Genomic DNA, 56,399 nt, shown 5'->3' with positions numbered 1-56,399 from the left:
CGCAGCCAGTAGGCCAGTCCCAGCGCGGCCGCTCCCGCCAGCAGGCCAATGGCCGCGAAGATGAACGTGCCCCGAACGCCCAGCCGCAGGCTCAGGGTGCGGTCGCCGCGCCGGGCATCTTCCTCGTGCTGATAGACTTGCGTGAGCGGATAGGAACCGCACAAAAACAACGTGCTGACCAGGGCCAGCAGCAGGTTGGTTTTCTCAAAAAGCTGGGCCGCAGTAGCCCCTACGCCCAACTGCGTCATCAATAAGGTGAAAGCACCCTGAAAAATGACGACGACCAGCGTGCTCAGCAGTGGGTATTTTTTGAGGCGGATGCCTTCGTAGCTGTAGGCTTTTGAAATGAGCAGATACACGACCACCAGCCCGGCAAACACCCACGACAACAGCGCCGCACCCACCACCGCCAGCGCATCGAACAGCCACACCAGGTGCAGCAGTTCGGGCGTCACTTTGGGCGGGGCCTTCAGGCCGCCGATGCTGCCTTCGTCTTTGTCGTAATAAGAATTGTACCCGTTAGAGGCTGGGTAGGCCAACAGGTGCAGCACGATGAACACGCCCACTGCCCGCCACCCGCTCCAAGGTCCGCGCAACGCACTCAGCCCAAACCAGAACACCGGCATGAGGTAAATGGAAAACGGAATGCGCAGCAGCAGCAGCGCTTTTTTGTAGTCAGTGAGCAATTATCAGTGAGCCGTTAGCAAGTGGAGGCGTTGCGCAAAGGTGAGCAAAAGCGGCAAATAGAACAGTGGGCTGCTCACTGCTCATTGTTCACTGCCAACTGCTTTTCAATGGGCCAACCGATGAGATAGGTGACTTCGGGCCCCCACCAGTGGCGTTTTTTGCCCGCTTGCCAGGCAAAATGGCCCGTGGGGTCGGCGGCGTGGGCCAGGGCCAGCAACTCGGCGGGCGGGTACATGCGCAGGATGGACACGGTGCCGTCCCAGATAGTGCACAGCGGAATAATCGGAATCAAATAGGTGAACACCAGCCGGCTGAGCCGGAACGGCCGATACAGCGGCGTGAGCAGCAGCTGGGCCAGCGGGTTCAGCGTCCAGACCAACAGCAGCTCCGCCCAGTGCTTGCCCGCGCCCTCAAACACGCCGATGCCTGTGCCGGCCTGCACGGCGTCGCGCAGCAGGGCCGTGCAGGCATCGGGCGGGAAGTGGTGAAAAGCCGAAAAAATGGTGCGGAACCCGGCCAGGTGCGTTGGCACGGCCAGGGCATTCACCGAAGCGGGCTCGTAGCCGATGGCGCCGTGGGTGCGCCGGGCAATATCGGCCCAGGCGGTGGGCTGGGGGTAAAGGTCGGTGAGGGTGATGGTGGCATCGGGCTGGGCGTGGGTGCGCAGAGCGGCCAGCACGGTTTCGGTGCCGCCGCCCGCGCCCGCGCCCAATTCCAGTACGCGGGTTTGGCCGGTGCGGGCGAGGCCTTCGGCCAGCAGCGGCACGATGGGCCGGTAAATGCCCAGCGCCGAAATCATGAACCGCAAATAGTCCATCATCCCGGCCCGGATGACGGCCGGGAACCACGGCAAATCTTCAAACTCAAACAACCGAAGGCGGAGGCGCATGGCCCAAGGATACGCACAAACGGCATCGGCCGTCGATTTTTCCGGCAGAAGCCTGGCCGCTTAGTGCGCCAGCGTCTGCCGTATCGACCGGTTCCACCACATGTTGGCGAGGGCGGCGGCGGGTTTGAAGGCAACAGGCTTGGCCGCCGCCTGGGACCGATATAGCCAGGCCATCGCCAGCAGCGCCGCGCCCAGGTAGGGCCGCGAAAAGGAAAATAGGCTGTTGAGCGAACCGATGGGCAACCATTTCAGCAGCAAAAAATTGCCCAGGGCGAACACCAGCAGCCCCCCCGCAACGGCCACCACCCGGCACCGCCACCCGGTGCACACGCGCCGCGACAATATGAAGAAAGGAAAGGCCAGGGGAACGAAAGCCAGCGAAATCAGGGCCGCCATCAAGCCAATGATGAGGGGCACGGCGAAGTCCTCTGGGCTGTACGTACAGCACGGCTGCCGAAACAATCGCCGCTAGTAGACAGCCCCAGCCGCCTATCGCCATTATGCTTAATAGGTCAAATGTATTGGGCCCTAGTATTGTATAAGTAGTTGCATAAATGATGATTAGAAAAAAAAGGTTATGAATATTCCTGTCTGCATGAGGCGATACCAGTAGTCAGGGACGCGTAGCAGGTATGAGAAAGCGAAGTAAGCCATGGGAATGGCGAGCACCGATGCAGCGGCGGCAATAACGAGTATTATGGCCACGATGACGGCCGTGTCAGTGGACGACCGCGTGCTGTTGATGCCCTTCGAAGATTTTATCCATTGAAAAAGAAAATAATAGTGCAGTAGCAAATGTATCAACTCTTTTCTTCAACTTTGCATCACAAAGCACTTCGATACTTATGAAGCCCGCCGCATCTCCCGACCCGATTACCCAACTCACCGAAATCCGCGCCATCATGGAGCGCAGCTCGCGCTTTTTGTCGCTGTCGGGCCTGAGTGGGGTAGGGGCGGGCGTGGTGGCGCTGGCGGGCGTAGCGGTCGGCCATTTCTACCTGCAAAGCCACTACTCCGACGGCTACCTGCAACTCATGCAGGGCACGGCGCAGGAGCGGCGGGCGGCCCTGCCGTTTCTGCTGCTACTGGCGGGCGTGATGATTGGCCTGGCGCTGCTGGTGGCGTTTTATTTCACCCACCGCCGCACGCACAACGACGGTAAAAAATTATGGAGCGCCCCCGGCCGGCGGCTGGCCGTGGCGCTGGCGGTGCCGCTGGTAGCGGGCGGCCTGTTTTGCCTGCGCCTGTACCTGGGCGGCGATGCGGCCATGGTGGTGCCGGGCCTGTTGCTGTTCTACGGCCTGGCGCTGCTCAACGCCAGCAAGTACACCCTGGACGAAATCCGCTGGCTGGGCCTGACCCAGATTGGCCTGGGGCTGGTGGCCGTGCTGCATCCTGGCTGGGGCTTGCTTTACTTCGCGCTCGGCTTTGGCCTGGGCCACATCGGCTACGGGCTGCTGATGTACAACCGCTACGAGCGGCCGGGCGCGGCCGGCACGTCGGCCAAACCCGCAGTGTCCCCGTGAAGCACCTCATCCATACCCTCAACAAGGCCTTCGACCACCGCGTGCGGCTCGGGGTCATGGCCGTGCTGATGGCCAACGAATCGGTGAGCTTCAACGATTTAAAAGAAGTACTCGACCTGACCGATGGCAACCTCGCCAGCCATGTGGCCGCTCTGGAAAAAGCCGAATACGTACTGGTAAGCAAGCAATTTGTGGGCAAGAAGCCCAACACCACCTATACGGCCACCGCCGCCGGCAAGGTCGCGTTTCAGCAGCACCTCGCCACGTTGGAAAAGCTGCTGCGGCCCTGATTTTTTTGGAATAGAGCATTTGCTGCGTTCTTTTTTTGCCTTTATACTTTGTGTTTCAAAGTTCTTTAAAATGCACGTTAAACTCATTTTGCCGGCCCTTACCGAAGCCACCAGCCCGTACTGGCGGCCGATTAAGTATTCACTGTTCCCGCCGCTGGGGCTGGCCACGCTGGCGGCCTACCTGCCGGCTGACTGGGAGGCCGACCTGCAGGACGAGCACGTCGAAGCCCTGCGGCTGGACGACCAGCCCGACCTGGTCATCATTCAGGTCTACATCACCAACGCCTACCGCGCCTACGCCCTGGCCGACCACTACCGGGCCCGTGGCGCCTACGTGTGCCTGGGCGGCCTGCACGTCACGAGCCTGCCCGACGAGGCCGCGCCGCACGCCGACAGCATCTTTCTGGGGCCGGGCGAGGAGACGTTCCCTGGGTTTCTGGCCGACTGGCGGGCGGGCCGGGCGCGGCCGCGCTACGTGTCGGGGCCGGGGCGCACGCTGGCCGGCATTCCGCCCATCCGGCGCGAGCTGATTAAGCGCGAGCGCTACCTCGTGCCCAACTCCATTGTGGTGACGCGGGGCTGCCCGCACCACTGCGATTTCTGCTACAAAGATGCCTTTTTTCAGGGCGGCAAGTCTTTCTACACCCAAACCGTGGACGAGGCCCTGGCCGAAATCAATCGGCTACCGGGCCGCCACCTGTATTTTCTTGACGACCATTTGCTGGGCCACACCCGCTTTGCGGCCGAACTGTTTGCGGGCATGCGCGGCATGGGGCGGCTGTTTCAGGGCGCGGCCACCGTCGACAGCATCCTACGGGATAATGGCTTGCTGGAAAAAGCTGCCCAGGCGGGCCTGCGGAGCCTGTTTGTGGGGTTTGAAACGCTGAGCCCGGTCAACCTGAAAGCCAGCAACAAGCCCCAAAACCTGGGCCGTGACTACGCGGCTGCCATCCGCCGGCTCCACGACTTAGGCATTATGGTGAACGGCAGCTTCGTGTTCGGGCTCGACGACGACCGGCCCGACGTGTTTCGGCGCACCGTGGACTGGGCCGTGGGCCAAGGCATTACCACGGCCACGTTCCACATTGCCACGCCCTACCCCGGCACAGCCCTGTTCCAGCGCATGGAGGCCGAAAACCGCCTGCTGCACCGCCGCTGGAACGAGTACGACACCCGCACCGTGGTGTGCCGGCCCGGCCCGCACCTCACCGCCCGCCAGCTTAAGGATGGCTACGACCAGGCCTACCGCGATTTTTACTCCTGGGCCAACATCACCAAAGCCAGCCTGGTGCACGACACGTTGCGGCACCAACTCAAGCATTTCGCCTACGCCGGCGGGTGGAAAAAATTTGAGCCGCTCTGGAATTTCGTCATCAAATCGCGCCACCTCGACTCGATGCGCCCGCTGCTCGAAGCCATTCTGAGCAAGGTGCGGGGCACTTCGGCCCCGGCCAATTCACCTTCGGCACCGACCCGGGCCCCCGCCAGCGACGATAGTTTCCTGCCGTTACCCGTGCTCACGCGCTAACCAGCGTCACCGCTTCCCGGCCGCTCAAAAACCCATCAATCATCCAACATATTTTTCAATGAACCCCGTCATTCCCTTGTCCGACGATGCGGACGCCGCGCCGTTCTCAGCCACTAATGCTGCGGCGGTTACCCCGCTTTCCACGGCTCAAAAAATACTCCTGCCGTTGGGCATGGTGCTATTCGATTGGCTTTTCTGGCGTGAAAAAGGCGGCGTAAACATGCTGGTGTTCAGTATTTTTGTGGTAGTAGCGCAGCTGGTGGTGCTGCCGCGCCATGCGGCCGTGCGCCGCTCCGGCTATTTTTGGCTGATGGTGGCCGGTAGCCTGTTTGGCGGGGCAATGATGGCCGTGTATGGCTCCGGCGCAGCGGCGCTGGCCTGCGTGGGCTCGGTGCTGATGCTGCTGGGCTACGTGAACCAGCCTCACCTGAAGCTGGTGCTGTACGCGCTGCTGACGGCGGTGGGCAGCGTGATGCAGGCCGGCCTGCGGGCGGTGCGGAGCATTCGGCCGCCGCGCCACACCGGCGTGGGCGTGCGCCGGGGCTGGTTCTACGGGCGCCTGCTGCTGGTGCCGCTGGGCATTCTGGGGGCGTTCCACCTGCTGTTTGCGGTGGCCAACCCGCGCTACGATGCCCTGAGCGGCCGGGCGCTGGCGGTGCTGGGCGACTGGCTGGCGCGGCTGCTGCCGGACATTTCCTTCGCACACCTCCTGTTTTTCACGCTGGGTTTTCTGGTTACGGCCGGGGTGGTGGTGGCGGTGCCCGTGCATTATTTTGCCGACCACGAATCGCATTTTGGCGAGTTCATCCGGCGGCAGCGGGATGGAGTGGCCTCATTTGGCGTGCGCCGGCCCGATTTCCGCTGGAAAACCGTGCGAGCGCTCGATTTGCGCAAGGAGTTTATCGCCGCCGTGGCCGTGTTCGGGCTGGTGAATGGGCTGCTGCTGCTCGTGAATGCCATCGACATCAATTGGTTGTGGTTTGGCTTCGTGCCGGCGCTAGGGTTCGACCTGACCCAGTTTGTGCACGAAGGCACCTATGTGCTCATCTTCAGTATTTTGCTGGCGATGGGCATCGTGCTGTGGTTCTTCCGCCGCAACCTGAATTTTTACGCGCCCGGCCTGCCCGTGCTGCGCTGGGGCGCCACGGTGTGGGTGCTGCAAAACGCCGTGCTGGCCACCTCGGTGGGATTGCGCAACTACTATTACATCCTGCACTGCGGCCTGGCCTACAAACGCATAGGTGTGTATTTCTTCCTGCTGCTCACGTTTTTTGGCCTGGCCACGGTGCTGCTCAAAATATGGCAGCGGCGCTCGGCCTACAGCCTCATCCGCCTCAATTCGCTGGCTGTCTATGCCGTAATGCTCCTGCTGGCGGCTGGCAATTGGGAGGTCTGGATTGCGGAGTATAACCTTCAGCCGCGCTTCGCCAGCATCGACATCGGTTTCCTGCTCAACATGCCTGACCGGGTTCTGCCCACGCTGGTGGCCCGCCGCGCCGTGCTCAACCGCACCGCGCAGCTCACCGTGGAGGCCGAATACGGCGGCGGCCAGCGCATCGACGCTGCCGAGGCCCAGCATCGCCTCGACGTTGCCCTGGGGGCTTTCAAAGCCCGCAACGCAGCTTATACCGATTGGCAGGGCCGCACCTGGGCCGATTGGCAAACGCAGCAGGCACTGCGCTAGCCGCTGAAGCTTTCGTGCGCCTCAACGGGCCCGCATTAGCCCATCCCCTTATCAGTACCTCGAAAAACCATCCCATGACTTCCCTTCCTCCCTTTTTCCTCACATTTCTCGGCGTCCTGTTCTGCTTCGGCGACGTGGCCGCGCTGGGCTTTTTGCTCACCTGGCAGGAGCGGGCCGCCACGCCCTCCCTGCGGTGGCGCCGGCTGGTGCGCGGGGTGCTGCCGGCCACGGTGGTCTTGCTGGGCCTATTGCTGCTGGCCCTCACCCAACTCATGCTGCTATGGGCGCGGCAGTAATCGGCACCAATAGCGTGGCAAAGCTGAAACCAGTCCGGATTGGGGACCACCCGTGTTGTCCAACGCCCAATCGTTTTTGATAGAAAAAATAGGCTCTTGGGGAGAAATTGATTCTGCGCATTTGCAGGCTTTATTTATGCATTCATCATATTATCAATGCATAACATGCGAAAGCGGGGTGGGGGCGACGAATCGAAATAATGACTAATCCAAGTTTATTGGTTAGTTTGGCAGCCCGTTGGGCTTCCCAGAGTGAGAAAGGCCCGTGACGGTTCCACACTTGTTTTCTTTTTATGGCCCGAACGCTGCTCCTCATTGTGCTTGCCATCGCGCTGTTGCTGGAACTGGCGCTCACGGGTGGGGCCTTTTTCGCGCCGGCGCTCACCCTCACGCAGTTTGGCGTAAAATACGGGCCGGATACTACGTTCCTGGCTTACATTGTGGGGTGGCTGCTGCTGTTTGTGTCATTGGTGACGGCCGTGGCCGTGGGGCAGGTGTGGCAGCGCCGGCCCAGCTACGCTACCTGGTGCTACCTCTTGGGCCTGTGGTGGATAGGCATTGGCATCGGAATTTATTATGCCTTTGGCAAGCCCGACAATTTGTTGCTGGATTCCGTAAAAGGATTATTTATTGTGGTGCTTACCTGGCGTTGCCAGGCTACTCGCATGATGACGCGCCGGTACTAGCGGTTAATCAGTATATTGGCGGTACTTTGGCTCCTTAGTTCCCGTCCGCGCTATGCCCACTTCTCACCTTCACCCGCAGTCAGTTGTTCCAAAACTCTCGCGCCTGGGCCGTGGGCTGGCTGGGGCGCAGGTGCTCAAGGAAACGATGAGCATTGTCTTTTTGGGCTTGCCGCTGGTGAAAGAGGAGCCGTTGGTGCTGCTCTCGGCGCTGCCGGGCGTGATTCTTTATCTGCTGCACTGGCAACTGGTGCTGGGCCGGGCCGGGCGCATTTTTGCCGCCATGGTGTGGGCCTTCACCCTGGTTGATGAGCTGTGGGGCTTGTTTCTGTTCAAAGAGCTGGAATCGCCCACGCGGGGCCAAATCCGCATGCTGCACTGGAGCTATTTCCTGGGCCTGGGTATTATCCTGCTGGCCTTGGGCGAGTTGGGCTGGCGCTGGCAGCGCCATCGGGCCAAAGCGCGCCGCAATGTGCACCACCACGCCTTGCTCTCGGCCCGCTCGCGCCGCTAGCGGCGGGCGGCCATTCGGGCCGCAATTTTGCCGCCGGGCGGTTTCGCCTGACCTTTTGGGGCGGGGGGCTGGTATATTTGCCCCTCTTCGTGACGGAGCAGTACCTCCGTTTCCCACCCGCTGCCCTGCATGGCTGACCTCAAACCGCCACTTTCTGCCTCTTCTTCGGGCTCAAAACCAAAGGCAACACGCCGACGCTGGCCGTTGCGGCTGGCCAGCTGGGCCTGGGTCCTGTTTGGTCTCGTGGTTATTTTGTTTCTGGTGTACCCGTTTCTGGTGAGCACCAATTTCATGTTCCTCTTTGGCAAGTCGCCCAGCCTGTCGGACCTGGAGAACCCCAAAGTCGAGCAGGCCTCGGAGCTATACACTTCCGACGGGGTATTAATTGGTAAGTATTTCCGGGAAAACCGCTCGCCGGTGCCACTCAGCAAGATGTCGTCCTTGCTGATTAAAGCGCTGATTGCCACCGAAGACGTGCGCTACTACGAGCATTCGGGCATCGACCTGACGGCCGTGCTCGGCGGCTTCTATGCTTCGTTGCGCGGCGAGAAGCGCGGCGGCTCCACCATCAGCCAGCAGCTGGCCAAAAACCTCTACAAAATCCGGCGCCAGCAAAGCCGGGGCGGGCTGGGATACATCCCAGTGGTGAGCACCATTGTGGCCAAAACCAAGGAATGGCTGACCGCCGTGGAGCTGGAAAAACGCTACACGAAGGAGGAAATTCTGCGGATGTACCTCAATACCGTGGAGTACGGCTCCAGCGCATTTGGCATCAAAGTCGCGGCCAAAACCTTCTTCAATACCTCGCCCGACAGCCTCCGGCCCGAGCAGGCGGCCATGCTGGTGGGCGTGCTCAACAACCCCACGGCCTACAACCCGCGCTTCCACCCGGCCGCCGCCCTGCGCCGCCGCAACGTGGTGCTCGACCGCATGGCCCAGGCCAATGTGCTGCCCGCTGCCGAAATAAAGGCCCTCAAAGCCACGCCGATTGTGCTCGATTACCACGTTGAGCGGCACATCGACGGGCCGGATACCTACTTCCGCAGCGCCATCAGCCAGTTTGTGGACGCGTGGTGCGACAGCACGGGCCACGACATGTACCGCGATGGCCTGAAAATCTACCTTACCATCGATTCGCGCATGCAGGCCCACGCCGAGGAGGCCCTGCACGAGCGCATGAAAGCCTTGCAGCGTCAGTTCGACAGCTTCTGGAAGAACAAGGGCAAGGACCCGTGGGTGGACGACCACGGCGACGAGATTCCCGACTTCATCGAAACCCAGATGAAGCGCACCGAGAGCTACAAAACCCTCGCCAACCACTACCGAAACCAGCCCCAGCGCCTCGATTCGGCCCTGCACGCCAAACGGCCGATGAAGGTATTCACCTGGAAGCACGACGACAACGACACCACGCTCGTGATGTCGCCGCTCGATTCGCTGGCCTATTACAAGCACTTTCTGCAGTCGGGCATGATGTGCATGGACCCCTTCACCGGCCACATCAAGGCCTGGGTGGGCGGGCTTGACTACCGCTTTTTTCAGTACGACCACGTGAAGCAGGGCAAGCGCCAGGCCGGCTCCACGTTCAAGCCCTTCGTCTACCTCACGGCCCTCGACAACGGCTACTCGCCCTGCGACCGCATCCGCGACCAGCGCGTGACCATCAAATACGTCGAAAACGGCAAGCCCATGGAGTGGCAGCCCGACAACGTGACCCGCGAATACACCGGCATCAACATGACGCTGCGCCACGCCATGGCCCGCTCCGTGAACTCCGTGACGGCCCAATTGACGGAGAAAGTGGGCTGGGAAAACGTGGCCAAATACGCCCACAAAGTCGGCATCACCTCGCCACTTTTGCCCGTGCCCAGCATCGGCCTCGGCTCGGCCGGCGACGTGAGCGTGTACGAAATGGTGGACGCCTACAGCACGTTCATGAACACCGGCTTCCGCTCCGACCCGCGCCTCGTGACGCGCATTGAGGACCGCAACGGCAACGTCATCAAGCAATTCGACCCGGTGCAGCACCGCGCCATCCCGGCCGAAACTGCCTGGCTGATGACCTACATGCTGCGCGGCGGCATGGAAGAGCCGGGAGGAACTTCCCAGGCCCTGTGGGACTACGACCTCTGGCACAACGACAACCAAATCGGCGGCAAAACCGGCACCACCTCCAACTACTCCGACGGCTGGTACATGGGCATGACCAAGGACCTGATGACCGGCGTGTGGGTGGGCGGCGAGGACCGCAGCATCCACTTCACCGGCTCGCAGCAGGGCGAGGGCGGCCGCACGGCTCTGCCCATTTTCGGCAAGTTCATGGAGAAGATTTACAAGGATAAAGACCTGGGCTACACCCCCGGCCACTTTCCGGCCGCCTCAGTCAAAATCGTGAAGAAATATAACTGCGTCTCGCCCGAGGAGCCGCGCCGCCGCGCCGAAGCCGTGGACACCATCGCCGCCGATAACCTGCTGGAGCAAATGAACAGCGGGGGCGGCGTGCCGGATAGTGTGAAGGGCGGGCGCTAATGGATACCCAACTGCCTCCGGAAGTCATTGTGTAGCCCCCAGAGCTCTGCAATTGGCACCGCTTTCCGGCTGTCCTTATTCAGGTTTTTTCCTTCTGTGGTGAATGGAAAAGGGTAGCAGCCGATGCCTTGGGTACCATCGATTTTTGCTACTTCCTGCTGCCAGCCTTTCCACCGCATTCCGTCATAAAACTCATCCAGATTGCCGGAAAAGCAGAAAATCAGGAAATCGGAGTAGCCAAAATCAAGCGGTTCCCATTTCAGATTCTCGGGCGCGAGGTAGTAGATTTTGCCGATGGAAGCCTGCCCAAAGGCGCCGCCGTTAAGGGCAAAAAAGCCGCCGAGGACGTCATCTGCCACGAGGAGCAGCCCATCCTGCTTGCCTTTATTCCAGCCCATGAGGTCTCGGTTCAGGGCCGTCGAGCCGGAGCCCAAGATGCGGAGCCAGCCATCGGCTACGGTAATTCCGCCGGTTTCATAAACGACTGCTCCCATTGGCGACCGGGTCGTGACCTGCGCGGCGAGCAACGCACTATCGGCTCGCGCTGGGTTTTTGGGCAGCACTGTCACCTTATTTTTTGCCGCCTTAATCCAAGTCTGGACCAAGACCCAGCCGGGGTCTTGTTTGTTGATTAGCTCCGTTAGCGGACGCATTTTCATAGGTTGGGCACAAAGCAAGGGTGCTTTGAAGATGAGCAAAGCCAGAGTTCCGATTCCAATAAAGCGCATGGACCAAAGGTAGCTCACGTACCATCGGATGCCCAGCCGGAGCCATCGGATGACTTACGGGACCATCGGCTGGCTTGCCTAAGTAGTTTTACCCCGCCCCGTACAGGGCCTCCAGTGCCCCGCGCAGCTCCGGGTACTCATACGTGAAGCCCTGCGCCAGCACCTTACGGGCGCTCACGTTCTGCGAAGCCAGCACGATTTCGCTCATCTCGCCCATGGCCAGCTTCAGGCCGAAGGCCGGCACCTTGGGCAGAATCAACGGCCGGTGCAGCACCTCGGCCAGCACTTCGGTGAAGGCCTGGTTGGTGGCCGGGTAGGGGGCCACCGCGTTGTAGGTACCGTGCCAGGCCGGGTCTTCCAGCATGGCCATGAAGAGGCGGCACAGGTCGTCGAGGTGAATCCAGGACATGTACTGCTTGCCGCTGCCCAGCGCGGCGCCCGCGCCCAGCTTCACCGGCCGCGCAATCTGGGGCAGGGCCCCGCCCTCGGTGCTCAGCACAATGCCGATGCGGGGCACCACCGTGCGAATTCCCAGCGCGGCAATGGGCTCCGCCGCCAGCTCCCACTGGTGGGCCACATCGGCCAGGAAATCGTGCGTGGGCAGGCCGGGTGGCGTTTCTTCAGTGAGCAGCGTGTCGGCCGTATCGCCGTACACGCCAATGGCCGAGGCCGAAACAAACGCCTGCACATGATGGCCGGACTTGGCCAGTTCGCGACGCAGAAGCGCGAGGCCGCCCAGCCGGCTGGTCATAATGTCGCGCTTGCGCTCGTCGGTCCACTTGCCATCGCTCACGCTGGCCCCGGCCAAGTTCACGATGTAATCGGCATACGGCACGGCCGCTTCGTCAATCGTGCCCGCCTGCGGGTCCCAGCGGAAGCTGCGGAAGTGGCTGCTTTTGGTAGGCTCCCGGCTCAGCAAGGCCACTTCGTAGCCACTGTCAATCAGCAGTTCGGCCAGGCGGGTGCCAATGAGGCCGGTGCCGCCGGTGATGAGGACTTTGCGGGGAGAATTATCGGTCATGGGGGCGTTATCAGTTATTGGGTGGTCAGCTGGCCGGTTGGTTGATGCCGTTGTCGCCCGCCAACCGACAACGAATAAAACGAATAACTGGCAACTCCGGCATTATTTCCCAATCTGCCGCAGAAACTCCCGCCGCAGGGCCTCGTCCGTCGCAAAACGGCCGCCGTACTCGCTGGTCAGCGTCGAGCTGCTGGTATCGTTCACGCCCCGGCTCATCACGCACAGGTGGTCGGCTTCGATAAGCACGGCCACGTCGTCGGTACCCAGGCTCTGTTTCAGCTCTTCGGCAATCTGGCGGGTGAGGCGCTCCTGCACCTGGGGGCGGCGGGCGTAGTACTGCACCACGCGGTTGAGCTTGCTCAGGCCCACTACGTGGTCGGCGGGCAGGTAGGCCACGTGGGCTTTGCCAATAATGGGCACAAAATGGTGCTCGCAGCACGAAAACAGCGTGATGTCGCGCTCCACCAGCAGCTGGTGGTACCCGTAGCGGTTGTCGAACATGCGCACCTCCGGCCGGTTCTTCGGGTCGAGGCCCTTGAACCATTCCTGCACGTACATTTTGGCCACACGGCGGGGCGTGCCGGCCAGGCTGTCATCGGTCAGGTCAAGGCCCAACTCACGCATAATGGCCTCAAAATGGCCGCTGATGGCCGTAATTTTTTCTTCGTCAGCGTGTGCGAAGGCGTCGTCGCGAAGCGGCGTGCGCAGGCCCGTGGGCAGGTGGGCGTCGGTGGCCGGAACCAGTCCGGAAGGGTTATCCATGGTATTCGACAAAGTTACGGTCCGTCTCGTGGAGCGTGACCGAAAGGGCGAGGGTGGCGTCCAGGTGGGGGCGCAGCCGCTGCCAGATGATGACGGCAATATTTTCGGCCGTGGGGTTCAGCGACTGGAATTCTTCCGTGTCCAGGTTGAGATTGCGGTGGTCGTAGCGGTCCAGTATTTCGTGTTTGATGAGGTCGCTCAGGCGCTTCATGTCGTATACGTACCCGGTTTCGGGGTCTACGGTCCCGGTGAGGCGCACGGTTAAGTTATAGTTATGGCCGTGGTAGTTTGGGTTGTTGCACTTGCCAAACACGCGGTGGTTTTGGTCGGCGCTCCAGGTAGGATTATGAAGGCGGTGAGCGGCGTTGAAATGCTCGGTGCGGCAAATGGTAACTTGCATAGGCGCCTACAACCCGCGTCGGGCAGGCTTTGTTGCGCTCATCACTGAGCAACCACCAGCCTCAATAGTTTTGTAGAAACTAAAAAAGCAATAATATAATTAAAGCAACAAAAATGGCATAATTCTAAAAAAAGTAGTGCCCGAAAGAATTTGGATAGAATAAAGACCCTAAATTTGAAAAGCCAGACAACGGTACTCCCACCAAAAGTCTTTTGCCCGACCATTTTTAAAGCTCTCATAAGTTATTATTACCATGAAACGAAGCCTACTCATCTTAGTCCTGTTATGTTTGGCTACGCTGGGCGTTTATGCTCAGAAATCCCCTGTGGATGAGGCCGATAAGTCTATTAATAGCATCCCGCGTAAAGGGCAGCAGGTCAGCATGCAGCTCGACAATCGCCGGGTGGAAGCCGCGTGGCTCAAGCAGCTTGGCGACAAGTTTGGCAGCAAGCTGAAAAACAACAAAGGCGTCCTGACGCTCGACGGTGTGGTGATTGATGAAATTGCACCCAACCCCATCCGCGTTATCAGCAAGGTGGACGCTACGCCCACCGGCACCACCGTGTGGTGGAGCATCGACCTCGGCAATGCCTACCTCGGCAAAGACGCTACGCCCGTCCAATGGAAGTCGGCCGAGAAGTACCTGAAAGACTTCGCCCGCATGATGTACCGCGAAGACCTGGTGTCGCAAATCTCGGAAGCCGAGCGCGCCCTGGTCGCCTCGCAGAACAACCACATGGCGGTGATTGACAAAGCCAACACCATCAAGAAGGACATCGAAAAGAACAAGGCGCGCAAAATTGAAATCCAGCAAATGCTGGCTGCCAACGCCGCCGAGCTTCAGCAATTCAACAACCTCATCGACGCGAACCTGAAAGAGCAGGAAGCCGCCCGGGGCGACATCGTGAACATGCGTGTCGCGCTGGAGGCCGTAAAAGACCGCATGAACAAGATTGAGTAAGCTGCGCTGAAGTCCACTTCTGTTGCAATAAAAGGCCCCGCCCGTACCGGCGGGGCTTTTTGTTTGGGCCGGTTTGCCAACCCCACTAAGCTAAACTACGTTGGCAGGAATGGCGGTGCTAGTATCCGCCACTCATTGCCCAATAAAGCCCCACCCATGGAAAAGACAGAAGTTCAGAACCAAGTGCATTTGGACAGCGCCATTCACCTCCTCACCGGCGACCTGACGCAGGAAGCCGACCGCGCCGGCCTCGACAACCAGTTGCAACGGTGGATTGAGGACCTGAAAGCCGCCAATAACCCCGCGTTTCACCAAGTAGTAGTTGACTTGCAGTCGCTAAAAGCACACTTTGGCAGCGGTACGCTTGATGTTGACATCATTGCGCCGCTGCTGGCCCGCATGGGTACCAATACCTCCCAGGCTGCCAGCTTTGCCGAAGGCAACACCGCACCCCGCGTAGCCAAGCTAGGCGAAGTGCTGACGGCTGTGGCCCAGCAGCTGAAAGGCGGTGCCGCCACGCCCGATGGTACCGTGCCGCAGGACATGTCTTCGCACGACTAAGCAGCGCTGGGTCTGCGGTTCGTAGCCGCACCCAAACCTAAAAAAGCCGGCCCCACGCGTGGGGCCGGCTTTTTATATGAACACAACCTTGCGGTTGCAGCAGTGCTGCTTAAGCGGCGGTAGCCTTGGGAGCCTTGGCTACCACGTTCAGGCGACGCTCCTTGATACGGGAAGCTTTGCCCGACAGGCCGCGCAGGTAGAACAGACGGGCACGACGTACTTTACCGCGACGGATAACCTCGATTTTATCGATGTTAGGCGACAGCAGGGGGAAGATACGCTCGGTGCCGATTTGGTTAGAAATCTTGCGAACCGTGAAGGTTTCACCGTTCGAGCTGGGGTTGCGGCGCTGCAGCACCACGCCCTGGAACTGCTGGATGCGCTCCTTGTTGCCCTCGCGGATTTTCACGTGCACGTTAATCGTGTCGCCGGCGGCGAACTGGGGGAAGCTGGCGCGGCGCTCCTGCGATTCGGCCTGGATAAAGTCAAGTAGTACGCTCATGGCTGGGGAAATGCGAAAGACGGCGCCGCCGTCGGGATTGTATATTTTACGAAACGGAGCGCAAAGATAGCGCTTTTGGTTGAGGATAGCAAGTCATTTGTAGAACACGCGTTAGCTTGTTCACTGATTTGCTGTTGATTCGAAAGAAGAGCAAGCGAAAGCGTGTTCTAACCCAATAAATCGGGCCGGCGGACTTGCGTGCGGGCCAGTGCCTGGTCGTGCCGCCACTCTTCAATCTTGGGAGTATTGCCGGACAGCAGGATTTCCGGCACGGCCTGCCCGCGCCATTCCGCCGGGCGGGTGTACACGGGCGGGGCCAGCAAATCATCCTGGAAAGAATCGGACAGCGCCGATTCCTCGTTGCCGAGCACGCCGGGCAGCAGCCGCACCACGGCATCGACGAGGATGGCCGCGCCCAACTCGCCGCCGCTCAGCACGTAGTCGCCCACGCTGATTTCGTGGGTGATGTAGGTCTGGCGAATGCGCTCATCGATGCCCTTGTAGTGGCCGCAGAGCACGATGATGTTCTGGAACAGCGATAGCCGGTTGGCCAGCGGCTGGCGCAGGGTTTCGCCGTCGGGCGTGAGGTAGATAACGGCGTCGTAGGTCCGCTGCGCCTGCAACTCGTCCATCCAGGCCGCAATGGGCTCCACGCGCAGCACCATGCCGGCGCCGCCGCCAAACACGTAGTCGTCAATCTGGCCATGCTTGTTGATGGCATGCTGGCGCAGGTCGTGGACGTGGATTTCGGCCAGGCCTTTATCCTGCGCCCGCTTCACAATGGAATGAGCGAAAGGGCTGACCAGCAATTCGGGCAGGCAGGTGAGGATGTCTATGCGAAGCACGGATGTAGACGAATTGGACGGATTTCACGGATTATTGGCTGCGCTGATGGCCGGGGAAAGCGGCCGGCTTTAGGCTTCGTCTAATCCGTCAGCCTCGTCCTGCTGGCGGGTAGAGGGCTTGAGGTACACGTCGAGCAGGCCGTCGGGTAGGTTCACGTAAATCTCCTTCTTCTTGTGGTCGGCGTGGCTTACCAGCTCATCCACTACCGGAATCAGGACTTCCTGGCCTTGGTAGCGCATGGCCAGCATGTCCTGCTGGGGCAGCTCGTAGAAGTTTTCCACGGTGCCCAGCTCGCCCAGGTTTTCATCAACGACGGTGAAGCCGATGACGTCGTGAAAGTAGAATTGGTCGTCTTCCAGCTCGGGCAGCTGGGTTAGGGGCAGGTGCAGCTGCGAGCCGCGCAGGGGCTCGGCCTCCTCGATGCGGTCGATGCCGCGCAGCTTCAGCAGCACGCGGTTGGCGGCCTGGGGCTGCACTTTCTCTACCTCGTGGGCCACCAGCTTGGTCGGTGCTCCGGCAAGGGTGAGGTACACCGTTTTGAGCTTGGCGTAGGCCGTGGCGTCGTCCACGTCGAAGTGAGCCACGACGTGGCCGCGCAGGCCGTGGGTTTTGATGATGTAACCGAGCTGATAGGTTTCGTCGAGAGTCATGGCGGGGGAGGGGGAACGAAAAAGAGTTTGGGGGTTGCCAGCCGGTCCGGCTCACAACTCCCAAACTCTTTCGGTTTTCAGAAACCTAAAAATTACTCGGCAGCAGCTTCGGTAGCTTCGGCGGCCGGAGCCTCAGTGGCTTCTTCGGCGGCCGGAGCGGGCGTGTTGGCTGCCAGCAAAGCGGCTGCTTTCTGACGCTGGGATTCCGAACGAGCTTCTTTTACTTTGGTTTCGGCGGCGAAAGCAGCTTTGCGGGCCTCTTCCTTCGCATCAACCAAGCCAGTGCGCTTGCCTTCGATTTTGGCGTCTTTTTCGTCTTTCCAAGCGCTGAAACGCTCGTCGGCAACATCTTGCGTGATGGCACCTTTGTCAACACCCAACTGGAGGTGACGACGGTAGAGCACGCCGCGGTAGCTGAGCATGGCCCGAACGGTGTCGGTGGGCTGGGCACCGGTCATCATCCAGTAAAACGCCCGGTCGGCGTCGTATTTGATGGTGGCGGGGTTGGTGTTGGGGTTGTAGGTACCGAGTTTCTCGATGAAACGGCCATCGCGGGGAGCGCGGGCGTCAGCTACTACGATGTCGTAAGTCGCGGCCTTTTTGCGGCCACGGCGGGCGAGGCGGATTTTAACTGCCATAAACCGGTGGGGTTGTGCGACGGAGCTCGTCCGTCTGGTGAGGGTTTCCCGAAATTGGGAGTGCAAAGGTAGCGCTTGTTCAGAGAATTAGCTAACCCGGAAACGAAAAAAGCCCTGGCGATACTGCCAAGGCTGTTCGTTTTGAGACGAGGTATGCACTACGCCGCAACAGCTTCACGCTTGGGCTTCGCTAGCTTGGAAATCGCGTTCAGGTTCATGTTTTTGCGCTTCACTTTGATGATGCCGACCTTGTCCAAGCCCCAAATAGCCACGTAGGTTGGGTCGAATTCCCACCACTTCACGCCGAAATTTACCCGCATGGGCAGCTTGTGGTGGTTGTTCTGAAACAGCTCGCCGAAGGCCAGGAAATCCAGGGCCAGGGTGTTCTTGGACTTGTCGTGGTTGTCGAAGTTCTGGTAGCCGTATTTATGGCCGCCCCAGTTCACAATGGCCCCGTGGATGGGGCCCATCAGGAAGTGGATGGGCAATAGTAGGTACTGCCACCACGCCGTGGCGAAGTTAATGTAGAACAGCACGTAAGCCGTGCCCCAGCCCAGGCGGGAGTACACCGTGCCGCCGAATTTATCGAGCCATTTCCACTCCGGAATGTCGCCTTCAAAACGCTTGGCACCCTCGTGCACATCGTTCACCACGTCGTTGTAAATCACCTTGGTCTTCCACATCATGTCGAACGCGTTGTTCGAGAAATGCGGCGAGTGCGGGTCCAGCTCGGTGTCGGAATAGGCGTGGTGCATGCGGTGCAGCAGCGCGTAGGCCCGCGGCGAGAGGAAGCTGCTGCCCTGGCAGATGTAGGTGAACAGGAAGAAGAACTTCTCCCAGAACTTATTCATCGTAAACATTTTGTGCGCCGCGTAGCGGTGCAAATAAAATGTCTGGGTGAACAGCGATAAATAATAGTGGGCAACGAAAAAAATGAGAATAGCCATAGGAACGTGTAAACCAGCACTGCCCGCACAAGCAAAAAGCCACGGCTAAGGTTCAGGGGAGGTAACGCAAAATTACGCCCAGCCTGTGTGCAGGTAGGGATTTTGGTGCAGGAAGGCCAAAATCTTGCACACCCTGCGCCGGACTGCCGGGCTTACTTGTAGTACGCTCGGGCGGCGTCCCAGTGCGGGGCATCGGGCAGGGGCGCCACGAAGGTCATTTGCTCCCTCGTGACGGGGTGCTGCAGCTGCAGCTGGCGGGCATGCAGGGCAATGCTGACGTCGGGCAGGGGCGCGATGAAGCCATACTTGACATCGCCCACGATGGGCGTGCCGAGGCCGGTGGCCAGCTGGGCCCGAATCTGGTGCGGGCGGCCGGTCACGGGGTTTACCTGGAGCAGGTAGCGGTTGCCGGCCATGCCCAGCAATTCGTAGTGCAACTCGGAGCGCAGGCCCTGGCTGTGGGTTGTGGGGTAGGCTTTGGTGACGTTGCGGACGGTGTCCTTCACCAGCCAGTGCACCAGGGTGCCGTTTTCGGGCACGGGCGGGCGGCCGGTGAGGGCCCAGTAGGTTTTGGTCATCTGGCCGTCGCGGAACATTTCGTTGAGGCGGCTGAGGGCTTTGCTGGTTTTGGCCAGCACCACGATGCCGCTCACGGGCCGGTCGATGCGATGAGCCACGCCGATGAAGGCTTCGCCGGGCTTCTTGTACTTGAAGCGAAGGTACTCGGCGGCTTTCTTGGAGAGGGGCTCGTCGCCGGTGGCGTCGCCCTGCACGAGCAGGCCGGCGGGCTTGTTGATGACGAGGAGGTGGTTGTCTTCAAACAGAATTTCTCTGCCTTCGGACCAGATATTGGGTCGATTCACGCGGCGGGTGCGGGCGGGATATGGGTATCAGCAGGAGCGGGCCAGGGCCCCTCGGGGGCTTCCGCACGTCATCAGACCACACTCACCGGGCGCTCCGCTCTTGCTATTGTTGGGACGAAGATACGAAGCTGAACCGAAGCGGAACGCCCCGTATTCTTTCTAATATCCTTCTTCTTTGCTGGGGAATTCGCGGCTTTTCACGTCGGCCACGTAGTGCTGCACGGCTTCGGTCATGATGTCGTGCAGCTCGGCATAGCGGCGCAGGAAGCGGGGCTTGAACTCCTTGGTGATGCCCAGCAGGTCGTGCACCACCAGCACCTGGCCGTCCACATCGGGGCCGGCCCCGATGCCGATGACGGGAATGGTCAGCTCCTCGGCCACTTGCTTGGCGAGGGCGGCGGGGATTTTTTCGAGCACCAGACCAAAGCAGCCGATTTCCTGGAGCAGGCGGGCATCTTCGAGGAGCTTCTGGGCCTCGGCTTCTTCCTTGGCGCGCACGCTGTAGGTGCCGAATTTGTAGATGCTCTGGGGCGTGAGGCCGAGGTGGCCCATGACGGGAATGCCGGCCGTGAGAATGCGAATGATGCTGTCCTTCACCTCGGCGCCGCCTTCGAGCTTGACGCCGTGGCCGCCGCTTTCCTTCATGATGCGAATGGCCGAGCGCAGGGCCTCCGAGGAATTGCCCTGGTAAGAGCCGAAGGGCATGTCCACGACCACGAAGGCGCGCTTCACGGCGCGCACCACGCCCTGGGCATGGTAGATAATCTGGTCAAGGGTGATGGGCAGGGTGGTTTCGTGGCCGGCCATGACGTTGGAGGCCGAATCGCCGACGAGCAGCACGTCGATGCCGGCGCCGTCGAGAATCTGGGCCATGGAGTAGTCGTAGGCCGTGAGCATGGATATTTTTTCACCCCGCTCCTTCATGGCGAGCATTTGGTGGGTGGTGATGAGCTTGACTTCCTTGTGCTGGGACATGGGGCGAGGGCGGGCGGGTTTCGGAGTAATGGGCCGTCTGACGGGGCAAAGCTGGTAACAATTTCGTTACCCGACGCCGGGAGCTCACCAAAAAGCCCCTGGCCGAAGCGCAGGGGCTGAAAAGAGACGGCCGAAAAGCGGGGTGGGGCCGCCGCCTTACTGGTACTGGGCGAAGCGGTTGCGGTTCACCTTCAGGTCCTGCAGCAGGCTGCTTTTGGCCGAGATGGTGAAGTTATAGCCGCGGGTGAGGCCGAAGGGAATCCAGTTGCCCACAATCTGCCAGCAGTGCAGGTCGCGCACAAAGGCCAGGTTGGGGTACACCACGGTCTGGTGCGCGATGTCGTAGCTCAGGTTGCCGCTGAAGCGCAGGTTGGGCGTGAGCTTCACTGAGCCCGTAGCGCCGATGGAGTTCAGCGCCAGCAGCGGCACCGAGGGGTCGCCGGGTTTCAGGGGCACCGTGTTGGTGGTGTAGCCGGCCGAGTAGGTGAGGGCCAGCTCCCAGGGAATGTCGAAATCGATGTAATCGGCGTAGTAGTTGGGGCCTCCCACGGTGCCCAGGGTGGGGTCGTTGCTCGGGGCCACGGCCCGGGGGACCGTGCTTTTCTTTTTGCCCGACACCGGGTTGAAGGCGTAGTTGGCCTGGAAGCTGGCCGTGGACAGGCGCAGCAGCCGGCGCGGGTTGGCTTCGAACAGGTACTTGTTGATGATGTGGCCCTGGCTGTCGCGCTGGTAAGGCTCGAAATTGGCCGCGCTGTTGATGCTGAGCTTCTTGGCAATCTGGGTGCGGAACGAGACGCCCAGCGGCTGCAGGCGCAGCGAGTCGGCTGCGAAGTTGTAGCCCGTGGAAAAGTCGAGGCCGTCAATCAGGCTGACTTTGCGGAACGGGTTGAGGCCGGTGGTGTCGTTGGGGTCGCGCACCTTCATCTCAATCGAGTTTTGCAGGCTGAACGACAGCTGGCTCTGCCTGGTGCCGCCGGGCGTGCCGTACACGAAGCCGTTGTAGGTGCTGAAGGCGTAGGCATTGAGAACTTTAGGGTCGATAATCGTGCGGCCGAACTGGTCCTGTAAGCCACCCAAAACGTCCTGGCCCCTGGGGAATAGCGCCACATTCTGGGGGTATATATTACTGCGGCCAATCAGGTTCGGCGTGTAGTTGAAGTTCAGGCTGGGCGTGGCCTTGTGGCGGATTGCCTGGATTTTGTGGGTGCCCTTGCGCAGCAGGGTGCCATAAAAAGTCGTGTTCAGGCTCAGCGAGCCCGAGTAGGCGTTGATGCGGTTGAAGCCGTACACCGTGTCAATGCGCACGGCCTGGGCCACCGGGCTGAATTTGTAGTTGAGCTGCTGGGCGTACCAGACTTCGCTATACGACACCGAGGGCGTAAGCCGGAAATGCTGCGCCAGCGTGTAGGAGCCCAGCCCAATGCCGAACTGGTGCTGAATGCCGTTGCGCGAGTTTTTCAGCAGCTTGCCCACGTTGGCGAGGGCGAAGGGAATGCGGGTATTTTCAGTAGTGCCGCCCAGCAGCGCCAGGCCGTTGGTGAGGGAGCGGGCGGGCACTATGTTGCTCACTTGGTTGGTGGCCGTCAGGTTGTAGCTCAGGGTGAACTGCTCGTAGGTGCTGGCGCCCAGCTTGCCGCCCTGGCCCGGCTTGATGCCGAACCACTGGTAAGGGTATTGCCGGGCCAGGCCCACGGTGATGTCGGGCAGGGTGAAGGTCATGGTGCCGTCGGTGCCCTGGCTCTGGCTGATGCGGACGTCGTAGTTAATCGGCAGGTTGCGCAGTTGCTTGGAGTAGCTGATGCTGGAGTTGAACTGCGTGGACAGGTAGCGGCGGGCATCGAGGCTGTTGACCTTGTTGAAGCTGCTGGTGCCGGCGTTCACGCTGGCCGAGAAACGGCCGCCGCCGGGCTTGGGCACGGGCGTGTGGTTCCAGGTAATCCAGAACGAATTGGACGCGGGCGGCTTGATGTACACCTGGCTGGTGGTCAGGGCATCGGTGGCCAGAATGGGGTTCAGCGGCCGGTTCGAGAAGCGAAAGTTGAAATTGCCCTGGTACGTGTAGCGCTTCAGATAGGAGATATCGGCCGTGGCCCCGAAGCCGCCGAAGGTTTGGGCGTTGCCGGCGTAGATGTCGCCGGTGAGGCGCACGCCGATGTAGTCGTTCGGCGCGAAGTAGTAGCCGCCGTTGCTCAGGTAGTAGCCCCGGTCGGCGGCCTGCCCGAAGGTCGGAATCAGGATGCCGGAGCCCCGGTTCTTACTGGGCATGGGGAAGAAGCCGAACAGGAAGCCCAGCGGCGTGGGCACGTCGCCAATCACGAGGTTGAAGGGCCCGGTCACCACTTTTTCGCCCGGAATCACCTTCATTCGTTTGGCCTGAATGTAGAAGTGCGGGTGCGCCAGGTTGCAGGTGGTGTAGCGCCCCATCAGGCCGTTTATTTCGCCGTCGGGCATGCGCTTGATGACCTGCGCGCCCACGTAGGCATCGCCCTGCGCGGTCACGGCATCAGTCACCTTGGCCTTTTTGCTCTTGAAGTTGTAGGCAATGCTGCCGGCCTGGTAGGTCGTTCCCTTGTCTTTGAGAATGGGCTGGCCTGCCACCTTGTGCTTCAGGGTGTCGAGCTTGCCGTCGGCCTGCATGGTGTTGGTGCCGTAGTTCACCGTGATGAGGGCGGCTTTCAGGTCGGTTTCGCCATACACCACGCTGGCCTTGTTGTAGAGCCGGGCTATCTTCTTGGTCACGTCGAACTGAATCGAGTCCTTGGCCGAGTAGTTGATGGTCGTTGTAATCTGGCCCTTGGGTTTGGCCGCGAGTTTCAGCGAGTCGCCGGTGCGGCTGGTGCCGTTCAGCAGCCGGGAAGTATCGGCGGGGGCAAGGCGGGGCGGCCGGCCGGTGGGATTGGGGGAGAGCGTGTCGGGCACGGCCTTGTGTGAGGTGCCGGGGATGAGCGGCTGGCCGCTGTTGCGCACGCCGGGCGGGGGCGGCCCCACGGGGTCGCGCGGGTCGGGCGAGATGTAGCGCACCGGCGGGGTGGGGGCGCTGCCGGGGCGCTGGCCGGGCTTGGCCAGCGGCACGGGCCTGGGCGCGGCCGTGGTGACGGTATCCGGGCGGGTGGGCAGGGCAATGGCGGCCTTGGCGCGGGCCTTGCGGGCGCGGATTTTGGTGGCCCGCGTGGTTTTGGCTTTGGGGGTGGCCGGGGGCACGGTTTGGCCCCAGGCGGTGCCCGCAAAGCCTGTCAGCAGCAAAAGGAGCCCGAGCAGGGCCGGGCGCGGCCACGCGCCGCCCGCCTGGCGGCGCGGCCAAAGCCCGGAACCGGCGTCAGAATAAAGGCCAAACCAAACAGGCAAAGTATAGTAGCGGTTAAATTCGTTTACTTTTGGGGTGTCTACAAAGGTAGCAGGTCGCTACCGCCTCTTCAACGAACAACGTGCGGATTATTGTCATCCTGGCCAGTGCCGCCTTGCTTTTGCTGGGTGCCGGAATCGGGCAGTGGAAAGCGGAGGCCCAGACGACGGCCGATTCGACTCGCTTCGCGCCCGATTCGGCCCTCCCGGCTCCACCTGCTTTCGACCCCAATGCGCCTTATCGCTACCACTTGCGCACCGTGGTGCTCGACGCCGGCCACGGCGGCAAAGACCGGGGCTGCACCGGCGCCTCGGCCCGCGAGGCCGACGTGGCGCTGGGCTTGATTCTGGCCCTGGGCAGGCAGATTAAAGAAAATATGCCCGATGTGAAGGTGATTTACACCCGCAAAACTGATGTGTTTGTGGAGCTGGGCGAACGCGCGGCCATTGCCAACCGCAACCACGCCGACCTGTTCATCTCCATCCACTGCAACGCCGGCCCCAGCCAAAGCCACGGCACCGAAGTCTGGACCATGGGCCTGCACAAAACCACCGCCAACCTGGGCGTGGCCCAGCGCGAAAATGCGGTTATCTTGCAGGAAAAGGACTACAAAAGCCGCTACGACGGCTTCGACCCCAACTCGCCCCAAAGCCACATCCTGTTTTCGCTCTTCCAATCGGCCTACATCACCAACAGTCTGCGCTTTGCCCAGCGCGTGGACCGGCAGCTGCGCACCAGCGTGAGCCGCCCCAGCCGCGGCGTGAAACAAGCCGGTTTTATCGTGCTCTGGAAATCAACCATGCCCTCGGTGCTCATCGAATCCGGCTTCCTCACCAACCCCACCGAGGAGCGCTACCTCAACGACAAAGCCAATCAATCGTATATGGCGGCGGGCATCTACCGCGCCTTCCGCGAATACAAGCGCGAGCTGGAGGGCGGCTGACGGCTAAATGAGCAACCCCAGGCGCGGGAGCCGGTGCAATCTGCCACCCCCCTTCTGCCGTACTGTTCTCTGATTCCCTCCCTATTCATTTCACTTACTCATCCGCTTCTCGTGTCTAAAGAAATAAAAGTGGCCCTGCTGACCATCGTAGCCATCGCCGCCCTGGTTATGGGCTACAAATTCCTGCGTGGCAGCAACGTCCTCTCCTCCGACAATACCTACTTTGCCACCTATCCCCGCGTCGATGGGCTGAACGTGGGGGCCCTGGTGGTGCTCAACGGCATCAAAGTGGGCCAGGTAAAAAGCATGGAGCTGCAGCCCGACAAGGGCAACAGCGTGCGCGTGGCCCTGGAGTTGGGCAAAGACGTGGTGGTGGGCGACTCCACCACGGCCAGCCTGGGCGGCTCGCTGCTCGGCTCCAAGGGCATCACCCTGACCTTGGGCCGCAACACGAAAAACTTCAGCGGCGGCGAAGAAATCCGGACCGTGACGCCCACCAGCATCACCGACGCGTTTCAGGCCAAGGCCCTGCCCGTGCTCGATACCGTGGGGGCCACGCTGGCTCACATCAACGGCTTTCTGAACAAGGACGCCCAGACCAATATCCAGGGCACGCTGCTTGGGGCCCGCGCCAGCACCGAGGCCCTGCAAAAGCTCATCGTGGCCAACCAGGCCAACATCGCGCTCATTACCCGCAACCTGGCCCAGATGAGCACCGCCCTGAACCGCACCACCGGCAAACTGGACCACATTGCCGTGAACTTCGGCCAACTGTCCGACTCGCTCAAATCAGCACCTGTGGGCCCCGCCCTGCGCCGCCTCAACGCCACCCTGGCCGACGCCCAGACCACGGTGAAGAGCCTCAACACGGCCCTGAGCGACCAGAAAGGCTCGATGGGCCGGCTGCTGCACGATTCCACGCTCTACAACAACCTCGCCGCCACCACGGCCAGTTCCAACGACCTGTTGGTCGACTTCAAAGCCAATCCCAAGCGCTACGTGCACTTCTCGGTGTTCGGCGGCGGCAAGGACAAGAGCAAGGTAGAAACCACCAAAAAGCCCGACGGCAGCACCACCACCGAAGTAAAAAGGGTGGAGTCGACGTCAGTCATAAAGTAGGAACGCGCCCCGGCGCGCTCAATCGTTGGACGATGCATGGAGCAGAACGCGCCGTGGTGCTTTCCTACCCGTACCTTTGAAATCCGCTTTCGGGCGGATTTTTTTGTGCCCGTTCCCACCCAATCCCACCCGCTTTCTTTATGAATGTCGAGTTCAACCGCAACGAAGACCAACTCAAGCAGCTTAGCTTCAACCTCCGCCGGAAATTCCAGAAAGTAGCCCTCGGCGGGGGCGAAAAGCGCATTGCCGCCCACAAAGCCAAGGGCAAGCTCACCGCCCGCGAGCGGATTGAATTCCTGCTCGATAAGGGTGCGGCCCAGGTCGAAATCGGCGCTTTCGCGGGTGAGGGCATGTACCAGGAAGAAGGTGGCTGCCCCGGCGGCGGCGTGGTCGTCGTCATCGGCTACGTGGCCGGCCGCCAGTGCGTAGTGGTGGCCAACGACGCCACGGTGAAGGCCGGCGCGTGGTTCCCCATCACGGCCAAAAAGAACCTGCGCGCCCAGGAAATCAGCATCGAAAATAAGCTGCCCATCATCTACCTCGTGGACTCAGCGGGCGTGTACCTGCCCATGCAGGACGAGATTTTTCCCGATAAGGAGCATTTCGGCCGCATCTTCCGCAACAACGCGGTGATGAGCAGCATGGGCATCGTCCAGATTTCGGCCATTATGGGGCCGTGTGTGGCCGGTGGGGCCTATTTGCCCATCATGAGCGACGAGGCCATGATTGTGAACGGCACCGGCTCGGTGTTTCTGGCCGGCTCCTATCTGGTGAAATCCGCCATTGGCGAAACCATCGACAACGAGGCGCTGGGCGGCGCCAGCATGCACTCCGAAATCTCGGGCGTGACGGACTACAAGTTCGATTCTGACGAGGAGTGCCTCACCCACATCCGCAACATCTTCGACAAGATGGGCGGCCACGCCACGGCCGGTTTCAGCCGCGCCACGCCGGCCAAACCCGCCCAGGATGAGCAGGAAATCTACGGCCTGCTGCCCTCGGACCGCGTAAAGCCCTATGACATGATGGACATCATCAACCGGCTGGTCGATAACTCGGAGTTCGAGCCCTACAAGGACCTGTATGGCCAGACACTTATTTGCGGGCTGGCGCGCATTGATGGCTGGGCGGTGGGCATCGTGGCCAACCAGCGCAAAATCGTGAAGAGCAAGAAAACCGGCATGCAGATGGGCGGCGTCATCTACTCCGACTCGGCCGACAAGGCGGCGCGCTTCATCATGAACTGCAACCAGAAGCGCATTCCGCTGGTGTTTCTGCACGACGTGTCGGGCTTCATGGTGGGCAGCCAGAGCGAGCAGGGCGGCATCATCAAGGACGGGGCCAAGATGGTGAATGCCATGGCCAACTCGGTGGTGCCCAAGTTCACGGTCATCGTCGGCAACAGCTACGGGGCCGGCAACTACGCCATGTGCGGCAAGGCCTACGACCCACGCCTGATAGTGGCCTGGCCCACCGCCCAACTGGCCGTAATGAGCGGCGCGGCCGCCGCCAACACCCTGCTGCAAATCCAGGTGGCCTCCCTCAAAGCCAAGGGCGAAGTCATTACCCCCGAAGCCGAAAAGGAGCTGCTCGACCGCATCAAGGCCCGCTACGAGGAGCAACTATCGCCCTACTACGCGGCGGCCCGCCTCTGGGTCGATGCCGTGATTGACCCGCTGGAAACCCGCAAAGTCATTTCCGAAGGCATTGCGGCGGCCAACCATGCGCCGATTGAGAAGGCGTATAACGTGGGGGTTATTCAGGTGTGAAAAATTAAGACTTGAGACGATGAGCCTTAAGCCGCAAAATCAGTTGTTATCTGAAATTAGTACGACAACCAAATTACTGCTAATAGTCGGATGTGCCTTTCTCTCATATGGCTATTTATGTAGTGCTGCTAAGATTTATTTTTTCTGGGAAAGCGGCATTATTGCATGGTATCTACTGCTGCTTGGCGCTATTAGCTTTTTCCTCAATCGAATTGATACAAAGTCTAGTCGAAAACAGCCCACTGTTATTGAGAAAGCTGCAACCTTCGGGTTGGTGTTCATTCTAGCTATTAAGCTTATTGTTTTTGGAGCTTTTGTTTTCAGTGATGCTTTCGAAACGGCTTCAAATTATTTGAAAACGAATGACCGAATTAGAAGTGAAATTGGACCTGTGAAAGGGGTTATACTTTTTTCTGAAGGAGAAATAAACACTGCTACGAATTTAAAAGGCGAGCAGGGGGAAGGGGTATTGAACCTGGTTGTGAAAGGCAGTAATAAATACAAGCATTATGAAATGCACTTGGTAAAGAAATATGAAGAGAATGCCTGGCAAGTTGTAGAAGCAAGCCCCAAAAACTAACCCCAGCCAACCCCAACGGCGCGAATAAAACCACCGCCGCCTACGCCCTGCCGCGCCAGCCGTAACTTAGCGCAACGACCCTCCCACCAGATAAGCCATGCAAACCCTCACCCTGCACCTGCCCGATTCGCTGGACATGACCTCCAAAGAAGTAACCACGCTGCTAGCCGCACGCCTCTACGAGCGAGGCAAGCTCTCGCTGGGGCAGGCCGCCGAACTGGCTGGCTACAGCAAGCGCACCTTCATGGAGTTGCTGGGCGACTATGGCGTGTCGGTGTTCAACTACCCGGCCGAGGACATTGCGCGCGACGCGGCCAATGCCTGAGCTTATCATCGCCGATGCCAGCTGCCTGATTGTGCTCACCAAAATCGGTCAGCTGGATTTGTTGCGCCAGCTTTACGGTACGGCCACGACCACGCCGACCGTGGCGGCCGAATATGGCTTGCCGCTACCGGCTTGGATAAAGCAGGAAGCGGCTACCGACGCTGCCCGGCAACTGCTGCTGGCACTGCTGGTAGATGCCGGCGAAGCCAGTGCCATTGCGCTGGCCCTGGAACGGCCGGGCTGTACGCTGATTCTGGACGATTATAAGGCGCGGAAAACGGCTGAAAAACTAGCGGTTCAACTCACCGGTACGTTTGGCGTGCTGCTGCGGGCTAAGCGGCAAGGGCTGGTGCCGGCTGTGAAGCCATTGCTGGACCAAATCAGGCAAACCAACTTTCGTTTTTCCTCCGCACTTGAAATGGAAATCCTCAAGCAAGCCGGAGAATAGCCCTTTATGAAAACCCTCTACCTCTTGGCCGGCTGCAACGGGGCGGGCAAAACCACTGCCGCCTACACCCTGCTGCCCGGCTTGCTGAACTGCCGCGAGTTCGTGAATGCCAATGAAATAGCCCGTGGCCTCTCGCCCTTCCAGCCCGAAACGGTGAGCATCCAGGCGAGCCGGCTGATGCTGGGGCGGCTAAAGGAGCTGCTGGCGGCGGGAGAGACTTTCGCGCTGGAAACCACCCTGGCTACCCGGCACTACCTGCGGTTTATTCAGGCGGCGCGAGAGCAGGGGTATCTAGTAAGGCTGCTATTCTTCTGGCTTAATTCACCTGATTTGGCAGTTGAGCGGGTGGCTGCGAGGGTGAGGGAAGGCGGCCACAACATCCCGGAACCGACCATCAGGCGGCGCTATGAAGGGGCCTGCGCCAGTTTTTCGGAGCCTACCGTGCGGCGGTTGATGACTGGCTGCTATTTGACAACTCCGACGGGGTAGGAGCGCTGATAGCGGAAGGAAATGCAAGCGAAACAACCGTGATAAAGCCCGATATTTGGCAACAACTAACCACCGCATACCATGGCTAACCCCGAGGTAGCATCGCTCGAAACGGCCAAATTCAGCCAGCAAGTGCAGCTCGGCCTCGTAGCGACCTACAACGCCATGCTGGCGTTCAAAAAATACAAGAACAGTCCCGTCATCATCTCCCGCGACGGTAAAATACTGGCCGTGCCGGCCGACGAGATGCCGCCCGCCCACTCGGTGGAGTAGGCCGGGTGCACCCAAAAAATACAGAGGGCTGCCGCTGACTGCGGCAGCCCTCTGTATTTTATTTTCGGGGCTGTCGCTGGGTGCGGCGGCCCTCTGCATTTTATTTTGGGCACTGCCGCTGGGTGTGGCGGCCTGCTGAGGGGCCTTTAGGGCCCGGCCGCTGGCGGCGGCGGCCTCCTGAAGTTGCTGAGGAGCCCAGGCGGGTGGGCTAAGGCTGGGGGTAGCGGGCGAAGATGGCCGGTAGGCCGAAAATATCCCCTACTTTGGCCGGACCATTTACAAGCCCAACCCCATTCAAACCAACCACATGGAGCCTACCAAACCCACTACCACCGGGGCCAAGCCCAAGTCCCCCGCTACCCGCAACATTCCCGAAGGCGACAAGCCCTTTTCCGAAGCCTTCGACCTGGCCGTGGCCGAGTGGGGCCTGCGGCCCCAACTCACCCTGGAATGGACCACCCAGCCCACGGCCCTCGCGCTGGGCACCCAGCTGCGCGCGAGCCTGCGCACCGCCGGGGCCGCCGATGATGCCATCTCGCCCCAGGCCCAACGGCTGGCGGCGCTGGATTTGATGATTGACGGCAGCAAGGAGCAGGGCAAGCTGAAATACGTGAAAAAGGCCCTGGCCCTGCAATACGACGAGGAGCAGGACGGCCGCCCATACTACGGCGAGTTCGGCATTGAGAAAATCGGGAGCACCTACACCCTGCCCCACGACCGGGGCAAGCGCGCCGAAGCCCTGCTCAAGCTGGTGAAGGCCCTCGGCGACCCGAAACACGAAATGGCTAAAATCAAGTACGGCGAGGCCTTCTGGAAAGCCCTTTCCGATGAGTACAACGAGCTGCAACCCCAGGCCGCCCAGGCCACCGGCACCCGCGCCACCGAGGTAGCCGGCAAAAGCCTGTACCGCGACGACGCACAGGCCATTTTCGTGGCCCTGCTGCTGCTCATCGAGGCCAACTACCCGAAATCATTCAAGGCCGAGCGCCGCAAGTTCGGCGTGCTGAAGGAGAGCTACTAGCCCGCTTCGGGGCGGATAGCCGCCCAAACCGTAGGGGCGGAGCAGGCCCCCGCCCGTCGTGCGCGCCGCTTTCGGGCTGCTGAGCCACGCCGGACGGGGGCCCGCCCCGCACCCTGCGGCACCATCGCGATACAATAAAAGGCCCCTGGTACTGCGCCAGGGGTCTTTTTTATTTTTCGTGAAGAAAAAGCTTGCGCCAGTGCCAAAGGGCTGCTTACGTTTATGGTGTACTAGAACGGTAATACACTTAAGCTTCTGCACATGGTCCGCATTCGCAACCTGGATTTTGGGTACTCCAAGCGAGTCCCGCTCTTCCAAAACCTGAGCCTGACGCTGGAGCGCGGGCGCATCTACGGCCTGCTGGGCAAGAACGGCGCCGGCAAGTCCACGCTGCTCAAGTGCCTGGTGGGGCTGGCCTTTCCGTGGGCCGGCACCTGCACGGTGCACGGGCAGCCGGCCGCCGCGCGCTACCCCGACGTGCTGGCCGACCTCTTTTTCCTGCCCGAGGAAGTGTACGTGCCGGCCCTCACCGGCGAGCAGTTTGTGGCCAGCACGGCCCCGTTCTACCCGCGCTTCGATAGGGCGCAGCTGGCCGAATACCTCCAGGAGCTGGAGGTGCCGGTGCATGCCCGCCTCTCGGCCATGTCGTTTGGGCAGCAGAAGAAGTTCATGATTGCCTTTGCGCTGGCCGCCAACACCAGCCTGCTGGTGCTCGACGAGCCCACCAACGGCCTCGATATTCCCTCCAAGGCGCAGTTCCGCACCATCGTGGCTTCGGCCCTGGGCGAGGACCGCTGCGTTATCATCTCGACCCACCAGGTGCGCGACCTCGACGCCCTGATTGACACCGTGGTGGTGGTGCACGACCGCCGCATCGTGCTCAACAGCAGCCTCGATGCCCTCACCGACAGCCTCCGGTTCGGCAGCGCCCGGCCCGATGAAACGGCCGCGCCGCTCTACGCGGAGGCTTCGGTGCGCGGGCCGCAGGGCATCTGGCCGAACCCCGAAGGCCGGCCCAGCCGCGTCGATTTGGAATTGCTTTTCAACGCCCTCGTCAGCGGCAACGCTGACCTGGTAAACCACTTAACCCCGCTCGCGCATGAACTGGCACTTTAATCTTTCGCGCTTTGGGCGCCTGCTGCGCCGGCACACGGCCGAGCATTCGCGCAGCTACCTGATGGGCACGGCGGTGCTGCTGGGCGGCCTGCTGGTGGTGCTGGGCACCCTCACCTACCTCACCGGCCGGCCGCTGGACCAGGAGCTGCAGATGGTGATGTTCATGTTTGGCCTGCTGGGGGCGGGGGCGGTGTTCACCTCGTCGGTGTTCGCGGCCGTGGGCGACCGGCGGCAGGCCGCCCCGGCGCTGCTGCTGCCCGCCTCGCACCTCGAAAAATACCTGGTGGTGTGGCTGTATTCGCTGCCCGTGTTTCTGGTGGTCTACACCGCGTCGTTCCTGGCCATTGACGCGCTGGTGCTGGCCGTGGGCAACAACGGCCACCCGCACCCGCTCCTGAACCTGACCGATGGCCTGCGCCCGGCGGCCACGGCCATCCTGAGCTATGCCCTGCTGCACGCGGTGGCGCTGTGGGGGGCCATCTACTTCGAGCGGCTGCACGTCATCAAAACGGCATTTGCTTTTTTCGGGCTGCTGATTGTGCTGATGACGGCCAACTTTCAGCTGCTGAAGGCCTGGCTGACGCCGGAAGTCGGGCTCACGGTGCCCTTTGGCGAGGTGCATGTGCCAGTCGATAAGCACTATTTTTTGCTGGAGCTGCCGGCCGGCCAAACGCAGCTGCTGCTGGTACTGCTGCCGCTGGGGCTGGCCGCGCTGCTGTGGCTGGCGGCCTACGCCCGCCTCACCGAGAAACAACTATAAGCGGGAATTATCATTATGGAATTCAATGAAAACGAGGCCATTTACCTGCAGATTGCCGGGTACGTGAGCGAGCATATTCTGCGGGGCAGCTGGCCGCCCGACGACAAGATTCCGTCGGTGCGCGACCTGGCCGGCACCCTGCAGGTGAACCCCAACACGGTGATGCGCACCTACGAGCACCTGCAAGGCCAGGAGGTGATTTACAACAAGCGCGGCATCGGCTTTTTTGTGGCGCCCGATGGGCCGCGGCGCGTGCAGGAGCAGCGCAAAGCCCGCTTTTTGCAGCAGGAGCTGCCGGCGTTTTTCCGCACCATCCGGCTGCTGGGCGTGGGCCTGCCCGAAGTGCAGCAGCGCTACGACCAGTTTCTGGCCGCCCATCCCGAACCCGTTTCCCTCCCGCAAGCATGAAAAACAGCCTCAAATTTCTGACCGCCGCCGGCCTGCTGCTGCTGGGCTCGCTCACGGCCTACAACGCCGCCCTGCACACCGAATACCAGCTCGGTACTTTCAAAGACCCGCTGCGCAACTACACGGCCCTGCCGCTCACCAACTTTAATGCCGTGGACGTGCCCGCCGCCGGGCAGATGAACGTGAAAGTGGAAGCCGGCCCCTTTGCCGTGTACGTGAGCAAGGACGCGGCCAAGTACGTGCACGTCACGCAGCGGGGCCACCGCCTGACGGTGGCGCTGAGCTACCCCGAAAAGGAAACCTGGCTGGGCCGGGACGAAGCCGTCATCATCCGCTGCCCGCGCCTGAGCCTGCTCACGGCCGGCACCACCTACACCGTGGCCGGCCAGCGCAAAACGGTGCCCCGCTCGAAATTCTACCAAACACCCGGCGGAGTAGTCGTGAAGGGCTTTGCGCAGGACAGCCTGCGGCTGGTCCAGAACCAGACCGCCCAGGTAGAGCTGGCCGGCAACCGCCTGGGCCGGCTCCGGGCCGAGGTGGGCGGCACGCCCGGCAGCACCGCCGAGCTCGACCTGAACGACGACAACCGCATCGACGCCTCCGACCTGCACGTGGAGCAATCGGCCAAGCTGGTGGCCAAAAACCTGCCCTTGCCCGCGCTCCGCTGGCACTTTGGCGACAGCGCCCGCGTGGAGCTGTCGGGGGCGGCGCTGCGCGGCCTGCGGTAATCAGGAGCCCGCCTGGCCTGAACGCCGGGCGGGCCCCGGCCGTAAGCAAGGAGGTCTTTTCACGCTCTGCGCCCCTTGCCATGTCCAAAAAATCCGTAGCCGAAATCATTGTCGATACCCTCGTAGCCGCCGGCGTCAAGCGCGTGTTTGGCGTGGTGGGCGACTCGCTCAACGGCATCACCGACAACATTCGCACCCGCCACAACATCGAATTCATTGCCGTGCGGCACGAGGAAGGCGGGGCCTTCGCCGCCGGGGCCGAGGCCCACCTCACCGGCGACTTGGCGGTGTGCGCCGGCTCCTGCGGGCCGGGCAATACCCACCTCATCAACGGCCTGTTCGACTGCCACCGCAGCCGGGTGCCGGTGCTGGCCCTGGCGGCCCAGATTCCGAGCGTGGAAATCGGGACCGGCTACTTTCAGGAAACGCATCCGGAGCGGCTCTTTCGGGAATGCAGCCATTTCTGCGAGCTGATTTCGACGCCGGAGCAGGCCGTGCGCACCATCGAAAGTGCCGTGGCGGCCGCCCTGGGCCAGCGCGGCGTGGCCGTGGTGGTGCTGCCCGGCGACGTGGCCTACCTCGAAACCGAAGCCCCCAAAACCCTGCTGCCCACCCTGGGCCGCTGCAGCGCCCTGCGCCCCGGTGAGGCCGACATCCGCCAGGCGGCCGAGCTGCTGAACGCCGGCGCGAAAGTCACCATCCTGGCCGGAATTGGCTGCGCCAATGCTCATTCGGAGCTGCTGCAAGTGGCCGAAATGCTGCAGGCGCCGGTGGTGCATGCCCTGCGCGGCAAGGAGTTCGTGGAGCCTAACAACCCGTTCGATGTGGGCATGACCGGCCTGCTGGGCATGCCCGCCGGCTACCACGCCCTGATGGACGCCCGCGTCATCCTCATGCTGGGCACCGACTTCCCGTACCGCCAGTTTTACCCCGAAAAAGCCCGCGTGGTGCAGGTCGATACCCGCCCCGAAAACATTGGCCGGCGTACCCGCGTCGAAATCGGCCTGGTGGGCGACGTGGCCGAAACCCTGCGGGCCCTGCTGCCCTACCTCACCGTGCATACCGATTCGGCGCACCTCCAGGAAGCCCGGGAGCGCCACCGCGCCGACGATGCCCACCTCGCCGAGCTGGCCACCGGCGAGGCCGGCGACAGCAGCCTGCACCCGCCGCACGTAGCCCGCCTGCTGAACGAGCTGGCCACCGAAGACGCCATTTTTACCTGCGACGTGGGCACGCCCACCATCTGGGCGGCCCGCTACCTGCGCATGAATGGCAAGCGCCGGCTCGTCGGCTCTTTCGTGCACGGCAGCATGGCCAACGCGGTTTCGCAGGCCTACGGCGCGGCCCTGGCCTACCCCGGCCGGCCGGTAATTGCCATGTGCGGCGACGGCGGCCTGGCCATGCTGCTGAGCGAATTGCTGACCATTCGCCAGCACAAAATTCCGGTCAAAATCATCGTCTTCAATAATTCGGCCCTGGGCTTTGTGGAGTTGGAAATGAAGGCCGCCGGCATCCTCGAATACGGTACTGAGCTGGACAACCCCGATTTCGGGGCGCTGGCCACGGCCGCCGGCCTGAAGGGCTTCCGCGTGGGCGACCCCGGCCAGCTGGAAAGTGTGCTGCGCGAAGCCCTGGCCCACGACGGCCCGGCGCTGGTCGACGCCGTGGTGAAGCGCCAGGAGCTGAGCATGCCGCCCAGCATCGACCGGAAGCAGGCCCAGGGCTTCAGCCTGTATGCAGTGAAAGCGCTGATGAACGGGCGCGGCAGCGAACTGCTCGAACTAGCCAAAACGAACTTGTTGCGGTAGCAGTTGTGTTGGTAAAAAACGGCCGAGGCGGCCCAAAAACCGCTTTCGGGCGTTAATTTGCCTTGCCGTGCCTACTTCTGCAATGACCAACAAAGAAATCAAAGCCCTCATCTCGCTGCTCGATGACCCGGAAATCGCGCCGCAAATTCAGGACAAAATCCAGAACCTGGGCGAAAGCATCATTCCGTTTCTGGAGGAGTCCTGGGAGGAAACCCTCGACGGCCAGCAGCAGCAGCGGCTGGAGGATTTGATTCACCACCTGCAGTTTGAGGGTTTGCAGCAGCGCCTCAAAGTATGGCGCGAAGCGGGCGCCACCGACCTGCTCGAAGGCATGTGGCTGTTGAACACGTATCAATATCCCGATGCCGACCTCCAGGCCCTGAACCGCGCCATCGAGCAGCTCCGTTTTGAAACCTGGACCGCTCTGCGCCCCGAAATGCACCCCGCCGACCAGATTCAAACCCTGAACTACATCATGTTTCGGGTGCACAAGTTTGCGGCCAATACCCAGCATTTTCACTCGCCGGCCAACTCCATGCTGCAGCGCGTGATTGAAACCAAGCGCGGCAACCCGCTCACCCTGTGCGTGATTTACCTGCTGGTGGCCCAGCGGCTCCACCTGCCGGTGTTTGGCGTGAACCTGCCCAACTTGTTCGTGCTCACCTTCCGGCCCGAGGTGAAGACCGCCGAGCCGTTCTACATCAACTGCTACAACCGCGGCCTGGTCCTGTCGCGCACCGATATCGAGCACTACGTCAGCCAGCTCAACATCACGCCGAACCCGATTTTCTTCGAGCCCTGCTCGAACATCGACATCGTGCGCCGCGCCCTGCGCAACCTGCAAATGAGCTTCGAAAAATTGCAGGAGCCCGTGAAAGCCACCGAAGTGGCCGTGCTGCTCAGCATTCTGGAGTAATAAGCAAGCATTAAACCAGAACGTCATGCTGAGCCCGTCGAAGCATCTCTACCGCAAGAGTAATTTGGTTCCTTCGGCGGTAGAGATGCTTCGGCAGGCCCAGCATGACGTTCTTTTGTTTCGCTGCAGGGCTGAATGCTACCGCTTAATCAAACAGCCGGCGGCGCGCTTGTCGGCTACGCCGGCGGGGCGGCTGGCCAGTACGTTATCGAGCACCTGCTTCAGGTAAGGCTGCTGCACGCTGCCGGCTACCTGCGGGTTGTCGTCGATAGCACCCCGGTAGCGGATGGCGAAGCCGCCGGAAACGGGCTCCAGCACCACGGCTTCGGCAGTTTTGCTCACGCCGAGCTGGGCGGCCACTTGCTGGCTGGCATCGGTGAGGGTGGGCAGTTCGACTTCGCCGGGAGCGGCGGTGCCGGGTGCATCGAGGTTGATGGGCACGTTGATGAACAGGAACTGCACGCCCCGGCCCCGGTAGGCGCTGCTGAGCGAGGCCAGCCGCTCCTGATACAGCCGTGAAAAGGCACAGGCCGGGTTCAGAAATACCACCACCACGGCCTTGTTGCCGGCGTAGCTTTTGAGGGCTACGTCGGTGTTGGAGGCGGTTTTGAGGGTGAAATCGGTGATGGTGCCACCGGCCTGGGCGCGGGCCACGCCCACGGCCAAGGTCACGGTGAGCAGGGCAATGGCGGCAAGAATAGAAATTCGGCGAAAAGACATGGCGGTAAGGTAAGACAAAAGGGCGTAAGCGGGTGGTTAGGCGGCCGGTTCGTGGCAGTACGTGAGCACGTAGCCGGGCGCCGGCCGATAATAGCAAATGGAGTGCCGCGTCTGCAACCCGTTCAGCAGCAGCGTAGCGGGGATTTTGCCCGCGGCCCGCGGCTCGAACGCATTCAGCAGTAATTGGTTTTTGAAGATAATGCCGCGTTGCGCAGCCAGCTTGTACAGGGTTTCTTTGGCGCTCCACAGCAAGGTATAGTGGGCGCTGGAATCGGGCGCATTTTGAGTGGCGGCCTGAGCATCGGCCCACTCATTCGGGGCCAGGAATTTGCCGGCCAGCCGCTGGGCTTTGTCCCGGATTATTTCCACGTCGACCCCGACCCGGCCGCCTTCGGCCAAGACCGCCGCCACCCACGCGCCGGAATGCGAGAGCGACACGACCAAATTGTCCGGCACGCCGTCGGTCAGCCAGGGGCGGCCGGTGGCATCGTTTTGCACCACCGGGTGCGGCGTTGCGGCCGATAAATCCTCTACCAGCGCGTGTACCAGCCGCCGACCGGCCAGCCATTGGGCCTGGCGCGCGGCATCGGCTGTGACGGGCATGAGAGACTCGTAGGCTTCCTGCCGGGGCAGGCCGGACCACAGCTCGGCGGGCGTTTCGGTGAGGTGCCACAGGCCCAGCACGGCGGTAGGGGAGAGGTGCTGAAGGGAGTGAAGAGGCAAGTTGGGGGTTGTCAGTTGTTCGTTGTCAGTTGTTCGAAGTGTTTATTCGGCGAAGCAGGCGGGCTTAAACCTGACAACTGATAACGAACAACTGACAACCACCCGCGAAGCTACCTTTGCGGCGCCCGTATGTCCGAGATTTTCCGCCCGCCCGTTACCCGAATTGCCACCCTGGCCGGCCACCGCGACGCGGTGTATGCGCTCACCGGGGGGGCGGCAAGCACCGTTTACTCGGGCAGCGCCGATGGCATGGTGGTGGGCTGGGATGCCGCTACTCCGGCGCAGGACGGCGAATTGCTGGCGCGCGTCGAAAACTCGGTGTATGCCCTGCACCACTTGCCAGCGCTGGATTTGCTGGTGCTGGGGCACAATTTTCAGGGCATTCAGGCCATTGATTTAAGCCGAAATCAGCTAGCGCACGCCACGGCTCTGCCACCGGTGGCCGTCTTCGAAATTGTGTTCTCCGCCAGCCGGCAGCGGCTATACGTGGCCCTCGGCGACGGCACGCTGGCCGTTCTTACCGTGCCCGGTTTTCGCCTGGAAAAGCTGCTGCGCCTCGCCGATAAAAGCCTGCGCTGCCTGGCGCTGCACGAAGGCCGCAACGAGCTGGCCGTGGGCAGTTCCGATACCCTGACCCGGATTCTGGACCTGGATTCGCTGGAAACGAAGTTCACGCTGGCCGAAAGCACCAATTCGGTATTTTCCGTGGCGTATTCTCCGGATGGCGCGCGCCTGCTCACAGCCGGGCGCGATGCCCAAATCCGCACCTGGGAGGTGGCCGCGGGCTACGCGCTGGCGGGCACCGTGCCGGCCCATATGTACACCATTCACCACCTGGCTTTCAGTCCCGATGGCCACTACCTGGCCTCGTGCAGCCTCGACAAGAGCATCAAGCTCTGGGACGCGGCCACGCTGACGCTGCTGCGCGTGCTCGACCGTGCGCGCGCGGCCGGCCACGGCACTTCCGTAAACCGGCTGGTTTGGCCGGGCACCGAAAACCGGCTAGTTTCGTGTAGCGACGACCGCAGTCTGGCCGTTTGGCAAGTGGAAGCGTAGTTGTCAGTTGCTCGTTGTCAGTGATTAGGGCAAACCCGGCCCGGTACCTGACCCCATCAACTGACAACGAATAACTGACAACTAGAAAAATGAAACTCACCGCCCTCGATATCCGCCAGAAAACGTTTGAAAAATCCTTTCGGGGGGTCGATAAAGACGAAGTGCAGGCCTTTCTGACCACGATTTCGCAGCAATGGGAGCGGCTGGGCGATGAAAACCGCGAGCTGCGCCTCAAGCTGGAACACGCCCAGCAGGACGTGCAGAAAATGCGCGAAGTGGAAAGCAGCCTCTACCGCACCCTCAAAACGGCCGAAGACACCGGCAACAACATCACCGAGCAGGCCCAGCGCGATGCCGACCTGCGCATTCGCGAAGCCCAGCTGCAGGCCGAAAACCTGCTGAACGAGGCCCGCCAGCGTGCCCGCGCCGTGGTGGACGAAGCGTACCAGCAGGCCGAAAAAACCGTGGCCGACATGCAGCGCGAAGTGGGCGGCCTGGGCCAGGAGTGCCAGCGCCTGGAGCAGCAGCTCGACGGCCTGGTGCGCGACCTGCACCACCTGGCTTCCGATGCGCTGGACAAAGTGGAAAAAGCCCGCAACCGGCCCAAGGGTGGCACGGCAGCCATCCTTTCCCGCGCCGCCCGCGTACAGGTAGAGCGGCCGAAAGAACCGGCCGCCGAACCCACTTCTGAACCCCCGCCCGCCATGCAAGTCACTACTGCTTCCGCTATTTCGCCCGCCGCTGCCGTAGCGGCGGCAACGCCGGCTGCCTTCGTTCCCTCGGCCCTTGGCCGCGCCGAAGAAGCCCTGGAGCGTGCTTCCGACACCACGGGCTATAACCCCAAGCCCGGCCAGCAGCCCGACCCCAATACGGCTCCCTCGCCCGAAATTGAGCGGCCCGCCGCGCCAGCCGAAAACCCCGGCATTGCGCCTGCGCCTAACATTGAGCAGCCCGCGCCTTCGCAGGTGCCCGAGCCCAACCCGCCCTACGTGCAGCCGCCCACGCCCGACATTCAGCCCGTGGGCCCCAGCCACCCCGAAATCAACCAGCCCTCGCCCGTGACGCATCCCGGCCAGCCAGGCATGGTGGCCGAAGCTCCCGCAGAGGTAGCGGTAGGGGAGAAGTCGTTCTTCGACGAAATTTAGACCGCGGATTCGACGACCTGGTCGGATTTTGTGCCTGAATCCGGTAGAGCCCGTCCATTGGACGGGCTTTCTTTTCTTCTGCGGCAACCTTTGCGCCAGATAGGGCAGAGGCTTAGTCAATAGCCCGAACCCCACCACCTCACCATTTCACTACCCCACCACCTCACCACCATGGGCCAAATCGCACTCGAAGGGCTGGAGTTTTTTGCCTTCCACGGCTACTACGACGAAGAGCAGAAGATTGGGAATAAGTACGGCGTGGACCTGTACATCAGCACCGACCTGCTGGCGGCCGGCGAGTCGGATAAACTGACCCAGACGGTGAATTACGAAGTTCTCTACCGCCTCGTGGCCGAAGAAATGCGCGCCCCCGCCCGGCTGCTGGAGCACGTAGCCCACCGCGTGCTCGACCGCATTATGGCCGAATTGCCGCACGTCCGGAAGGTGAAAATCAGCGTCAGCAAGTTCAATCCGCCGCTGGGCGGCATTTGCCACCGGGCCCGGGTGACGCTGGTGCAACGGCGCAAGCAAGCGCCAAATTCCTAAAATCGCGGAAGCAAGAGGAAGTGATACAGCGCTTTGTCAGAAAATTATAGGCCTGTAATCCAGTTGGTTGGGTAGATTTATGGGAATTATACGAAATAATTCGTATAACCTTCTTGCAACTACGAACCGCTTCGTACCATCTTTGCCTCATCCTACGAAATAATTCGTAGTAACCTCGTATCTTTCAGTATGAGCAAGGCCCCGCCCCCCAAACCTACGGATTCCGAACTGGAAATCCTGCACGTGCTCTGGCAGCACGGGCCCGCCACCGTGCGGGCCATCAACGACAACCTGAGCCAGCGCCGCCAGGCGGAAGTGGGCTACACCACCACGCTCAAGATTTTGCAGCTGATGCTGGAAAAGGCCCTGGTGCGGCGCGACGATGCCGACCGCAGCCACGTGTACCGGGCCGCGGTGCGTGAGCAGGAAACCCAGGGGCTGCTCCTCAACAAGTTCGTGGACGCCACCTTCGGCGGCTCGGCCCTGAAGCTGGTGATGCAGGCCCTGGGCAGCCGCCAGACTTCGGCCGACGAGCTGGCGCAAATCCGCCGCCTGCTCAACGACATTGAAATCCAAAACTCCACCGCTACTTCCGACGACGATGAGCACGCTTGAGAACTTCGTTTCGCCCGCGCTGACGCGGGCCCTTGGGTGGACGCTGCTGCACTCGCTGTGGCAGGGGGCGCTGGTAGCCGCCGTGCTGGCGGGTGCCTTGCTGCTGCTGCGTCGGCAGCGGGCGGAGGTGCGCTACGTGGCTTCGGCCGGGGCGCTGGGCATGGTGGTGGCGCTGGCCGGCATCACGTTTGGGCTGTATTTTAATGCCGGTGCGGGCAACGGGGGAATGTTGCGCCCCGGCACCTTGCAAGGCACTCGGGTGCTGCCACTGAAGCCGGCTGGAAAGCCTGTGGCCAATGTTTCGGCCGCCGCTGGCCCTATTGGGCAAGTAACCACCGAAGCAAATGTGAAAAGCGGCCCGGTGGCGGTAGTGGCCGGGCGTCGGTTGGAGGCGCATTCAACTCCTCAACCCCTCAGCCAGGCTTTGCAAACCGGCCTGCGGTATTTCGACAACCACCTGCCGCTGCTGGTGGTGGCCTGGCTGCTGGGCCTGCTGGCCATGAGCCTGCGCATGCTGGGCGGCCTGCTGTATGTGCAGCGGCTGCGGCGCTACCGGGTGCGCCCGCTGCCGGCCGTGTGGCAGGAGCGGCTGGCGGCCCTGGCGGCTCGTAGCGGAATACGCCGGCCGGTGGCGCTGCTGGAATCGGCGCTGGTGCAGGTGCCGCTGGTGGTGGGCCACCTTCGGCCCGTGATTTTACTGCCTTTGGGCACGGTGGCGGGGCTTTCGCCCGCTTATCTGGAAGCTGTTCTGGCCCACGAGCTGGCCCACGTATTGCGCCGCGACTACCTCGTGAACCTGCTGCAAACGGTGGCCGAGGTGCTGTTCTTCTACCATCCGGCGGTGTGGTTTATGGCCAATTGTGTGCGTGCCGAGCGCGAAAATTGCTGCGACGACACCGCCACGGCCCTCGTGGGCGGCGACCCGCTCCGGCTGGCCCGCGCCCTCACCGCCCTGGCCGAGTGGAGCCAGAGCGCCGTGGTGCCCACCGCGCCACGCCTGGCCCTGGCCGCCATCGGCGGGCGCGGGGCGCTGCTGAACCGGGTGCGCCGCCTGGTGCAGCGCCGCCCGGCCGCGCCCACGCTGGCCGAGGGGATTATGGCTGGCGCGCTGGTGCTGGGCGGGCTGGGCCTGCTGGGCAGCAGCGTGGCCCTGGCCGGGCCCTTAGCGCAGCCGACTACGCCGGAGAAGAAGCCCACGGCATTTGACTGGCAGACGGGCCCGGCTCAAACGACCCCGACTCCCAAGTCGGCCAGCTCTGCCGACACCACCAAACGGGTGACCGGCACCAGTAGCACTACGACGACTACAACCACCGCGCCGGCCCCACCAGCGCCGGACCAGTCCGGCAACGTGCGCTCCGAAACGACGGTGACGCAGCACGGACCGGGCGCGGACGCTCCGCAGCCGCCCGCCGATGACCAGCCGGGCCAGGACCCGCCGGGCCGCAACCGCCGCAACCGCCGCGCCAGCCAGAACGGTTTCGAGTATGGCCCGCGCCCTTTCCCCGGCCAGCCGGGCACGGTGGTTATCACAAAGGATAAGAAAGGCCGCCTCACCGACCTCGTGGTGAACGGCCAGCGCGTGGACACCGAAACTGGCCAGGGCAAGCTCAAAATCAAAGACAAAGGCCAGGACGGCAAGGGCCAGCAGGTCCAAATCATCCAGGTAATGCCACAGGACTTTCCCGAGGCGAGGGCCTTTGTGTTCCGGAAAGATGCCGGCGACCAGCGCCAATTTGAGCGGAAAGTAGAGCGCGATATGGAGCGGAGCTTCAATTACCAGTTCCAGTTTCCGCAGCCGCAAAAGCAGCTGGCCGAGAAACGGTATGCCGAAAAACTGTATGCCGAGCAGTTCAACAAGAGCTTCAACGGCGGTTTCAACGGGAATTTTAACCGGAATTTCCGGATGCAGAACCCCGGCAATGGCCCGAGCCTGGACGCCCAGCGCGATGCCCTGCACGCCGCCGAGCGCGCCCTGCGCGAAGCCGGGGCCGTGAAATCCCTCGGTGCCGAGCAGCGCAAGCGCATCAGCCGGGAGCTGGAGAAAGTGCAGGCTGCGCGGAAGCAGCTGGAAAGTGCCTCCTCGATGAAGCGCCTGCGCTTGAACGGGGCCGATAACCGGACGATGGACGAGCAATTCAGCAAGCTAAACGAGGAAATGCGCGACCGGGAGGCTGAGCTGCGCGACCGCCAGCAGGAGCAGCAGGACCTGGAGCAAAGCCAGGCCGACCGCGACCGGGAACAGGACGACCGTGACCGGGAGCGCGCCGACCACAAACGCGAGCAGTCCGACCGGGAGCAGGAGCGCGCTGACCGCCGCCGCGACCAGGAGGACGACGCCCTGGTGGACCAGCTGGCGAAAGACGGCCTGATTAAGAACAAGGAGAACTTCCAGCTCCGGCTCACGGGCAGCAGCCTGACGATAAACGGCAAGGAGCAGTCCCAGCCGGTATTTCAGAAATACCTGAAGCTGTACGCAAGCACCCACCCCGGCCGCAAAATGGGCCCCAAAGGAGCCATGGTGATAACCCGCAACAGCGACACAAACACCAGCACAAGCAACAGCTCCGACCTGCCGCGCCCGCCCCGGCCGCCGCGCGTGCCACGTGCCCCGCTGCCGCCCCTGGCGCCCATGGCCCCAATGGCGCCGCCCGCACCGCCCAAGCCGCCGCGTGTCGACACGGAGACGCTGCGCAACGAGCTGCGCAAAGACGGCCTGATTGGCTCGGACGACAAGAGCTTTCAGCTGCAGCTGAACAATTCGGGGCTGACCGTGAACGGCAAAAAGCAGTCGGATAAGCTGGCGGAGAAATACCGCAAGCTCACGGGCAACGAAAATGGCAACAAGTACAACGTGACCATTTCGTCGGACGAATAGGGGAAGCCCCGGCGGCCTTGCCAGGGCATTTTTTCGCCCGCATGCAGCGACGGGCCCCGGCACCACCTGCAACCCGCGTAGCTACTGCAGTCACCCGGGTTACCTTGGTGCCAGGGCCCGCCGTGCCGTTTTGCTGCCATTGCTGAGGGCCGCGACTACCCGTTAAAAATCAAAAAACATGACTGGAAAGAAAATCAGCCGGGGCGCTGCCGTGGCCCTGTGCCTGCTGGCCGGTTTGCTGGCGCACGGCCAGCAGCCGGTGGCGCCGGCTGCCACTACGGCCGCTCCTTTGCCGGCGGCCGGCCTGGAAACCATGCTGCGCCGCGTGATGCAGGAGCGGCGCATTCCCGGCCTGCAGGTGGCGGTGGTGCAGCACGGCCGCGTGGCGCTGCTGCAATCCTACGGCTGGGCTAATCTGCAGGACTCCATTCCGGTCACCAACCAGAGCATTTTTGCCATCAATTCCTGCACCAAGGCTTTTACCGGCGTTGCCGTGATGCAGCTAGTGGAAGCCGGCAAAGTGGCGTTAACAGCGCCGGTATCCCGCTACCTCGACGGACTGCCGGCGGCCTGGCAGCCCGTCACCATCCGGCAGCTGCTCACGCACGTTTCGGGGCTGCCCGATGTGTTGCGGGTACTGAGCCCGGGCACCGGCGGGCTGGCCGGGCTGGGCAGCGAAGCCGCCGCCTGGGCCAAAGTGCAGGCGCTGCCCATGGATTTTGTGACCGGCGAGCAGTTCAGCTACAACCAAACCAACTACCTGCTGCTGGGCAAAATCATTGATAAGCTCAGCGGCCAGCCGTTTGCCCAGGTGTTCAGCGAGCGGCAATTTCGGGTGGCGGCCATGCCCCGCACCGTGTTTGCGGATTCCCGCGAGGTGATTCCGCACCTGGCCCCGACCTACAAGTACGAAACCAGCCTCGACGGGCAAAAATTCAGCGAAGGCAAGCTGACCAATTCCTACGCCGAATTTCCGCCCTCCCGCCGCACCGCCTCGGGCCTGAACAGCACCGCCGAGGACGTGGCCCACTGGCTCATCGCCTTGCAGCAAGGCCGGCTGCTGAGCACCAAAACGGCCCTGAATACGCTCTGGACGGCCGGCACCTACAACAACGGCACGCCCACGCAATGGGCCCTGGGCTGGGTTGCCAAGCCCAGGGCCCGGCACCGGGCGGTGATTGCCACCGGGGGCGGGCGCTCGGCTTTTTTCGTGTACCCGCAGGATGATTTGGCGGTGGTCGTGCTGACCAATCTGGCCGGGGCTTACCCCGAGGATTTTATCGACGAAGCGGCCGGGTATTTTAACCCCGAAATCCCCGCGTCCGACCCCATTACCGCCCTGCGCATGCAGCTGCAAAAGCGGGGTTTCGACCAGGCCAGTGCCGTGTTTAAGGAGTTGAAAAAGAAGGATAAATCCTTCGCGCCTTCGGAAGTTGACCTCAACGACTGGGCGTACCGGATGATGGCCAACCGGCAGTTGAAGGAGGCGCTGGCCGTGTTCAAACTCACCCTGGAGCTCTACCCGAGAAGCTGGAATGCCTACGACAGCTACGGCGAAGCGCTGGTGAAAAGCGGCCAGCCAGAACAGGCCACTGCCATGTACCAAAAATCGGTGGAACTCAACCCCGACAACCAAAACGGGAAGCGGATTCTGGAGCAGCTGCTGAAATAATTGCCAGGGCGATGCCAGGTGCAACCAATTTACTGCCAGGCCATAGCTATTTATTAATCCGAAAATCTGGCTGGCGCAAGCAACGGTAAGGGCAAGGTCTGCATCTGTTGGCCTACCCAAAAGCAATTCTTTTTTGGGGAGGTATATGCGTATTTATCTGCTGATTTTCTTTTGTTTAGTGGTGCTGGCGGGCGTTGCCCGGGGCCAGACGCCGCCGGCCTCCACCACCCTGGCTGCCACCGATGCCGCCAAGCCCGCACCCAAGCGCCAGCTCCAGGCCACGCGCATCAGCACCCCACCCAAGCTCGACGGCGCGCTCGACGAAGCCGTGTGGCAGACGGCCCCCATCGCTTCCAAATTCTACGAGCTGGAGCCCACGCCGGGCCGCCCCGAAAAGTACCCCACCGAAGTGCGCGTGCTCTACGATGACGCCGCGATTTACGTGGGCGCCATCATGCACGATGTGTCGCAGGACTCCATTCTGCGCGAGCTGAGCGACCGGGACAACATCGGTAATTCGGACTGGTTCGGGGTGTTTTTCGATACCTACAACGACCACCTCAACGGCTACGAATTCATCATCACTTCGGGCGGCGTGCAGGTCGATTTGCGCCAGTCGCCGGCCAACGGCGAGGACGGCAGCTGGAACGCCGTGTGGGAAAGCCGCACCGCCCTGCGCGGCACCGATTGGGTGGCCGAAATGCGCATTCCTTACTCCGCTATCCGCTTCAGCAAGGCCAAGGAGCAGATGTGGGGCCTGAATTTTGGCCGGCAGCGGCGAAGCTCGCGGCAGAAGTTTTTCTGGAACGAGGTGAAGCCCCAGGTTTCCGGCTTCGTGACGCAGTGGGGCCAGCTCACCGGCCTCAAGGATTTGCAGCCGCCGCTGCGCCTCTCGCTCACGCCCTACGTGTCGGCCTACGCCAACCATTACCCCTACCACGAGCAGGGCAAGCAAAACACCACCACCAGCTTCAACGGCGGGGCCGACGTGAAGTGGGGCATCAACGAAAGCTTCACGCTGGATGCCACGCTGGTGCCCGATTTCGGGCAGGTGCAGAGCGACAACCAGGTGCTCAACCTTTCGCCGTTTGAGGTGCAGTACAACGAAAACCGGGGGTTTTTCACCGAAGGCACCGAGCTGTTCAACAAGGGCGGCCTGTTCTATTCGCGCCGCGTGGGGGCCCAGCCGCTGGGCTTCGGCGGCGTGAGCGACCAGCTCCGCACCGCGCACCGCGCCGACGACGGCAGCCTGCACCGCGGCGAATACATCGTGCAGAACCCCGGCGTCACGCGCCTGCTGAACGCCACCAAAGTATCGGGCCGCACCAGCAGCGGCCTGGGCGTGGGCATCTTCAACGCGGTGAGCAACGACGTGTACGCCACCGTGCAGGACAGCACCACCGGCGCCCGCCGCGACGTGCTGACCCAGCCGCTGAGCAACTACAACATCGTGGTGCTCGACCAGAGCCTGAAGAACAATTCCTACGTCAGCCTCATCAATACCAACGTGACGCGCGCCGGCCAGACCTACGACGCCAACGTGACCGGCGGCCTGTTCCGCTTCGCCAACAAGAAGAACTCCTACGCCCTCGACGGCCGCGTGGTGTACTCCAACCGGCGCGGCCGGGCCTTCAACTCGACCGACGAAATCTCGGACCAGGACGGCTACAAGTATTACCTGAATTTCGGCAAAATCTCGGGCAACTTCACCTGGAACGTCGACCACGGCATCGAGTCGCACAGCTACAACCCCAACGATTTGGGCCTGCTCTTCGCCAATAACAACATCTCGCAATCCATCAACGCGAGCTACAACATCTACAAGCCGTTCTGGAAAGTCAACAAGCTCATCACCTACGCCAGCGCGTCGTATTCGCGGCTGGAGCGCCCCGGCCTCTACCAGGACATGGGCCTCTACGCGGGCGGCAACACCACTTTTACCAGGAATTTCCTCACCACCGGCATTAACCTCGACGCCTCTCCGCTCACCCGCGACTACTTCGACCCGCGCCGCGCCCCGCTCGGCAAGTACTTCGTGCGCCGGCCGGCCACCTTCGGCCTGAACGGCTTCGTGTCGTCCGATTACCGCAAGAAATTCGCCTACGACCTCAACTACTCCGGCCGTTTCTTCGCCGACGACGGCGCGCGCCGCAACCGCAACAGCTACTCCCTCACCCTGGGGCCGCGCTACCGGGCCAGCAACCATCTCAGCTTCGTGTATTCCATCGGCTACGCGGTGGCCCTGAACCAGATTGGCTACGCCGGCGGCCTCGACGGTTCCGACTCGACGGATGCGCTGGTGCTGGCCCGCTTCGGCGGCGATACCGGCGACGTGCTCCTGGGCCGCCGCAACGTCACCACCTTCACCAACACCGCCACGGCCACCTACACCTTCACCAACCGCATGTCGTTCAACATCCGGCTGCGGCACTACGTGAGCAACGTGCACTACAAGGACTTTTCCCGCCTGCACCCCGACGGCGTCGAAACCCCCGAGCCCACCTACACCCGCAACCGCGACAACACCTTCAACGCCTTCAACATCGACGCCGTGTACTCCTGGTGGTTCGCGCCCGGCTCGCAGGTCAGCATCGTCTGGAAAAACGCCGGCGCGTCCTTCTTCGAGGCCAACGCCGCCACTCCGCTCTATTTCGAAAACCTGAGCAACACCATCAACACGCCGCACAATAACAACGTGTCGATAAAAGTGCTCTACTACCTCGACTACCTGGCCCTGCGCCCCCGGCGCAGCTAGCCAATTATGCGGCTCAGCTCAGCACTTCGATGAGCAGGCCGCCCGGCTCGCGCCAGTAAAACGTCCAGGAACCGTGGAATTTCCGGGGCGCGTCCACCGCAAATCCGTCATCGCGCAGGCGCTGGTAGATTTCGTTGACCTGCGCTTCGGTTTCTTGCCGGAAGCCGAGGTGGAAGTCTTCGGGGTACGCCACTTCGGTGGCTTTGTTGAAATTGCTGAGCGTGAGCGTCAGGCCGTTTGCATCCTGCAAAATGGCCAGCGCCGGGCTGCCGGGCGCCACGCGTTGGAACCCGAAGTACTTCTCGAACAGCTGCTGGGTTTGCAGCACATCAGCCACGGCAAGGTTCAGGTGGTTCAGCTGCATGGTGGGGTTGAATTGAATGATGAAAATAGCCGGCCGGAACGTGCCCGAAATGGGCCAACGCAGCGCGTAAGCAGCCTTGGCTACTCCAGCACCGTCACCCGCGCCTTGTCGTAGAGCCGCAGCCAGTCGCGCCGCAAAATAGCGTACAGGTACTCGTCCTCAAACTCGCCCTGCTCGTTCCGGCCCGACTCGCGCATGATGCCCTCGAACTGAAAGCCGGCCGTTTTCTCAATCGAGCGCTTCGACGACAGGTTCGACAGCCGGCAGCCCGTGGCCACCCGGTTCAGGCCCAGCAGCTCGAAGGCCAGGTAAAACAGGTGCGGCTTGCTGCGCGGCGTCACGCCCCGGCCGCGCATGTGCCGGAAAATATCGGCCCCCGTGGAAGCGTACCGCTCGTCCCAGCTGTCCACCGTGAGGGCAGTCATGCCGGCCAGCTCGGAGCCCAGTATGGAGTAGAACCCGAAGTTGGTCCGCCGCCCGTTTTCGTACCGGGGCAGGTAATTTCGAAACAGCTCCTCCAGCATTTCCCGCGAGTCGGGGAAGCCCTGAAACAGAGCAAACACCTCCGCCAGGTTGTCCTCGTTGATGAGGTGCAGGGTAATTGAGTCCGAATGCAGGGCCGTGAACATGAAACGGAAGCCGGAAAAGCCAGGCGAACGAAAATACAAAGCCCCTGGCCATCTTCAAAAGAAGCACAAGCGTCCGTTACTGCTCGGGTTTCTGCGGCTGCAACGCTCCGGAAAAGCTTAAAAGGGGGCGGCTTGCTAGTCCTTCACGGTGGCGTAAATGGCAACAGTAGGGCGTTTGCCCAGCACGGGCACGTTACTGCTGAACGTGGGTTTCACCCAGGCGGCCTGGCTGGTGTTCATGATGAGCTACGCCACTGCGCCACTCGGCCACAGCCAGCGCGAGGCCAGCAAAACGGTAATCAGAAATAAACGGTGAGCCATGCTGCGGAAATAGGAGGGGACAAAACGGGAAGTAAGCGGCAAATGGGGCGAAAGGTATGGCGCGTGCCGGAGGCATGGCCGCCACAGTTGCGGACACCTGCCGGTATTGTTCGCTACCGCCACATTGCCGTGCGCGAAATCGTCACCCATCGCGTCGGGCTGGCCTCGTCGGCCCACGCTAGCAGGTGTTCAGAGCCGCAGCAGCTCCCCGGCGGCGGCGAAGGGCGTGAGCCGGCCCGCCGCCACGGCGGCTCGCACGGTGGGCAGCCGCTCACGCACGGCGGCATCGGCGTAAAAGCGGGTTTCCAGGGCCTGGGCAATGCTTTGGTGCAGCCATTGCAGCTGCTGCTCCTGCCGCCGCTGCGCAAAGTAGCCACTCTGCCGGGTGGCGGCGGCGTAGGTCTCGATGACTTCCCACACCTGCGCCAGGCCCGTGCCGTCCACCGCCGAAGTCAGCAGTACCGGCTGCACCTGGCCCGAGGGCGCGGGCGGAAACAGGTGCAGCGCGCTCTGGTAGTCGAGGCGGGCGCGGCGGGCGGCCTGCTCGTTGCCGTGGTCGGCTTTGGTGATGCACAGGGCGTCGGCCATTTCCATGATGCCGCGCTTGAGGCCCTGGAGCTCGTCGCCGGCCCCGGCCAGCAGCAGCAGCAGGAAGAAATCGACCATGCCGTGCACGGTGGTTTCGGACTGCCCGACGCCCACGGTTTCCACAAAAATGACGTCGTGGCCGGCCGCTTCACATAATAATAATGCTTCCCGCGTGGCGCGGGCCACCCCGCCGAGGCTGTTGCCGGCCGGGGAAGGCCGGATGAACGCGGCGGGCTGGGCGGCCAGCCAGGGCATCCGGGTTTTGTCGCCCAGAATGCTGCCGCCGCCGCGCTGGCTGCTGGGGTCCACGGCCAGCACGGCCAGCTTCAGGCCCTTGGTTTCGACCAAAAACCGGCCCAACGCTTCAATAAACGTGCTTTTGCCCACCCCCGGCACGCCCGTGATGCCCACCCGCAGGCTGCGGCCGGTGTGGGGCAGCACCGCCTGCAGCACCGCCTGCGCCAGGGCCTGGTCGGCGGGCAGGGTGCTTTCGACCAGCGTGATGGCGCGGCCCAGCACCGTGCGGGAGCCGGCCAGGATGCCGGTGGCGTATTCGGCGGCGGAAAGGCGTTTGGGAGGCAATAGTTTGGTGGGTAGGCGTTAGCTTGCGGAGGCAAAGAACGGGCGTTTCGGTAATCATTGCCATTGCCGGGCGGTATTGGTCGACGCTACCCGGGCGCTGGGCGACTGCGGCTGGCGCGGCCGGCCGGGCCGGAGTTCTTTGCTTGCCACCCCCGCACCATCCCTCACCCCCTCTCAATTCCTCACCAATTCACCCTTCACCGCGCTCTGCATGAAAGCACCTTATTCTCTTTTACTGGCCGCCGGGCTGGCCCTGCCGGCCACGGCATTTGCCCAAAACGAGCTCAGCAACTTCACCGCCACCGGGCGCGGCGGGGTCATCAACACATTCGCGCAGGACTACCAGGCCATTGGCATCAACCCCGCCAACCTCGGCCGGGTGGGCCAGGCCAAAGTGTCGTTCACGGTGCTGGAAACGGGCGTGGGCGTGGCCTCGCAGTCGCTCAGCAAAACGCTGTTCAAGCACCTGCTTTTTGACACCGACCAGACCATTCCGGCCGCCGAGCGCGCCGACCTGGTGAAATCGCTGACCAGCACCAACACCCTCAACGCCAACGCCGACGTGACCACCTTCGCGCTGGCCGTGTCGCTGCCCAGCGGCTTGGGCAGCCTTGCCGTCAGCAACCGCCACCGCATGGGCGTGCACCTGGGGCTGAACCAGAACGCCGCCGACATCATCGTAAACGGGCAGAACGCGGCCGTCATCCGGCAGTATTACCCGGCCTCCGGCAATCCCGACCCGACCACCATCAACCCCAACGCCCCGTTGCTATCGGCGGCCCTCGACGGCACCAATATCCAGATGGCCTGGACCAGCGAGTACAACATTTCCTACGGTGTGCAAGTGCTGGATATGACCGGTTTCAAGCTGTCGGCCGGGGCGGGCTACCGCTACATTCAGGGACTGGGCATCGCCGACGTACGCATTGAAGGCGGCAGCCTGTACGCCTACAACGCCCTTTCGCCGCTGTTCAAGGTGAACTACGGCACCATTGGCAGCGGGGCGAACTTTAACCTGGAAACCGGCTCCGGCCTGCAGAGTGTGGGCCACGGCAACGGCTTCGACCTGGGCCTGGCCGCCGAAGTGGGCAAATCCGTCCGCCTGGGCGTGTCGGTGGTCGACATGGGCAGCATGACCTGGACCGGCAACGTGCTCACCGCTACCGACCAAAAGCTGAAGTACACCAATGCCACGGGGCTCGACAGCTACAACGTCATCAAGGGCATCATCAACGAGTTCGACACCGACAGCAAGAGCCTGTTCACGTACTCGCCGGCGCAGGAGCGCAGTGCCTCCCTGCCCGCCAAAATGCGCCTGGGCGGCGGCTTCCGGCTCAGCGAATTGTTCGAGGCCGGCCTCGATGTGACCGTGCCCCTCAACAAAGTGGCCGGCAACCTCACCTCCACGTTCGTGGGCGTAGGCGTCGATTACAAGCCCGTGCATTGGCTGCGGCTGAGCAGCGGCGTCACGGGCGGCTCGGGCTACGGCACCAGCCTGCCGCTGGGCGTTACGCTGGTGAGCAAGGTGTGGGAAGCCGGCATCAGCAGCCGCGACGTGACGGGTTATTTCGGCGAAAAATCGCCGTACTACTCGCTGGCACTGGGTTTCCTGCGGTTTAAGATTGGTGGTGAATAGGCAAGAAAGGCACTAAAAGAACGTCATGCTGAGCGGAGCCGAAGCATCTCTACTGCGCAAGTAATTCATTTTACCATTGCGGTAGAGATGCTTCGGCTCCGCTCAGCATGACGTTCTGGTTTGGTCGTTCCTAGCGGCCTTCGTTCGGCACCACCACAAACGCGGGCAGGCCCAGCTTGCTGTGGCGCCCGCCCAGCTTCAGGCCCTCGTCCACGTACTTGCAATCCTTGCCCAGGGCATTCGGCGCCTCAATTACGCCGAGGTTGGGGTTATCCTCACGGGCCACGTAGATGCGGCCGTCGGGCCCGCGCTGGAGGGCCCCGATTTTGCGGTTGGCCGACTTGCCGACCAGGGTTTTGGCCTTGGTTTTGAGGTCGAACTGCCAGATTTCGGTTTGGCCGCCGCCCACGCCGTTGCAGGTGCCGTAGACTTTGGTGCCGTCGGGCGAAAACTCTACGCCGTAGGCCTCGGCGTAGGGCCCGAAACTGCGCGGGTTGCTCACCTTGCCGGTAGTGCGGTCGAAATCATAGATTTCAAACTTGTTGGTTTCGCGCCAGAGAGCGGCGGCGAGGTGCTGGCCATCGGGCGAAAACTTGAGCGCGCCAATGGCGTTGCGGCCGGGGCCGGCGTTCATGCTGCCCACGTTGCTCATCAGCGGCTTGGCCGATACGCCATCGGCCGTGACGAGGTAGCTCACGAAGGCGTTGGAGTTCCAGCGGTGGGCCACCACCCAGGTGTCGCGGCCGTTGGCGTGGCGCACGGCGGCCAGCTTTTCGGCCACCGGTTGAATAAGCAGCAGGTTCACGCGGGGCAGGTCGCCGAAACCGTCGTCGCGGGTCATGTCCACCACCGAGTAGCGCAGGCCGTTGGGCGTGCCCTGCGGGGCCACCGTGAAAATGTAAAAGACATTGCCCGAGCCGGGGTCGGGCACGATGAGGGCCGACTGGGTGCTGCTGCCGCTCCCCATTAGCTTGTGGCCGTTGGGCATGGGCTGGTGCTTGCGGTTCCACACGGTTTCGCCGTTGGTGTAGAACAGCAGCTCGCCCTTGGAAGTGGTAGCCACGGCGCAGCCCTCGTAGGTGCTCATCTTGCCGTCGCTCAGCGGCTTGGGCACGTTGCCGTCGGCAAAAGTCAGGCCCGCCTGCTGGCCGAAATACCAGATGTCGGTGGGGCGCTGGGCGCGGGTCGCTACGCTGAGCAGCAGCGGGAGCAAAGCAAGAAGAAGGCGTTTCATGGGCAATTGAAGCGGTTGGTAATGGCGGCTTAACGAAAAAATGGTGCCGGGTGGTGCCTTTTCAAACGGCGCTATGCCGTTTTTACGTAGTGTTTCGGGGTGTTAAATAACGGCTGATTCCCGCCGCACCGGCCGGGCCAGCAGCAGCAGCAGCACCCCCAGCAGCGAAAGCGGCATCAGGAAATACAGCCCGTGCAGCGCCGCCGGATTGCCCAGCGCCAGCGCGATGCCGTTGAGCGGCAACAGCAGCGGGAGCAGCAGGGCCAGGAGCAGCCATTGCCGCCGCTGCGGCAGCCGCAACCCGTAAATCAGCAGCGGCAACAGCAGCACTGCATCGTAATACAGATGGTAGGTGGTAAGCAGTGTGAGCGTGCCGATAACCAGGAAAACGTACCCGTCGGCCAGCGGCTGGCCTGCCCGACGCAGCCGCAGCAGTCGCCCGCCGGCGGCCAGCCACAGCGCCGCGTGCGAGGGTGCGTGCCAGGCGCTGCTGCCGGGCCGCAGCCACTCCAGCACGTTGCCCAGCTCCAGGCGGAGCGTCATGCCTTGCGTGAGGGGATAATCGGGGTCGGCAGGGTTGAAGGATTGAGTGCGCACCTGCGCCAGCAAGTGCTGGTAAGTGGGCAACAGCTCCTGGGGAAACTCGGCCCAGGCCCACGCCACCGCGCTAAGCAGCGCCACTACGGTGGCGGCCACAGCCAGCGGCAGCCACTGCTTTTTCCAGATAAACCACGCGGCAAAAGGCAGCAGCAGCGTCACTTTGAAAGCGGCCAGCCCCAGCAGCAGGCCGGCCAGCAATTGGCCACCAAGTCTGCCTTCGAAGCGGCGGCTAACTGCCAGTGCCCCCACACCCAGCGCCAGCGCCGCAAACGTAGGCTGGCCCGTGAGCAGGGCCGGCACAGTGCCTTTGAGCGCCAGCGCGGCTACCAAAAACTGCCACCACGGTACACTCAGCGCCTTTTCCTGCGGCAGGACTTTGGTCCAGAGCCAGCCCAATAACCCCAGGCTCAGCAGCGCCAGGCCGTACCACAGCGGCCATGCCAGCGCATACGGCATGCGGCCCACCGTGAGGCCGAACAGCGCCGCCGCCCACGGCGGGTACAGAAACGGCAGGTTGGGCAGGCCCGGCTGGGTGCGGCTGCGGAGGTGTTCGTGCTGAACGATGCGCTGCCAGCCGGTTTTCAGCGTGGCGTCGTCATACGGGTTCTGACCCTGGCGCAGCACGGCCTGGCCCACGTAGCAGGTGCGGAAATCCATGGGCCGGTCCGCATCGGGCCGGGGTTCGCGCAGCACGCGGCTGAGGTTGAACAGGGCCACGAGGGCCAGAAAAAGCAGGAGGAAACGCGGCACGGCGGCAAGTTAGGCCGCCGGCCCGCGAAGCGAAAACCCGTGCGGCTACTTCAGGGCCAGCAAGGCCGCAGCAGCCACCTCGTGGTGCTGCTCGAAGTAGGCGTAGCCCGGCAGCAAGCCCCGCCAAAACGCCACGTGCGGGCTGTTGCGGTGCTTCGCAAATTCAGCCTCCGTCATCGGAAACGGGAAAATATGCACCGGAATGGCCGCCTGCCCGGCCGCCCGCGCCGTCACGGCCAGCAGGTACACTTCCTCAATGCCCGCATCGGTGATGGGCATGCAGCCGACGGTGACTGCGCCGCCGTGGATGAAAATATCGCCGCCGGGGTTGGCCTCGCCCAGGGCGCGGTCGGCGGCGTTGGGGTAGTTGAGACCCAGCGAGAGGTGGAAATTACTGCTGGGGTTGAAGCGGTCGATTTCGTAGAAACCCTCGGGCACCTGGTAGTCGCCGGCCCGGCGCTTGGGCCCCAGGCCACCCGACGTAGCCGCCAGCGGGTAGGCGTGGAGCAACTCGAACGGCCCCGCGCCCCGGTTGCGGGCCCAGACCTCCAATTCCCGGTTGGTCTTAATCATTCGAATGAAAATTTCCAGCCGCTTGGGGTCGAGGTAGTGGGTGCGGAGGCGGCTGGCCACGGCTGGCCCGGTGGCAGCCTGCGCCGCCCGCACCCGCGGAAACCGCAGCTGCTGCTGCCAGAAATCGGCCGGGTTGGCGCCGGCCAGGCTGTCGGCGGGCGTGGTGCAGGACTGGGCCAGCAGCTGAAAAACGGGTAACATCAACAACACGCAGCACGACAAACGACGCAGCATAAACCAGAACCGTAATTGAGGAGGAATGCGCCCACAACGGCATTCAGGTACTTCTATTTTAGGACGTGTAAACAATTAAAGCCACATCAGGATGGCTCCGAGGGTGACCATTGCCAGAAAGGTGCTGGCGTTCTTTTCGTAGCGTGAAGCGAGGCCCCGAAACCGCTTGAGGCGGTTGAAGCAGCGTTCGATTTGGTTACGATTTTTGTAGACTTCTTCGTTGTGCTCAATCACTTGCGTCCGATTTTTTTT

The 56,399-nt window shown here is 62.1% G+C and carries 57 protein-coding genes (1 of these 57 running past the window's edge); 33 read left to right on the top strand and 24 right to left on the bottom strand.

The genetic code is table 11. The annotated features are described in order from the left end of the window. The 3 genes from J4G38_RS19690 to J4G38_RS19680 all read right to left on the bottom strand — a co-directional run. Window positions 1-686, bottom strand: the 5' portion of a protein-coding gene (locus tag J4G38_RS19690) for a UbiA family prenyltransferase (RefSeq protein ID WP_226163579.1). It extends 187 nt beyond the left edge of the window; only the first 686 of its 873 coding nucleotides appear in the window; it begins with the start codon at window positions 684-686; its stop codon lies off the left edge, out of view. Between the two features lie 74 nt (window positions 687-760). Continuing rightward, window positions 761-1,576: a class I SAM-dependent methyltransferase gene (locus tag J4G38_RS19685; protein WP_210520512.1), complete on the bottom strand. Its 816-nt coding sequence runs from the start codon at window positions 1,574-1,576 to the stop codon at window positions 761-763. A gap of 60 nt (window positions 1,577-1,636) precedes the next feature. Continuing rightward, on the bottom strand, window positions 1,637-1,993 hold the full coding sequence (locus J4G38_RS19680; RefSeq protein WP_210520514.1) for a hypothetical protein: 357 nt from the start codon (window positions 1,991-1,993) through the stop codon (window positions 1,637-1,639). Between the two features lie 428 nt (window positions 1,994-2,421). On the opposite strand from J4G38_RS19680, the gene J4G38_RS19675 reads away from it, so the two are divergent. From J4G38_RS19675 to J4G38_RS19640, 8 genes are all read left to right on the top strand, one after another. Beyond that, window positions 2,422-3,102, top strand: a complete 681-nt coding sequence (locus tag J4G38_RS19675; protein ID WP_210520517.1) for a hypothetical protein — start codon at window positions 2,422-2,424, stop codon at window positions 3,100-3,102. Then, window positions 3,099-3,392 (top strand): winged helix-turn-helix domain-containing protein, encoded by a 294-nt coding sequence (locus J4G38_RS19670; protein WP_210520518.1) that lies wholly within the window; start codon window positions 3,099-3,101, stop codon window positions 3,390-3,392. Before J4G38_RS19675 ends, J4G38_RS19670 begins: the two co-directional genes overlap by 4 nt. Before the next feature lie 70 nt (window positions 3,393-3,462). Further along, window positions 3,463-4,920 carry a B12-binding domain-containing radical SAM protein gene (locus J4G38_RS19665; protein ID WP_210520520.1) on the top strand — a complete coding sequence of 486 codons (1,458 nt, stop codon included), beginning with the start codon at window positions 3,463-3,465 and terminating at the stop codon, window positions 4,918-4,920. A 58-nt stretch (window positions 4,921-4,978) separates the two neighbouring features. After that, complete coding sequence (locus J4G38_RS19660) at window positions 4,979-6,604, top strand: DUF4153 domain-containing protein (protein WP_210520522.1); 1,626 nt, start codon at window positions 4,979-4,981, stop codon at window positions 6,602-6,604. Between the two features lie 74 nt (window positions 6,605-6,678). After that, window positions 6,679-6,900 carry a hypothetical protein gene (locus tag J4G38_RS19655; RefSeq protein WP_210520523.1) on the top strand — a complete coding sequence of 74 codons (222 nt, stop codon included), beginning with the start codon at window positions 6,679-6,681 and terminating at the stop codon, window positions 6,898-6,900. Window positions 6,901-7,193: 293 nt separating this feature from the next. Next, window positions 7,194-7,586, top strand: coding sequence for a hypothetical protein (locus tag J4G38_RS19650; RefSeq protein WP_210520525.1), 393 nt, complete (start codon window positions 7,194-7,196; stop codon window positions 7,584-7,586). Between the two features lie 52 nt (window positions 7,587-7,638). Further along, a complete protein-coding gene (locus tag J4G38_RS19645; RefSeq protein WP_210520526.1) occupies window positions 7,639-8,097 on the top strand; it encodes a hypothetical protein in 459 nt (152 codons plus the stop codon). 129 nt (window positions 8,098-8,226) lie between these two features. Then, window positions 8,227-10,626: a transglycosylase domain-containing protein gene (locus J4G38_RS19640; protein ID WP_226163577.1), complete on the top strand. Its 2,400-nt coding sequence runs from the start codon at window positions 8,227-8,229 to the stop codon at window positions 10,624-10,626. Here J4G38_RS19640 and J4G38_RS19635 read toward each other — a convergent pair. From J4G38_RS19635 to J4G38_RS19620, 4 genes are all read right to left on the bottom strand, one after another. Beyond that, entirely contained in the window at window positions 10,623-11,354 is a 732-nt protein-coding gene (locus tag J4G38_RS19635) for a DUF2625 domain-containing protein (RefSeq protein ID WP_210520528.1), read from the bottom strand. The two genes, J4G38_RS19640 and J4G38_RS19635, sit on opposite strands and share 4 nt — an antisense overlap. 88 nt (window positions 11,355-11,442) lie before the next feature. Continuing rightward, the gene (locus J4G38_RS19630; protein ID WP_210520529.1) at window positions 11,443-12,375 is read right to left on the bottom strand and encodes a TIGR01777 family oxidoreductase; all 933 of its coding nucleotides are present in this window, start codon (window positions 12,373-12,375) and stop codon (window positions 11,443-11,445) included. A 102-nt stretch (window positions 12,376-12,477) separates the two neighbouring features. Then, window positions 12,478-13,137 carry a GTP cyclohydrolase I FolE gene (folE, locus tag J4G38_RS19625; RefSeq protein WP_210520531.1) on the bottom strand — a complete coding sequence of 220 codons (660 nt, stop codon included), beginning with the start codon at window positions 13,135-13,137 and terminating at the stop codon, window positions 12,478-12,480. After that, window positions 13,130-13,537 (bottom strand): 6-pyruvoyl trahydropterin synthase family protein, encoded by a 408-nt coding sequence (locus J4G38_RS19620; protein ID WP_210520533.1) that lies wholly within the window; start codon window positions 13,535-13,537, stop codon window positions 13,130-13,132. Before J4G38_RS19620 ends, folE begins: the two co-directional genes overlap by 8 nt. A 253-nt stretch (window positions 13,538-13,790) precedes the next feature. Between J4G38_RS19620 and J4G38_RS19615 the strand changes: the two genes are divergently transcribed. Beyond that, entirely contained in the window at window positions 13,791-14,498 is a 708-nt protein-coding gene (locus tag J4G38_RS19615; protein WP_210520534.1) for a hypothetical protein, read from the top strand. Window positions 14,499-14,654: 156 nt separating this feature from the next. Beyond that, on the top strand, window positions 14,655-15,059 hold the full coding sequence (locus J4G38_RS19610; RefSeq protein WP_210520536.1) for a hypothetical protein: 405 nt from the start codon (window positions 14,655-14,657) through the stop codon (window positions 15,057-15,059). Window positions 15,060-15,168: 109 nt separating this feature from the next. Here J4G38_RS19610 and rplS read toward each other — a convergent pair whose 3' ends face one another. The 8 genes from rplS to J4G38_RS19570 all read right to left on the bottom strand — a co-directional run bounded on the left by rplS (window position 15,169) and on the right by J4G38_RS19570 (window position 23,825). Beyond that, window positions 15,169-15,561 (bottom strand): 50S ribosomal protein L19, encoded by a 393-nt coding sequence (rplS, locus tag J4G38_RS19605; RefSeq protein WP_210520538.1) that lies wholly within the window; start codon window positions 15,559-15,561, stop codon window positions 15,169-15,171. Window positions 15,562-15,728: 167 nt separating this feature from the next. Next, window positions 15,729-16,406, bottom strand: a complete 678-nt coding sequence (gene trmD, locus J4G38_RS19600) for a tRNA (guanosine(37)-N1)-methyltransferase TrmD (protein ID WP_210520539.1) — start codon at window positions 16,404-16,406, stop codon at window positions 15,729-15,731. 69 nt (window positions 16,407-16,475) lie between these two features. Further along, window positions 16,476-17,057: a ribosome maturation factor RimM gene (rimM, locus tag J4G38_RS19595; protein WP_210520541.1), complete on the bottom strand. Its 582-nt coding sequence runs from the start codon at window positions 17,055-17,057 to the stop codon at window positions 16,476-16,478. 92 nt (window positions 17,058-17,149) lie between these two features. Further along, the gene (locus tag J4G38_RS19590) at window positions 17,150-17,695 is read right to left on the bottom strand and encodes a 30S ribosomal protein S16 (RefSeq protein WP_210520543.1); all 546 of its coding nucleotides are present in this window, start codon (window positions 17,693-17,695) and stop codon (window positions 17,150-17,152) included. Window positions 17,696-17,853: 158 nt separating this feature from the next. Next, the gene (locus tag J4G38_RS19585) at window positions 17,854-18,642 is read right to left on the bottom strand and encodes an acyl-CoA desaturase (protein WP_210520544.1); all 789 of its coding nucleotides are present in this window, start codon (window positions 18,640-18,642) and stop codon (window positions 17,854-17,856) included. A gap of 152 nt (window positions 18,643-18,794) precedes the next feature. After that, window positions 18,795-19,505, bottom strand: coding sequence for an RluA family pseudouridine synthase (locus J4G38_RS19580; protein WP_210520546.1), 711 nt, complete (start codon window positions 19,503-19,505; stop codon window positions 18,795-18,797). Between the two features lie 159 nt (window positions 19,506-19,664). Beyond that, a complete protein-coding gene (panB, locus tag J4G38_RS19575) occupies window positions 19,665-20,480 on the bottom strand; it encodes a 3-methyl-2-oxobutanoate hydroxymethyltransferase (protein WP_210520548.1) in 816 nt (271 codons plus the stop codon). Between the two features lie 156 nt (window positions 20,481-20,636). Next, window positions 20,637-23,825 carry a putative LPS assembly protein LptD gene (locus J4G38_RS19570; protein WP_210520549.1) on the bottom strand — a complete coding sequence of 1,063 codons (3,189 nt, stop codon included), beginning with the start codon at window positions 23,823-23,825 and terminating at the stop codon, window positions 20,637-20,639. A gap of 248 nt (window positions 23,826-24,073) precedes the next feature. Here J4G38_RS19570 and J4G38_RS19565 point away from each other — a divergent pair, with 248 nt between their 5' ends. The 15 genes from J4G38_RS19565 to J4G38_RS19495 all read left to right on the top strand — a co-directional run bounded on the left by J4G38_RS19565 (window position 24,074) and on the right by J4G38_RS19495 (window position 36,526). Continuing rightward, entirely contained in the window at window positions 24,074-24,766 is a 693-nt protein-coding gene (locus J4G38_RS19565) for an N-acetylmuramoyl-L-alanine amidase family protein (protein WP_226163583.1), read from the top strand. Between the two features lie 111 nt (window positions 24,767-24,877). Further along, on the top strand, window positions 24,878-25,885 hold the full coding sequence (locus J4G38_RS19560) for an MlaD family protein (protein ID WP_210520551.1): 1,008 nt from the start codon (window positions 24,878-24,880) through the stop codon (window positions 25,883-25,885). 140 nt (window positions 25,886-26,025) lie between these two features. Continuing rightward, the gene (locus J4G38_RS19555; protein WP_210520553.1) at window positions 26,026-27,654 is read left to right on the top strand and encodes an acyl-CoA carboxylase subunit beta; all 1,629 of its coding nucleotides are present in this window, start codon (window positions 26,026-26,028) and stop codon (window positions 27,652-27,654) included. 19 nt (window positions 27,655-27,673) lie between these two features. Continuing rightward, window positions 27,674-28,234, top strand: coding sequence for a Coa1/Tim21 domain-containing protein (locus tag J4G38_RS19550; protein ID WP_210520555.1), 561 nt, complete (start codon window positions 27,674-27,676; stop codon window positions 28,232-28,234). Between the two features lie 97 nt (window positions 28,235-28,331). Further along, window positions 28,332-28,559, top strand: a complete 228-nt coding sequence (locus J4G38_RS19545) for a UPF0175 family protein (protein WP_210520557.1) — start codon at window positions 28,332-28,334, stop codon at window positions 28,557-28,559. Then, window positions 28,552-29,007 (top strand): DUF3368 domain-containing protein, encoded by a 456-nt coding sequence (locus tag J4G38_RS19540; RefSeq protein ID WP_210520559.1) that lies wholly within the window; start codon window positions 28,552-28,554, stop codon window positions 29,005-29,007. Before J4G38_RS19545 ends, J4G38_RS19540 begins: the two co-directional genes overlap by 8 nt. Window positions 29,008-29,013: 6 nt before the next feature. Continuing rightward, a complete protein-coding gene (locus J4G38_RS19535; protein ID WP_226163575.1) occupies window positions 29,014-29,496 on the top strand; it encodes an AAA family ATPase in 483 nt (160 codons plus the stop codon). Between the two features lie 81 nt (window positions 29,497-29,577). Next, a complete protein-coding gene (locus J4G38_RS19530) occupies window positions 29,578-29,769 on the top strand; it encodes a hypothetical protein (RefSeq protein ID WP_210520560.1) in 192 nt (63 codons plus the stop codon). Between the two features lie 307 nt (window positions 29,770-30,076). Further along, a complete protein-coding gene (locus J4G38_RS19525; RefSeq protein ID WP_210520561.1) occupies window positions 30,077-30,790 on the top strand; it encodes a hypothetical protein in 714 nt (237 codons plus the stop codon). Window positions 30,791-31,051: 261 nt separating this feature from the next. Further along, a complete protein-coding gene (locus tag J4G38_RS19520) occupies window positions 31,052-31,906 on the top strand; it encodes an ABC transporter ATP-binding protein (protein ID WP_210520562.1) in 855 nt (284 codons plus the stop codon). After that, entirely contained in the window at window positions 31,890-32,666 is a 777-nt protein-coding gene (locus tag J4G38_RS19515; protein ID WP_210520563.1) for a hypothetical protein, read from the top strand. Before J4G38_RS19520 ends, J4G38_RS19515 begins: the two co-directional genes overlap by 17 nt. 15 nt (window positions 32,667-32,681) lie before the next feature. Continuing rightward, window positions 32,682-33,074, top strand: a complete 393-nt coding sequence (locus J4G38_RS19510; protein ID WP_210520564.1) for a GntR family transcriptional regulator — start codon at window positions 32,682-32,684, stop codon at window positions 33,072-33,074. Then, complete coding sequence (locus J4G38_RS19505; protein ID WP_210520565.1) at window positions 33,071-33,802, top strand: hypothetical protein; 732 nt, start codon at window positions 33,071-33,073, stop codon at window positions 33,800-33,802. Before J4G38_RS19510 ends, J4G38_RS19505 begins: the two co-directional genes overlap by 4 nt. Before the next feature lie 80 nt (window positions 33,803-33,882). Next, complete coding sequence (poxB, locus tag J4G38_RS19500; protein ID WP_210520566.1) at window positions 33,883-35,610, top strand: ubiquinone-dependent pyruvate dehydrogenase; 1,728 nt, start codon at window positions 33,883-33,885, stop codon at window positions 35,608-35,610. A gap of 67 nt (window positions 35,611-35,677) precedes the next feature. Further along, the gene (locus J4G38_RS19495; RefSeq protein ID WP_317198216.1) at window positions 35,678-36,526 is read left to right on the top strand and encodes a transglutaminase-like domain-containing protein; all 849 of its coding nucleotides are present in this window, start codon (window positions 35,678-35,680) and stop codon (window positions 36,524-36,526) included. A 138-nt stretch (window positions 36,527-36,664) separates the two neighbouring features. On the opposite strand, the gene J4G38_RS19490 is transcribed toward J4G38_RS19495, so the two are convergent. Both J4G38_RS19490 and J4G38_RS19485 read right to left on the bottom strand, forming a co-directional pair. Next, entirely contained in the window at window positions 36,665-37,246 is a 582-nt protein-coding gene (locus J4G38_RS19490) for a redoxin domain-containing protein (protein ID WP_210520568.1), read from the bottom strand. Window positions 37,247-37,282: 36 nt separating this feature from the next. Then, entirely contained in the window at window positions 37,283-37,969 is a 687-nt protein-coding gene (locus J4G38_RS19485) for a 4'-phosphopantetheinyl transferase family protein (RefSeq protein ID WP_210520570.1), read from the bottom strand. A gap of 129 nt (window positions 37,970-38,098) precedes the next feature. On the opposite strand from J4G38_RS19485, the gene J4G38_RS19480 reads away from it, so the two are divergent. From J4G38_RS19480 to J4G38_RS19450, 7 genes are all read left to right on the top strand, one after another. After that, window positions 38,099-39,025, top strand: a complete 927-nt coding sequence (locus J4G38_RS19480; protein WP_210520572.1) for a WD40 repeat domain-containing protein — start codon at window positions 38,099-38,101, stop codon at window positions 39,023-39,025. 89 nt (window positions 39,026-39,114) lie between these two features. Then, a complete protein-coding gene (locus J4G38_RS19475; protein ID WP_210520574.1) occupies window positions 39,115-40,170 on the top strand; it encodes a DivIVA domain-containing protein in 1,056 nt (351 codons plus the stop codon). Window positions 40,171-40,341: 171 nt separating this feature from the next. After that, window positions 40,342-40,716, top strand: a complete 375-nt coding sequence (gene folB / locus J4G38_RS19470; RefSeq protein ID WP_210520577.1) for a dihydroneopterin aldolase — start codon at window positions 40,342-40,344, stop codon at window positions 40,714-40,716. A 189-nt stretch (window positions 40,717-40,905) separates the two neighbouring features. Next, the gene (locus J4G38_RS19465; RefSeq protein ID WP_210520579.1) at window positions 40,906-41,331 is read left to right on the top strand and encodes a BlaI/MecI/CopY family transcriptional regulator; all 426 of its coding nucleotides are present in this window, start codon (window positions 40,906-40,908) and stop codon (window positions 41,329-41,331) included. After that, window positions 41,318-44,209, top strand: coding sequence for a M56 family metallopeptidase (locus J4G38_RS19460; RefSeq protein ID WP_210520581.1), 2,892 nt, complete (start codon window positions 41,318-41,320; stop codon window positions 44,207-44,209). The genes J4G38_RS19465 and J4G38_RS19460 overlap by 14 nt, the downstream gene beginning before the upstream one ends. 178 nt (window positions 44,210-44,387) lie before the next feature. Next, complete coding sequence (locus tag J4G38_RS19455) at window positions 44,388-45,881, top strand: serine hydrolase (protein ID WP_210520583.1); 1,494 nt, start codon at window positions 44,388-44,390, stop codon at window positions 45,879-45,881. A gap of 145 nt (window positions 45,882-46,026) precedes the next feature. Continuing rightward, a complete protein-coding gene (locus tag J4G38_RS19450) occupies window positions 46,027-48,636 on the top strand; it encodes a DUF5916 domain-containing protein (RefSeq protein WP_210520586.1) in 2,610 nt (869 codons plus the stop codon). 13 nt (window positions 48,637-48,649) lie between these two features. Here J4G38_RS19450 and J4G38_RS19445 read toward each other — a convergent pair whose 3' ends face one another. From J4G38_RS19445 to meaB, 3 genes are all read right to left on the bottom strand, one after another. Then, a complete protein-coding gene (locus tag J4G38_RS19445) occupies window positions 48,650-49,000 on the bottom strand; it encodes a VOC family protein (protein ID WP_210520588.1) in 351 nt (116 codons plus the stop codon). Window positions 49,001-49,080: 80 nt separating this feature from the next. After that, a complete protein-coding gene (locus tag J4G38_RS19440) occupies window positions 49,081-49,629 on the bottom strand; it encodes a GNAT family N-acetyltransferase (protein ID WP_210520590.1) in 549 nt (182 codons plus the stop codon). Between the two features lie 510 nt (window positions 49,630-50,139). Next, window positions 50,140-51,120 carry a methylmalonyl Co-A mutase-associated GTPase MeaB gene (meaB, locus tag J4G38_RS19435; RefSeq protein WP_210520593.1) on the bottom strand — a complete coding sequence of 327 codons (981 nt, stop codon included), beginning with the start codon at window positions 51,118-51,120 and terminating at the stop codon, window positions 50,140-50,142. A gap of 211 nt (window positions 51,121-51,331) precedes the next feature. On the opposite strand from meaB, the gene J4G38_RS19430 reads away from it, so the two are divergent. Next, window positions 51,332-52,756 (top strand): DUF5723 family protein, encoded by a 1,425-nt coding sequence (locus J4G38_RS19430; RefSeq protein ID WP_210520595.1) that lies wholly within the window; start codon window positions 51,332-51,334, stop codon window positions 52,754-52,756. 130 nt (window positions 52,757-52,886) lie between these two features. On the opposite strand, the gene J4G38_RS19425 is transcribed toward J4G38_RS19430, so the two are convergent. The 4 genes from J4G38_RS19425 to J4G38_RS29225 form a co-directional block, all read right to left on the bottom strand. Then, on the bottom strand, window positions 52,887-53,990 hold the full coding sequence (locus tag J4G38_RS19425) for a hypothetical protein (RefSeq protein ID WP_210520596.1): 1,104 nt from the start codon (window positions 53,988-53,990) through the stop codon (window positions 52,887-52,889). Window positions 53,991-54,092: 102 nt separating this feature from the next. Further along, window positions 54,093-55,340 (bottom strand): glycosyltransferase family 87 protein, encoded by a 1,248-nt coding sequence (locus J4G38_RS19420; RefSeq protein WP_210520597.1) that lies wholly within the window; start codon window positions 55,338-55,340, stop codon window positions 54,093-54,095. 45 nt (window positions 55,341-55,385) lie between these two features. Beyond that, complete coding sequence (locus J4G38_RS19415; protein WP_210520598.1) at window positions 55,386-56,114, bottom strand: L,D-transpeptidase family protein; 729 nt, start codon at window positions 56,112-56,114, stop codon at window positions 55,386-55,388. Between the two features lie 108 nt (window positions 56,115-56,222). After that, window positions 56,223-56,381: a transposase gene (locus J4G38_RS29225; protein ID WP_226163232.1), complete on the bottom strand. Its 159-nt coding sequence runs from the start codon at window positions 56,379-56,381 to the stop codon at window positions 56,223-56,225. Window positions 56,382-56,399 lie beyond the last annotated feature (18 nt).

The organism is Hymenobacter terricola (assembly GCF_017921975.2).
Classification (GTDB): domain Bacteria; phylum Bacteroidota; class Bacteroidia; order Cytophagales; family Hymenobacteraceae; genus Hymenobacter; species Hymenobacter terricola.
The sequence above is the reverse complement of the archived record's forward strand: the minus strand, read 5'-3'. Positions and strand labels throughout refer to the sequence as shown.

Coding starts and splice junctions, on each gene's coding strand:
- J4G38_RS19685 (WP_210520512.1), bottom strand. CDS start 1,576: ATGCGCCTCCGCCTTCGGTTGTTTGAGTTTGAAGATTTGCCGTGGTTC.
- J4G38_RS19675 (WP_210520517.1), top strand. CDS start 2,422: ATGAAGCCCGCCGCATCTCCCGACCCGATTACCCAACTCACCGAAATC.
- J4G38_RS19665 (WP_210520520.1), top strand. CDS start 3,463: ATGCACGTTAAACTCATTTTGCCGGCCCTTACCGAAGCCACCAGCCCG.
- J4G38_RS19660 (WP_210520522.1), top strand. CDS start 4,979: ATGAACCCCGTCATTCCCTTGTCCGACGATGCGGACGCCGCGCCGTTC.
- J4G38_RS19655 (WP_210520523.1), top strand. CDS start 6,679: ATGACTTCCCTTCCTCCCTTTTTCCTCACATTTCTCGGCGTCCTGTTC.
- J4G38_RS19650 (WP_210520525.1), top strand. CDS start 7,194: ATGGCCCGAACGCTGCTCCTCATTGTGCTTGCCATCGCGCTGTTGCTG.
- J4G38_RS19645 (WP_210520526.1), top strand. CDS start 7,639: ATGCCCACTTCTCACCTTCACCCGCAGTCAGTTGTTCCAAAACTCTCG.
- J4G38_RS19640 (WP_226163577.1), top strand. CDS start 8,227: ATGGCTGACCTCAAACCGCCACTTTCTGCCTCTTCTTCGGGCTCAAAA.
- J4G38_RS19635 (WP_210520528.1), bottom strand. CDS start 11,354: ATGCGCTTTATTGGAATCGGAACTCTGGCTTTGCTCATCTTCAAAGCA.
- J4G38_RS19630 (WP_210520529.1), bottom strand. CDS start 12,375: ATGACCGATAATTCTCCCCGCAAAGTCCTCATCACCGGCGGCACCGGC.
- folE (WP_210520531.1), bottom strand. CDS start 13,137: ATGGATAACCCTTCCGGACTGGTTCCGGCCACCGACGCCCACCTGCCC.
- J4G38_RS19620 (WP_210520533.1), bottom strand. CDS start 13,537: ATGCAAGTTACCATTTGCCGCACCGAGCATTTCAACGCCGCTCACCGC.
- J4G38_RS19615 (WP_210520534.1), top strand. CDS start 13,791: ATGAAACGAAGCCTACTCATCTTAGTCCTGTTATGTTTGGCTACGCTG.
- J4G38_RS19610 (WP_210520536.1), top strand. CDS start 14,655: ATGGAAAAGACAGAAGTTCAGAACCAAGTGCATTTGGACAGCGCCATT.
- rplS (WP_210520538.1), bottom strand. CDS start 15,561: ATGAGCGTACTACTTGACTTTATCCAGGCCGAATCGCAGGAGCGCCGC.
- rimM (WP_210520541.1), bottom strand. CDS start 17,057: ATGACTCTCGACGAAACCTATCAGCTCGGTTACATCATCAAAACCCAC.
- J4G38_RS19590 (WP_210520543.1), bottom strand. CDS start 17,695: ATGGCAGTTAAAATCCGCCTCGCCCGCCGTGGCCGCAAAAAGGCCGCG.
- J4G38_RS19585 (WP_210520544.1), bottom strand. CDS start 18,642: ATGGCTATTCTCATTTTTTTCGTTGCCCACTATTATTTATCGCTGTTC.
- panB (WP_210520548.1), bottom strand. CDS start 20,480: ATGTCCCAGCACAAGGAAGTCAAGCTCATCACCACCCACCAAATGCTC.
- J4G38_RS19555 (WP_210520553.1), top strand. CDS start 26,026: ATGAATGTCGAGTTCAACCGCAACGAAGACCAACTCAAGCAGCTTAGC.
- J4G38_RS19550 (WP_210520555.1), top strand. CDS start 27,674: ATGAGCCTTAAGCCGCAAAATCAGTTGTTATCTGAAATTAGTACGACA.
- J4G38_RS19545 (WP_210520557.1), top strand. CDS start 28,332: ATGCAAACCCTCACCCTGCACCTGCCCGATTCGCTGGACATGACCTCC.
- J4G38_RS19540 (WP_210520559.1), top strand. CDS start 28,552: ATGCCTGAGCTTATCATCGCCGATGCCAGCTGCCTGATTGTGCTCACC.
- J4G38_RS19535 (WP_226163575.1), top strand. CDS start 29,014: ATGAAAACCCTCTACCTCTTGGCCGGCTGCAACGGGGCGGGCAAAACC.
- J4G38_RS19530 (WP_210520560.1), top strand. CDS start 29,578: ATGGCTAACCCCGAGGTAGCATCGCTCGAAACGGCCAAATTCAGCCAG.
- J4G38_RS19525 (WP_210520561.1), top strand. CDS start 30,077: ATGGAGCCTACCAAACCCACTACCACCGGGGCCAAGCCCAAGTCCCCC.
- J4G38_RS19520 (WP_210520562.1), top strand. CDS start 31,052: ATGGTCCGCATTCGCAACCTGGATTTTGGGTACTCCAAGCGAGTCCCG.
- J4G38_RS19515 (WP_210520563.1), top strand. CDS start 31,890: ATGAACTGGCACTTTAATCTTTCGCGCTTTGGGCGCCTGCTGCGCCGG.
- J4G38_RS19510 (WP_210520564.1), top strand. CDS start 32,682: ATGGAATTCAATGAAAACGAGGCCATTTACCTGCAGATTGCCGGGTAC.
- J4G38_RS19505 (WP_210520565.1), top strand. CDS start 33,071: ATGAAAAACAGCCTCAAATTTCTGACCGCCGCCGGCCTGCTGCTGCTG.
- poxB (WP_210520566.1), top strand. CDS start 33,883: ATGTCCAAAAAATCCGTAGCCGAAATCATTGTCGATACCCTCGTAGCC.
- J4G38_RS19490 (WP_210520568.1), bottom strand. CDS start 37,246: ATGTCTTTTCGCCGAATTTCTATTCTTGCCGCCATTGCCCTGCTCACC.
- J4G38_RS19480 (WP_210520572.1), top strand. CDS start 38,099: ATGTCCGAGATTTTCCGCCCGCCCGTTACCCGAATTGCCACCCTGGCC.
- J4G38_RS19475 (WP_210520574.1), top strand. CDS start 39,115: ATGAAACTCACCGCCCTCGATATCCGCCAGAAAACGTTTGAAAAATCC.
- folB (WP_210520577.1), top strand. CDS start 40,342: ATGGGCCAAATCGCACTCGAAGGGCTGGAGTTTTTTGCCTTCCACGGC.
- J4G38_RS19465 (WP_210520579.1), top strand. CDS start 40,906: ATGAGCAAGGCCCCGCCCCCCAAACCTACGGATTCCGAACTGGAAATC.
- J4G38_RS19460 (WP_210520581.1), top strand. CDS start 41,318: ATGAGCACGCTTGAGAACTTCGTTTCGCCCGCGCTGACGCGGGCCCTT.
- J4G38_RS19455 (WP_210520583.1), top strand. CDS start 44,388: ATGACTGGAAAGAAAATCAGCCGGGGCGCTGCCGTGGCCCTGTGCCTG.
- J4G38_RS19450 (WP_210520586.1), top strand. CDS start 46,027: ATGCGTATTTATCTGCTGATTTTCTTTTGTTTAGTGGTGCTGGCGGGC.
- J4G38_RS19445 (WP_210520588.1), bottom strand. CDS start 49,000: ATGCAGCTGAACCACCTGAACCTTGCCGTGGCTGATGTGCTGCAAACC.
- J4G38_RS19440 (WP_210520590.1), bottom strand. CDS start 49,629: ATGTTCACGGCCCTGCATTCGGACTCAATTACCCTGCACCTCATCAAC.
- J4G38_RS19430 (WP_210520595.1), top strand. CDS start 51,332: ATGAAAGCACCTTATTCTCTTTTACTGGCCGCCGGGCTGGCCCTGCCG.
- J4G38_RS19425 (WP_210520596.1), bottom strand. CDS start 53,990: ATGAAACGCCTTCTTCTTGCTTTGCTCCCGCTGCTGCTCAGCGTAGCG.
- J4G38_RS19415 (WP_210520598.1), bottom strand. CDS start 56,114: ATGTTACCCGTTTTTCAGCTGCTGGCCCAGTCCTGCACCACGCCCGCC.